Annotated in this window: 57 protein-coding genes and 2 tRNA genes (1 of these 59 cut by a window edge); 1 reads left to right on the top strand and 58 read right to left on the bottom strand. The window is 71.3% G+C overall.

Going from position 1 to position 56,770, the window contains the following annotated elements; genetic code table 11:
• Nucleotides 1–100, bottom strand: partial view of a helix-turn-helix domain-containing protein gene (locus tag VGV13_15870; protein HEV8642568.1) — the start only. The gene continues 131 nt to the left of window position 1, outside the view; 100 of the gene's 231 nt are visible here — the first part of the coding sequence; its start codon is at nt 98–100; its stop codon lies off the left edge, out of view.
• A 493-nt stretch (nt 101–593) separates the two neighbouring features.
• On the opposite strand from VGV13_15870, the gene VGV13_15865 reads away from it, so the two are divergent.
• On the top strand, nt 594–2,294 hold the full coding sequence (locus tag VGV13_15865) for an alkaline phosphatase D family protein (protein HEV8642567.1): 1,701 nt from the start codon (nt 594–596) through the stop codon (nt 2,292–2,294).
• A 203-nt stretch (nt 2,295–2,497) separates the two neighbouring features.
• Here VGV13_15865 and VGV13_15860 read toward each other — a convergent pair whose 3' ends face one another.
• From VGV13_15860 to VGV13_15580, 57 genes are all read right to left on the bottom strand, one after another.
• On the bottom strand, nt 2,498–3,058 hold the full coding sequence (locus VGV13_15860) for a methyltransferase domain-containing protein (protein HEV8642566.1): 561 nt from the start codon (nt 3,056–3,058) through the stop codon (nt 2,498–2,500).
• A 55-nt stretch (nt 3,059–3,113) separates the two neighbouring features.
• On the bottom strand, nt 3,114–4,028 hold the full coding sequence (locus VGV13_15855; protein HEV8642565.1) for a sigma-70 family RNA polymerase sigma factor: 915 nt from the start codon (nt 4,026–4,028) through the stop codon (nt 3,114–3,116).
• A complete protein-coding gene (locus VGV13_15850; protein HEV8642564.1) occupies nt 4,021–4,812 on the bottom strand; it encodes a LysM peptidoglycan-binding domain-containing M23 family metallopeptidase in 792 nt (263 codons plus the stop codon). The genes VGV13_15855 and VGV13_15850 overlap by 8 nt, the downstream gene beginning before the upstream one ends.
• Entirely contained in the window at nt 4,809–5,108 is a 300-nt protein-coding gene (locus VGV13_15845; GenBank protein HEV8642563.1) for an acylphosphatase, read from the bottom strand. Before VGV13_15845 ends, VGV13_15850 begins: the two co-directional genes overlap by 4 nt.
• A gap of 70 nt (nt 5,109–5,178) precedes the next feature.
• A tRNA-Pro gene (locus VGV13_15840) sits at nt 5,179–5,255 on the bottom strand.
• 24 nt (nt 5,256–5,279) lie between these two features.
• Nucleotides 5,280–5,933: a protein-L-isoaspartate(D-aspartate) O-methyltransferase gene (locus VGV13_15835; protein HEV8642562.1), complete on the bottom strand. Its 654-nt coding sequence runs from the start codon at nt 5,931–5,933 to the stop codon at nt 5,280–5,282.
• A 1-nt stretch (nt 5,934) separates the two neighbouring features.
• Complete coding sequence (gene surE, locus VGV13_15830) at nt 5,935–6,705, bottom strand: 5'/3'-nucleotidase SurE (protein HEV8642561.1); 771 nt, start codon at nt 6,703–6,705, stop codon at nt 5,935–5,937.
• 13 nt (nt 6,706–6,718) lie between these two features.
• A tRNA-Pro gene (locus VGV13_15825) sits at nt 6,719–6,795 on the bottom strand.
• Nucleotides 6,796–6,834: 39 nt separating this feature from the next.
• Nucleotides 6,835–7,188 carry a MerR family transcriptional regulator gene (locus VGV13_15820; GenBank protein ID HEV8642560.1) on the bottom strand — a complete coding sequence of 118 codons (354 nt, stop codon included), beginning with the start codon at nt 7,186–7,188 and terminating at the stop codon, nt 6,835–6,837.
• On the bottom strand, nt 7,185–7,463 hold the full coding sequence (locus VGV13_15815) for an integration host factor subunit alpha (protein ID HEV8642559.1): 279 nt from the start codon (nt 7,461–7,463) through the stop codon (nt 7,185–7,187). Before VGV13_15815 ends, VGV13_15820 begins: the two co-directional genes overlap by 4 nt.
• Nucleotides 7,460–7,801, bottom strand: a complete 342-nt coding sequence (gene cutA / locus VGV13_15810; GenBank protein HEV8642558.1) for a divalent-cation tolerance protein CutA — start codon at nt 7,799–7,801, stop codon at nt 7,460–7,462. Before cutA ends, VGV13_15815 begins: the two co-directional genes overlap by 4 nt.
• On the bottom strand, nt 7,798–8,709 hold the full coding sequence (locus VGV13_15805) for an SPOR domain-containing protein (protein HEV8642557.1): 912 nt from the start codon (nt 8,707–8,709) through the stop codon (nt 7,798–7,800). Before VGV13_15805 ends, cutA begins: the two co-directional genes overlap by 4 nt.
• Nucleotides 8,710–8,747: 38 nt before the next feature.
• Nucleotides 8,748–9,458 (bottom strand): DUF3047 domain-containing protein, encoded by a 711-nt coding sequence (locus tag VGV13_15800; GenBank protein ID HEV8642556.1) that lies wholly within the window; start codon nt 9,456–9,458, stop codon nt 8,748–8,750.
• A 110-nt stretch (nt 9,459–9,568) separates the two neighbouring features.
• Nucleotides 9,569–10,915, bottom strand: coding sequence for a ribosome biogenesis GTPase Der (der, locus tag VGV13_15795; protein ID HEV8642555.1), 1,347 nt, complete (start codon nt 10,913–10,915; stop codon nt 9,569–9,571).
• Nucleotides 10,916–10,921: 6 nt separating this feature from the next.
• The gene (locus VGV13_15790) at nt 10,922–12,256 is read right to left on the bottom strand and encodes a DUF512 domain-containing protein (protein ID HEV8642554.1); all 1,335 of its coding nucleotides are present in this window, start codon (nt 12,254–12,256) and stop codon (nt 10,922–10,924) included.
• Entirely contained in the window at nt 12,231–12,803 is a 573-nt protein-coding gene (gene pgsA, locus VGV13_15785) for a CDP-diacylglycerol--glycerol-3-phosphate 3-phosphatidyltransferase (protein HEV8642553.1), read from the bottom strand. Before pgsA ends, VGV13_15790 begins: the two co-directional genes overlap by 26 nt.
• 21 nt (nt 12,804–12,824) lie before the next feature.
• Complete coding sequence (hflX, locus tag VGV13_15780) at nt 12,825–14,108, bottom strand: GTPase HflX (GenBank protein ID HEV8642552.1); 1,284 nt, start codon at nt 14,106–14,108, stop codon at nt 12,825–12,827.
• The gene (gene miaA / locus VGV13_15775; GenBank protein ID HEV8642551.1) at nt 14,105–15,043 is read right to left on the bottom strand and encodes a tRNA (adenosine(37)-N6)-dimethylallyltransferase MiaA; all 939 of its coding nucleotides are present in this window, start codon (nt 15,041–15,043) and stop codon (nt 14,105–14,107) included. Before miaA ends, hflX begins: the two co-directional genes overlap by 4 nt.
• Nucleotides 15,044–15,059: 16 nt before the next feature.
• The gene (gene mutL / locus VGV13_15770) at nt 15,060–16,745 is read right to left on the bottom strand and encodes a DNA mismatch repair endonuclease MutL (protein ID HEV8642550.1); all 1,686 of its coding nucleotides are present in this window, start codon (nt 16,743–16,745) and stop codon (nt 15,060–15,062) included.
• Between the two features lie 70 nt (nt 16,746–16,815).
• Nucleotides 16,816–19,467, bottom strand: coding sequence for a DNA mismatch repair protein MutS (gene mutS / locus VGV13_15765; GenBank protein ID HEV8642549.1), 2,652 nt, complete (start codon nt 19,465–19,467; stop codon nt 16,816–16,818).
• Nucleotides 19,460–19,942 (bottom strand): HIT domain-containing protein, encoded by a 483-nt coding sequence (locus VGV13_15760; GenBank protein ID HEV8642548.1) that lies wholly within the window; start codon nt 19,940–19,942, stop codon nt 19,460–19,462. Before VGV13_15760 ends, mutS begins: the two co-directional genes overlap by 8 nt.
• A gap of 16 nt (nt 19,943–19,958) precedes the next feature.
• Entirely contained in the window at nt 19,959–20,234 is a 276-nt protein-coding gene (locus VGV13_15755) for an integration host factor subunit beta (GenBank protein HEV8642547.1), read from the bottom strand.
• A gap of 206 nt (nt 20,235–20,440) precedes the next feature.
• Entirely contained in the window at nt 20,441–21,325 is an 885-nt protein-coding gene (gene sppA, locus VGV13_15750; GenBank protein ID HEV8642546.1) for a signal peptide peptidase SppA, read from the bottom strand.
• A gap of 8 nt (nt 21,326–21,333) precedes the next feature.
• The gene (locus tag VGV13_15745) at nt 21,334–23,058 is read right to left on the bottom strand and encodes a 30S ribosomal protein S1 (GenBank protein ID HEV8642545.1); all 1,725 of its coding nucleotides are present in this window, start codon (nt 23,056–23,058) and stop codon (nt 21,334–21,336) included.
• 15 nt (nt 23,059–23,073) lie between these two features.
• On the bottom strand, nt 23,074–23,727 hold the full coding sequence (locus VGV13_15740; protein ID HEV8642544.1) for a lysophospholipid acyltransferase family protein: 654 nt from the start codon (nt 23,725–23,727) through the stop codon (nt 23,074–23,076).
• The gene (gene cmk, locus VGV13_15735) at nt 23,709–24,368 is read right to left on the bottom strand and encodes a (d)CMP kinase (GenBank protein ID HEV8642543.1); all 660 of its coding nucleotides are present in this window, start codon (nt 24,366–24,368) and stop codon (nt 23,709–23,711) included. The genes VGV13_15740 and cmk overlap by 19 nt, the downstream gene beginning before the upstream one ends.
• A gap of 136 nt (nt 24,369–24,504) precedes the next feature.
• Nucleotides 24,505–25,818 (bottom strand): 3-phosphoshikimate 1-carboxyvinyltransferase, encoded by a 1,314-nt coding sequence (gene aroA / locus VGV13_15730; protein HEV8642542.1) that lies wholly within the window; start codon nt 25,816–25,818, stop codon nt 24,505–24,507.
• Complete coding sequence (locus tag VGV13_15725) at nt 25,815–26,666, bottom strand: prephenate dehydrogenase/arogenate dehydrogenase family protein (protein HEV8642541.1); 852 nt, start codon at nt 26,664–26,666, stop codon at nt 25,815–25,817. Before VGV13_15725 ends, aroA begins: the two co-directional genes overlap by 4 nt.
• Nucleotides 26,667–26,668: 2 nt before the next feature.
• Nucleotides 26,669–27,775 (bottom strand): histidinol-phosphate transaminase, encoded by a 1,107-nt coding sequence (gene hisC, locus VGV13_15720; protein HEV8642540.1) that lies wholly within the window; start codon nt 27,773–27,775, stop codon nt 26,669–26,671.
• Nucleotides 27,776–27,788: 13 nt separating this feature from the next.
• Nucleotides 27,789–28,850: a prephenate dehydratase gene (pheA, locus tag VGV13_15715; protein HEV8642539.1), complete on the bottom strand. Its 1,062-nt coding sequence runs from the start codon at nt 28,848–28,850 to the stop codon at nt 27,789–27,791.
• A gap of 187 nt (nt 28,851–29,037) precedes the next feature.
• Nucleotides 29,038–29,775, bottom strand: coding sequence for a pseudouridine synthase (locus tag VGV13_15710; protein ID HEV8642538.1), 738 nt, complete (start codon nt 29,773–29,775; stop codon nt 29,038–29,040).
• On the bottom strand, nt 29,711–30,319 hold the full coding sequence (scpB, locus tag VGV13_15705; GenBank protein HEV8642537.1) for an SMC-Scp complex subunit ScpB: 609 nt from the start codon (nt 30,317–30,319) through the stop codon (nt 29,711–29,713). Before scpB ends, VGV13_15710 begins: the two co-directional genes overlap by 65 nt.
• Nucleotides 30,303–31,112: a segregation/condensation protein A gene (locus VGV13_15700; protein ID HEV8642536.1), complete on the bottom strand. Its 810-nt coding sequence runs from the start codon at nt 31,110–31,112 to the stop codon at nt 30,303–30,305. Before VGV13_15700 ends, scpB begins: the two co-directional genes overlap by 17 nt.
• Nucleotides 31,109–32,095 (bottom strand): tryptophan--tRNA ligase, encoded by a 987-nt coding sequence (gene trpS, locus VGV13_15695; protein ID HEV8642535.1) that lies wholly within the window; start codon nt 32,093–32,095, stop codon nt 31,109–31,111. Before trpS ends, VGV13_15700 begins: the two co-directional genes overlap by 4 nt.
• Nucleotides 32,095–32,850 carry a glycosyltransferase family 2 protein gene (locus tag VGV13_15690; protein HEV8642534.1) on the bottom strand — a complete coding sequence of 252 codons (756 nt, stop codon included), beginning with the start codon at nt 32,848–32,850 and terminating at the stop codon, nt 32,095–32,097. The genes trpS and VGV13_15690 overlap by 1 nt, the downstream gene beginning before the upstream one ends.
• Nucleotides 32,847–33,851 carry a lipopolysaccharide heptosyltransferase I gene (gene waaC, locus VGV13_15685; protein HEV8642533.1) on the bottom strand — a complete coding sequence of 335 codons (1,005 nt, stop codon included), beginning with the start codon at nt 33,849–33,851 and terminating at the stop codon, nt 32,847–32,849. Before waaC ends, VGV13_15690 begins: the two co-directional genes overlap by 4 nt.
• A gap of 188 nt (nt 33,852–34,039) precedes the next feature.
• Nucleotides 34,040–34,528: an adenylyltransferase/cytidyltransferase family protein gene (locus VGV13_15680; GenBank protein ID HEV8642532.1), complete on the bottom strand. Its 489-nt coding sequence runs from the start codon at nt 34,526–34,528 to the stop codon at nt 34,040–34,042.
• A gap of 84 nt (nt 34,529–34,612) precedes the next feature.
• The gene (locus VGV13_15675) at nt 34,613–35,617 is read right to left on the bottom strand and encodes a PfkB family carbohydrate kinase (protein ID HEV8642531.1); all 1,005 of its coding nucleotides are present in this window, start codon (nt 35,615–35,617) and stop codon (nt 34,613–34,615) included.
• Nucleotides 35,617–36,198 (bottom strand): HAD family hydrolase, encoded by a 582-nt coding sequence (locus VGV13_15670; protein ID HEV8642530.1) that lies wholly within the window; start codon nt 36,196–36,198, stop codon nt 35,617–35,619. The genes VGV13_15675 and VGV13_15670 overlap by 1 nt, the downstream gene beginning before the upstream one ends.
• A gap of 32 nt (nt 36,199–36,230) precedes the next feature.
• Nucleotides 36,231–37,349 carry a glycosyltransferase family 4 protein gene (locus VGV13_15665; protein ID HEV8642529.1) on the bottom strand — a complete coding sequence of 373 codons (1,119 nt, stop codon included), beginning with the start codon at nt 37,347–37,349 and terminating at the stop codon, nt 36,231–36,233.
• Nucleotides 37,346–38,473: a glycosyltransferase gene (locus tag VGV13_15660; GenBank protein HEV8642528.1), complete on the bottom strand. Its 1,128-nt coding sequence runs from the start codon at nt 38,471–38,473 to the stop codon at nt 37,346–37,348. Before VGV13_15660 ends, VGV13_15665 begins: the two co-directional genes overlap by 4 nt.
• The gene (locus VGV13_15655) at nt 38,470–39,579 is read right to left on the bottom strand and encodes a glycosyltransferase family 4 protein (protein ID HEV8642527.1); all 1,110 of its coding nucleotides are present in this window, start codon (nt 39,577–39,579) and stop codon (nt 38,470–38,472) included. Before VGV13_15655 ends, VGV13_15660 begins: the two co-directional genes overlap by 4 nt.
• Nucleotides 39,576–40,688 carry a glycosyltransferase family 4 protein gene (locus VGV13_15650; protein ID HEV8642526.1) on the bottom strand — a complete coding sequence of 371 codons (1,113 nt, stop codon included), beginning with the start codon at nt 40,686–40,688 and terminating at the stop codon, nt 39,576–39,578. The genes VGV13_15655 and VGV13_15650 overlap by 4 nt, the downstream gene beginning before the upstream one ends.
• Nucleotides 40,688–41,638, bottom strand: coding sequence for a glycosyltransferase family 9 protein (locus VGV13_15645; GenBank protein ID HEV8642525.1), 951 nt, complete (start codon nt 41,636–41,638; stop codon nt 40,688–40,690). The genes VGV13_15650 and VGV13_15645 overlap by 1 nt, the downstream gene beginning before the upstream one ends.
• 38 nt (nt 41,639–41,676) lie before the next feature.
• Nucleotides 41,677–42,771, bottom strand: a complete 1,095-nt coding sequence (gene lpxK, locus VGV13_15640) for a tetraacyldisaccharide 4'-kinase (protein HEV8642524.1) — start codon at nt 42,769–42,771, stop codon at nt 41,677–41,679.
• Nucleotides 42,768–44,048 (bottom strand): 3-deoxy-D-manno-octulosonic acid transferase, encoded by a 1,281-nt coding sequence (locus VGV13_15635; protein HEV8642523.1) that lies wholly within the window; start codon nt 44,046–44,048, stop codon nt 42,768–42,770. The genes lpxK and VGV13_15635 overlap by 4 nt, the downstream gene beginning before the upstream one ends.
• Complete coding sequence (locus VGV13_15630; GenBank protein HEV8642522.1) at nt 44,045–44,701, bottom strand: lysophospholipid acyltransferase family protein; 657 nt, start codon at nt 44,699–44,701, stop codon at nt 44,045–44,047. The genes VGV13_15635 and VGV13_15630 overlap by 4 nt, the downstream gene beginning before the upstream one ends.
• Nucleotides 44,698–45,825 (bottom strand): lipid-A-disaccharide synthase, encoded by a 1,128-nt coding sequence (gene lpxB / locus VGV13_15625; GenBank protein ID HEV8642521.1) that lies wholly within the window; start codon nt 45,823–45,825, stop codon nt 44,698–44,700. Before lpxB ends, VGV13_15630 begins: the two co-directional genes overlap by 4 nt.
• Nucleotides 45,826–45,847: 22 nt before the next feature.
• Nucleotides 45,848–46,657, bottom strand: coding sequence for a UDP-2,3-diacylglucosamine diphosphatase LpxI (gene lpxI, locus VGV13_15620; GenBank protein ID HEV8642520.1), 810 nt, complete (start codon nt 46,655–46,657; stop codon nt 45,848–45,850).
• Nucleotides 46,636–47,661, bottom strand: a complete 1,026-nt coding sequence (locus VGV13_15615; protein HEV8642519.1) for a Gfo/Idh/MocA family oxidoreductase — start codon at nt 47,659–47,661, stop codon at nt 46,636–46,638. Before VGV13_15615 ends, lpxI begins: the two co-directional genes overlap by 22 nt.
• Complete coding sequence (gene lpxA, locus VGV13_15610; GenBank protein ID HEV8642518.1) at nt 47,661–48,518, bottom strand: acyl-ACP--UDP-N-acetylglucosamine O-acyltransferase; 858 nt, start codon at nt 48,516–48,518, stop codon at nt 47,661–47,663. Before lpxA ends, VGV13_15615 begins: the two co-directional genes overlap by 1 nt.
• Entirely contained in the window at nt 48,505–49,578 is a 1,074-nt protein-coding gene (lpxD, locus tag VGV13_15605; GenBank protein HEV8642517.1) for a UDP-3-O-(3-hydroxymyristoyl)glucosamine N-acyltransferase, read from the bottom strand. Before lpxD ends, lpxA begins: the two co-directional genes overlap by 14 nt.
• Nucleotides 49,579–49,583: 5 nt before the next feature.
• On the bottom strand, nt 49,584–50,141 hold the full coding sequence (locus tag VGV13_15600) for an OmpH family outer membrane protein (protein ID HEV8642516.1): 558 nt from the start codon (nt 50,139–50,141) through the stop codon (nt 49,584–49,586).
• Nucleotides 50,142–50,150: 9 nt separating this feature from the next.
• Entirely contained in the window at nt 50,151–52,385 is a 2,235-nt protein-coding gene (gene bamA / locus VGV13_15595; protein ID HEV8642515.1) for an outer membrane protein assembly factor BamA, read from the bottom strand.
• Nucleotides 52,386–52,432: 47 nt separating this feature from the next.
• Nucleotides 52,433–54,880, bottom strand: coding sequence for an ATP-dependent Clp protease ATP-binding subunit (locus tag VGV13_15590; GenBank protein HEV8642514.1), 2,448 nt, complete (start codon nt 54,878–54,880; stop codon nt 52,433–52,435).
• 182 nt (nt 54,881–55,062) lie between these two features.
• On the bottom strand, nt 55,063–55,758 hold the full coding sequence (locus tag VGV13_15585; GenBank protein HEV8642513.1) for an ABC transporter ATP-binding protein: 696 nt from the start codon (nt 55,756–55,758) through the stop codon (nt 55,063–55,065).
• On the bottom strand, nt 55,755–56,770 hold a 1,016-nt coding region (locus VGV13_15580; protein HEV8642512.1), incomplete at its 5' end, for an ABC transporter permease. The genes VGV13_15585 and VGV13_15580, both read right to left, overlap by 4 nt.

Genomic DNA, 56,770 nt, shown 5'->3' with positions numbered 1-56,770 from the left:
GCACCGGGAACGTCGGGTCACCGGCCGCCCACCGATTGACGCTCTTCTCGCTAACCTGGAGCAGTTCGGCGATCTGTGCGGCGGTCAGGTGTTCCGCCATCGCTCTCGTCGTCGGCTTGGGCTTTCGGCGAGTGCTCGCGACGCCGCAGACCTGGGCCACAGAGTGATCAAGGCAGATTACGAACCGGACCCGGAGTCTGACCGTCCGCTCATCGCGTGCGGCCGGGGTGCCAGTGAGACTGGTCAATCCAGTTGACCGCAATAGGTCCCACGGCTAATCTCGACGCACTCTTCGGCACGGTGAATCGGCCCGACTCGCTGGAGGTCTGGCATGAAGAGAGTGGTCCTCATCACCTTCGCCCTCGGCATTCTTGTCACGCCGCTCGCGGTCGAGGCGCAGCAGGTGGGGAAGGTCTTCCTACGCTCCTGGAGGGCAGCCGGTTCGCCAAGGACCTGATCCCCTTCTTCACGGGCGTGCGCCTGGCCGCCGCCCAGCAGATCATGGTCGGCCTGATCCTCGTGGTGCTGGTGAGCTACCGGCCCGAAGGGCTCCCGTCCGAGAGGACCGAGGCCGCTTCCCAGGGAGGTGCGCCATGAGATCGTTGCGCGTTCGGACTCCCGCCGCCCTATCGCTCATCCTGCTTCTCGGTCTCGGCGGAGGCGGCACGAGCGGCGCCGCCGAGCCGTTGCGCATCACCCACGGGATCGCGAGCGGCGACGTCACCGCCACGGACGCCGTGATCTGGGCGCGCGCCAATCGCGCCGCGCGCATGGTGGTGGACGTCACGCCGGCGACGGCGCCGGTTTGGCCGCCGCAGCGCCAGGGCGTCACCCAGGTCGACGCGGCTGGCGACTTCACGGGCAAGGTCGTGCTCTCCGGACTGACCGCGGACACGCGCTACGTCTACTGGGTCCGCTTCATCGACACGCGGGATGGGACCGAGGTTGTTTCGCCGGCCGGTCAGTTCAGGACGGCTCCCGCCGACGGCGCGGCGCGCCCGCTCACGCTGGTGTGGTGGGGGGATCTCGGCGGCCAGAATTACTGCCGCGATCCCGAGCGCGGGTACGCGATCTTCACCCACATGGCGCGGCTCAATCCCGACGGGGCCATCGCCAACGGCGACTCCGTCTACGTGGACGGCGTCTGCCCACCCGTCACCACCCTGCCCGATCATCCGCGCAACGCGCTCAGCGGCGACCCGGAGGTCGCCGCCCACCAGCTCGTCCCCGCGACGGACCCGCGCTGGAAGAGAGAGGGCGAGGTGCTCGCCGCCTTCCGCGCGAAGTGGAAGTACAACCTCGAGGACGAGGCGTACCGCCGCTTCCGCGCTCACACCCCGCACTACTTCCAGTGGGACGACCACGAGGTGATCAACGACTGGTACCCCGGCGAGGACCGGGTGGGGACGATCCGCGGCACGCCCGACACTCGTCCGATCGCCGCCCTCATCGCGCCGGGCACGAAGACCCTCTTCGAGTTCACACCGATCCGGCCGGACCCCACTCACCGGATTTACCGGGGCTTCCGGTTCGGCCGGCTCGCGGAGGTCTTCCTCCTCGACGCGCGCTCGTACCGCGACGACAACATCCTGCCCGACGGAGCGGGCAAAGCGCTCGACGTCCGTCTGCGCGACGGCTCGCGCCGGCGGCTCGAGGGCAAGGCCAAGTCGATCCTGGGCGCCGAGCAGCGCGGCTGGCTGCTCCGCGGCCTCAAGGAGGCGCAGGCGCGCGGCGTCGTGTGGAAGATCGTCTCGACCGACGATTCGCTGTCCACCCCCACTGGAGGCTACCAGCTCTTCGCGCCGGAGGGCGCGATGGCGCCGCTCTTTACGGTGCGCGATGGCTGGGCGGCTGGGATGCGCCTCAACACGGACACCGACGGCAACCAGGCGAACCCGACCGGGTTCGAGTCGGAGCTCCGCGCGATCCTGGCCTTCATCAAGGCGGAGAGGATCACCAACGTGATCTGGCTCGCCACTGACGTGCACTACGCGCGCTTACTGCGCTACGAGCCGACCGGCGACCTGGCCGGCCTTGTCTTCCATGAGTTCATCGCAGGGCCGGCCAATGCGGGCTCGTTCCCGCCGCGCGCGCTCTCGACCACCCTCGCGCCCGTCGAGCTCTACGTGCGGGGGCGGCGGCTGGATCCGGCACGGCCATCGTTCGTCAACTTCGGCGTGCTGAGGATTGCCGCCGACGGCGCGCTGACCGTCGAGATCCGTGACGCCGAGGGGGCGATCCCGAGCGACGACGCGGGGCGGCCCGGGACGCTCACGCTCACGCCGGGCCGCTGAACGCCCGGATTGTGCTGAACCATGTGCTGAACGGGCCGGGGGGTTCATGGGATCAGAGGGCCGCTGGGAGAAAATTGTCCATGAGTGAGACAACGGCTCAGCACACGGAAGGGAATAAACGAAGCGGAAACACGTCTGAAAAGCTGCCGTGTTCCGCAGCCCCGCCGGGTCGGGTTAGGAAACTGCTGCTCTATCCACCTGAGCTACGGGGGCACGCGGAGATGCGCAGGGCTTCGGTGTACACCAGCCGGGACACGCCACAGGAAGACACGGTGGGAGCGCTCAGCGAGGGGCACGGAGACCGTCCGCTCCGGCAGCCAGTCGCCCAGGTCATACTCGTGCGAGACGATCCGGCTGCCGGGGCGGAGCTCGCGCAGAAGCTTGGGCCGCAACTTTAAGTTCACTTCGGGCGAGAGATATAGCGTGACCACCGTGGCCTCGCCGAGGTCGGTGGCGAACAGGTCCTGCTCCCGGAAGGTCACCCGATCGGCGACGCCGGCCTTCACCGCATTCTGCCAGGCCTCGGCCAGCAGGTCGGTGTCCAGGTCGACGCCGACCGCGCGCGCTCCGAATTGCTGAGCGGCAGTGATCACGATCCGGCCGTCGCCGCAGCCGAGGTCGTAGACCACGTCACCGGGACCGACCTCGGCCACCCGCAGCATCTCCATGACCACGGCGAGATCGCTCGGTACCCAGATCACGTCCAGCTGCGGCGTCACCACTGGGGGCGGCAGCGCGGTCAGGCTCGCGCATCCGGCCGCCATCAGCGCGATGGCGGCGCTGGCGAGCGTGGCGCTCAGTCTACGCATGGCGCGTCCCTCAGAAGAAATCAGCCGGGTCGACGCCGCGGGCGCGCAGCAGCCCGCGGAGCTTGCGCAGGGCCGCCGCCTCGATCTGGCGCACGCGCTCGCGGGTGAGGCCGAGCTGGCGCCCGATGGCCTCCAGCGTCTCGGGCTCGTCGCCCTCCAGCCCGAAGCGCCGGCGGAGCACCCGGCGCTCGTTCTCGGCCAGATCGTCCAGCACCGACACGAGGTCGGCGCGCTCGCGGAAGAGCGTGGTCAGCGCGGCGTTCGGGTCGGCGGAGGTGTCGGGGACGAGGTCCGCCACCCGCCCCTGCCCCGACAGGGGCGAGTCGAGCGACACGGGCGGCTGGCGGAGCTCCTCCAGCTCCCACACTTGCTCCTCGGTCGTCCCCAGGGCCGCGGCCAGCTCGGCCGCCGTCGGCGGGCGTCCCAGCGCCTGCGTGAGCCGCTGCTGCTCCTTGGCGTACCGTCCCAGCAGCATCTCGATGTGCACGGGCAGCCGGATCGTCCGCGCCTGGTTGGCCAGCGCGCGCGTGACGGTGTGTCGGATCCACCACGTGGCATAGGTGGAAAAGCGCACGCCGCGCTCCGGGTCGAACTTGTCGGCGGCCCGCAGCAGCCCGATGTTGCCCTCCTCGATGAGGTCGGGCAAGGGCAGTCCGCGGTTGACATAGCGCCGCGCGACCTGGACGACGAGGCGCAGGTTGGCCTCGATCAGGCGTGACTTGGCGGCGGTATCGCCGGCCTGGGCACGGCGCGCCAGCTCGACTTCCTCCTCGCGCGAGAGCAACGGGATGCGGCCGATCTCGCGCAGGTAGACGCCGAGGTTCTCGCGGCTGGTCTCCCGCGTCTCCTCCCGGACCTCCTCGTCCACCGCGTCGACGAGGACGTCGAGGGGCTCGTCGGGCAGCACGTCCTCGTCGTCACTCATCGGGCTCCTCGTGCTCCACCATCTCGCTCTCGTCGATCAAGACGACCCGCGGCGGCAGCGGCAGCAGATAGAGCGGGTTGTAGGCCAGCCCACCGTGGCGGATCTCGAAGTGGAGGTGGTGGGCGGTGGCGCGGCCACTGCGGCCGATGACGGCGATCGTCTGTCCGATGGAGACGTGCTCGCCCACCTCGACCAGGTTGTGGTCGTTGTGGGCGTAGACGGTCACGAAGCCGTGGGCGTGCTCGATCTTGACGACCCGGCCGTAGCGCCGCTCGAGGCCGCTGGCGATCACGAGGCCCGGCGCCGCCGCCAGTACCGGCGCGCCGTGGTCCGCCTTGATGTCGACGCCGCGGTGCCATCCGCTTCGCCGGCGCCCGAACGTCGAGCTGACGGCTCCGTCCACGGGCCATGCGAAGAGCGGCTGGAGGTCGCCGAAGTCGGGCACGGCCAGCACCAGGGTCACGGGCGGGCGCGGCGGGCTGCGCCGCGCCGGCAGCTTGGCGCCGGCCACGGCCGGCACGGAGGGCGGAATCGTCAGCCGCTGGCCGATCCTCAGCGTGACCTCATCCCCGGGCAGGCGATTTGCCGCCACGATGGCGGCGACGCTCACGCCGTATGTCTGGGCGATCGCGCTCAGGGTATCGCCCGGCTTCACCGCGTGAACGCGTGCGGGCGGGCCGGGCTGGCTGGGCGCCTGGGTCGCGGCGTGGGCCAGAAGCACGGCGGTGAGACCGACCACGGCGCCCCCGAGCGCGCGCCGGTGCCGGGCGGCGGGCGGCGTCACGGCTCGAACTCGGCGAAGCGGATGTCGAAGGCGCTGAACCGGCCCGTGGGCGGCAGCCACCGCACGGTGACGCGCTCGACCCCCGACAGCGGCGGTCCCTTCTCGAGATGGCGGGCCAGCTCCTCGATCAGCGGGCGGGGACCTTCGGCGTGCACGCGCACGCGCCCGTCCCTGAGGTTCATCACGTAGCCGGCCAGGCCCAGGAGCGAGGCTCGGCGCTGGGCGTGGCTGCGGTACCCGACGCCCTGCACACGGCCCTCGACGATAATCTCGGCGGCAACGCGTTGCGCGTTCATGGAGGATCGACAGAGACGGCGGCGATCGCCGACCGGCCGCTTGGTGCCGGCCGGCCGGCGATCAAGAACGTGGTCGGGGCGAGAGGATTTGAACCTCCGACTTCACGGTCCCGAACCGTGCGCGCTACCAGGCTGCGCTACGCCCCGCGCCGACGCGCCTATTGTACAGGGTCACGTCTCCCAAGCATACTTGCCCACCAGCTTCACGAACATACAATCGCCGCACGGGGTGATCCGCATCTCGCCCCCGACGTTCTCCACCAGAGTCAGCATCTGATTGCTGGTGTCCCCGACGGGAAGGACCATGCGCCCGCCCTTGGCCAGCTGCTCGAACAGGGGCGGCGGCACGCTGGGGGCGCCGGCGGCCACGAGAATCCGGTCGAACGGCGCCTCGTCCGGCCAGCCCAGCGTGCCGTTGCCGACGCGGATCCAGACGTTGTTGTAGCCGAGCGACTCCAAGAGGGCGCGCGCCCGCAGGGCGAGGCTGGGCAGCCGCTCGATCGAGCAGATGCGCCGCGCCAGCAGGGCCAGGATGGCGGTCTGGTAGCCGGAGCCCGTGCCGACCTCCAGCACCTTTTCCTGACCGTCGAGGGCCAGGAGGGACGTCATCAGGGCCACGATGTAGGGCTGGGAGATGGTCTGCTGCTCGCCGATGGGCAGCGGATGGTCGCCGTAGGCGCGGTCCCGCAGGGCCTCCTCGACGAAGAGATGGCGTGGCACCCGGCGCATCGCGTCCAGCACACGCGCGTCGGTGATCCCACGGCGGACCAGCTGCTCCTCGACCATCCGCTCACGCTCGCGCTCGAAGCCGCCGCGCTCCACGATTTCAGTCGGCCCGGCCGCGCGCCCGCTTGAGCTGCGCCGTGAGCGCTCTCGACCAGTCGGCCATCTGGCCGAGCGCCCGGTGGTGCGTGAGATCCAGGTGGACTGGCGTCACGGCCACGAAGCCCTCGTGGACCGCCGCCAGGTCGGTGCCCTCCAGCGCCTCCCAGCGCGGCTCCCCACCCCCGATCCAGTAGTAGGCGCGCCCCCGCGGGTCCCGCTGCTCCACGATCTTCTCCGTGTAGACCCGGTGGCCCTGGCGGGTGATCCGGATGCCACGCGGGGCGCCGGGGGGGACGTTGACGTTGAGCAGCGTCTTGGCGGGCAGCCCTTCGACGAGGACGCGGGCGGCGATGAGCCGCGCCACCCGGGCGGCCTCCCCAAAGTCGTCGCCGTCGGCGAGCGAGACGGCCACCGAGGGCACGCCGAGCAGGGTGCCCTCCATCGCCCCCGACACCGTCCCCGAGTAGGTGACGTCATCGGCGAGGTTCGATCCGTGATTGATGCCCGACACGACGAGGACGGGCGCCTCGGGCAGGAAACCGAGCACGCCGAGGTTGACGCAGTCGGACGGAGTGCCGTTGACGGTGAACCACCGCTCGCGGATGCGGTCGACCCGGAGCGGGCGGTGCAGCGTCAGCGCGTGGCCGCAGGCGCTCTGCTCGCGCTCGGGCGCGATGACGTAGACCTCACCCAGATCCTCGAGCGCCCTGGCCAGCGCGGCCAGGCCGGCTGCGTGGACTCCGTCGTCGTTGGTGAGGAGCAGGACGGACATTCAGGGAGAAAAATGGTCGGGGCGACTGGATTTGAACCAGCGACCCCAGGACCCCCAGTCCTGTGCGCTACCGGGCTGCGCCACGCCCCGACCACCGAGGCTAGATTGTCCCAGAAAGCCCGCGATGTCTCAAGAACCGAGCCGCGCGCGCAGCCCGGTCAGGCGGTCACGGATCCGGCGCAGGGCGTTGGCGTAGCTGACCTCGCGCAGTCCGAGCTGGAGCTGCTCGGCCTTGCGCGACTCGGCCAGCAGCCGCTTCTTGGCGCCTTCCAGGGTCAGCCGGTCGTCGTAGAGGAGCGTCTTGATGCGCATGATCATGTCGACGTCGCGCCGGCGATAGATGCGCTGGCCGGCCGGGTTCTTCTTGGGGCGGAGCAGCTTGAACTCGGATTCCCAGTACCGGAGCACGTAGGCGGGCACACCGGTCATCGCCTCCACCTCGCCGATCCGGTAGTAGAGCTTTTCCGCCGGCTCCGCCGTCACGAATGACTGTTGATTCGTTGCTTCAGTCCCTTGCTCGGCTTGAACGTCAGCACCTTGCGGGCGGTGATCTCGATGCTGCTCCCCGTCTGCGGGTTGCGCCCGCGCCGCGATGCCTTGTGCCGGATCCGGAAGTGACCGAACCCGACGATCTTCACGTCCTCGCCCTTCTCGAAGCAGCGGAAGATGATGTCGAAGACGGACTCGACCACCGAGGCCGACTGCCGTTTCGAGAGCCCGTGGGCCGCCACGGCGTTGACGAGATCGTTCTTGGTCACAGCGACGGTTCACCTCCCCCCGGAGCCACGGTCTGGCGTACCCAGTCCACATAGGCCTGGGCGCCCGAATCGATCGGGACAGCAACGATCTCGGGCACGGAGTAGGAGTGGAGCTCCTGGATTCGTCTGGCCAGGTCGGGATAGCGGTCGCGCCGCGTCTTGATCATCAGCAGCGCCTCGTCCGCCTCCTGCAGCTCGCCCTCCCAGAGGTACACCGAGCGCGCCGACGGGACGACGCTGACGCAGGCCGCGAGCCGCTCCTCGACCAGACGGCGGCCGATCCCCAGGCCTTCCTCGGCCGACGCCGCCGTGGAGAGGACGAGGCAGAGGTCCGTCATTCGCCGCCTCGGGCGATGTACGCCTTGTAGCCCTTCGCCTCCAGCTCCTTCAGCGCCGTCTGCGCGGCGCCGCGGTCGGGAAAGCTCCCGACCCGGACGCGATAGAACGCGTCGCCAGCCGTAACCTTCGCCGGGGTCGTCGCCGCGGCCGCGGCTCGGCGCACCTGCACCCTCAGGCCCTCCCCTGCCAGCTCGCGGGAGAGCGTCACCGCGTCACGCAGCGGCAGGCTCGGCTTGATCACGACGCCGCCCGCGACCGGATCCGCCGCCAGACCTTTGGCGGTGAGCTTGGTGGTCAGCTCGGCCGGCGCCATGCCGGAGACGAAGACGTTGTAGCGGTCGGCGGGCATGTTCGATGGGGCGGATGCTGGCGCCGTCCCGCTCCCGGCCTTCACCGACTCCACCACCTTGAAGTCCTGTTCGCGGAGACGATCGGCCAGGCGCTTGGCCGCGGCCTGATCTTTGAACGCACCCACCTGCACCCAGAACGGCCCCGTGGCCGCCGGCCTCTTGGCCTTCGCGGGCGCCGTCACCGCCGGCTTCGCGGCCGCGACCTGGGCCGGGGCCGGCTCGGCCCGGGCCGGAGGCGCGGGCTTCGCCGCCTCCACGGACTTGTCCGGGAGCGGCGTCGGAGCCGAGGTCGCCGGAGGCGCCTCGGGCGTCGCCGGCGGTTGCGCCGGGGCGGGCGACGACGCCGACGGCCTGGGCGGCGTGGGCGGAGCCGCGGGCTGGACCGCAATCTGCTTCGCCACCGGCGGGTTCACCATGTCGAGGAGGTACGGGACCGCCACCACCGCGATGACGCCGAGCACGACGATCACCAGGAGGGCACGGAACCAGAGCGACGAGAAGATCGACCGTGGAGGCTCGTCGTAGATGTCCCGGTTGCGCTCGCCGCCTGCCGCCATGCGCGTCATCTTAGCATAGGCGTTGGGCTTCTGGCCCCTCAGGAGCGCGAGAATCCGAGGTCGCCGATCAGGGTCTCGGCGGTCCCCTGGGTGTCGTCCGTGTCGATCATCAGGGCGATGCTCCCGGCCCGGGGCGGTCGCCGCCCGAAGAGGGCGATGTAGTCGTCACGGACGTTCCGCTGCCCCCGCCGCCATGTCCCGAGCCTGCTCGGGCCCGACTCGACCACGATGATCCGGACGTTGGAGGCCTTGGCGCTGACGAGCCGCGTGTTCACGGGCGCGGCCGTGTCCCACACGTACCCGATCACGTCGCTCTTCGTCCGGGGCGAGGGCCACCGGGGAAAGACGACGTAGACCTGCGCCGCTTGGTCATCGGTCGCCTGGTGGCGGACGTCGCCCCGGGCCGGCAGCTGCACGACCTTCCACCACCACGACAGGACGGGGAACTCGTCGAGGTCGATGACGGAGTCGTGGTAGAGCGCGAAGGAAGTCCGCTCACTCCTCAATCTGAACACGAGGCCGGGCTCGGCCTGCATCAGCATGACGGAGGCACGGCCGCTGAACTCCTTGAGCGCCCAGCCCCGCGGCACCGCCTCCACCGGCAGGTGCGGCGGCATCGAATCGGCGATGGGGATGCGCAGCCGAGCCGCGGCGCCAGCGAGTCCCGACTGCGTCGAGGCCGCCCCCGTTCCCAGCGCGACGACCGCAGGGGCGGCGGCCGGTACGGGGCTGGCCGCGTCCGCCGGCACCCCTCGCGAGGGCGCCCGACCGGCGTAAAACGAGCGCTGCCCCACGACCGCGGCCAGCGCCAGCGCCGCGGTGACGACGACGAGACCGAACGCGGCCGCTCGGCGGCCCGTCAGCGCCGCCCCCGCCGTCGGCGCGCCCGGGGACCGGCCGCCCTCCGGAAGGACAGACGGATCGGCGAGCCCGAGAATCCGAAGGCCTGGCGGAGCGCGTTGACGAGGTAGCGCTCGTAGGAGAAGTGGATCTCGTCGGGCTTGTTCACGCGCACGGCGAACGTCGGCGGTGCGGTCCCGACCTGGGCCGCCGACTGGATGGTGAGCGGCACGCCCCCCACCGTCATCGGCCGCCGCGCCAGCGCACCGAGCAGCGCCTCGGCCGCGGCGCTGGCCGGCACGCGTCGCCGCCCCTCAGCCGCCACCGTGTCGACGGCGTCGAACAGCTCGGGCAGCCCCTCGGTGCGCGTGGCCGACGTGAAACAGATGGGCGCGTAATCGAGGAAGGGCAGGCGCTCGCGGATCTGCTCGACGACTTCGGCCTTGCGCACCATGCCCGGCGGCACCAGGTCCCACTTGTTGACCGCGAGCACCGTGGCCCGCCCGGCTTCGTTCGCGTAGCCGGCGATGTGGGCGTCCTGGGCGGTGAGCCCTTCGGAGGCGTCGAGGACCACGACGGCCACCTGGCAGCGCTCGAGGCTCTTGAGGGCCATCACGACGGCGAGCTTCTCCAGGGGCTCGCTGACGCGTCCCTTGCGCCGGATGCCGGCAGTGTCGACGAGCACGTAGGGGCGGCCGCGGTAGACCAGCGCGGTGTCGACGGCGTCGCGCGTGGTCCCCGGCGCCTCGTGCACGAGCACGCGCTCGGCGCCCACCATCGCGTTGACCAGCGACGACTTGCCGACGTTCGGCCGGCCGACGATCGCGATGTGGACGGGCGCGGCGGCGTCCGTGGGCGGAGCGGCCGGCTGGGGGCAGCGCGCCCGCACCGCCTCCAGCATCTCGGCCACGCCCCGCCCGTGCTCGGCCGACACCGGAATCGGCTCGCCCAGGCCGAGCCGATAGAAGTCGCCGAGCGCCGGCTCCTGGGCCGCGTCCTCCACCTTGCTGGCCACCAGCACGACGGGCCGCCCGGCCTTCCGCAAAATGCGCGCGATCTCCTCATCGAGGGCCGTGATCCCCTCCCGCGCGTCCACGACGAGGAGCACCAGGTCCGCCTCGTCGACGGCCACCAGCACCTGCCGCCGCACGCCCTCGACCAGCGGCTCCTCGGACGACGGATCGAAGCCGCCCGTGTCGACCACCGTCGCCTGCCAGCGCTCGAACGCCACGTGGCCGTAGAGCCGATCGCGCGTGACGCCGGGGACATCGCGCACGAGCGCCCGCCGCCGGCCCACCAGGCGGTTGAAGAGTGACGACTTGCCGACGTTCGGGCGACCGACGATCGCGATGATCGGGCGAAGCAACCCCCCTCAGGACCTCCGCAGCGCCCGGAGCAGGGCCCGGGCGGAGGGCTCGACGATCCGCACCGGCACTCCGAGGTCCCGCGTCAGGTCGCCCGGCGTCAGATCGTCGAGGAAGACGCCGCCGACGTCGCGCACCGCCACCGCCGGGACCAGCACCTCCTCGCCCAGATCGGGCAGCCTGGCGAGCTGACGCTGGATGTCCTGGCCGGTCAGGAGGCCGGCGACGCCGATCGTGCGTCCGAAGAACTCATTGGGCACGACGGCCACGCGCGCCGTCACCCCGACGGGCTCGAGCCGCCCGAGCCACCGGGCCAGGCGCGCGCCGTACATCTCTCCGCTCACCAGCGTGACCATCCTCCGCCGGAGGGGCGGGCGGAACCCACGGAGCGCCCGCTCGAGATCATCCTCGAAGCGCCTCACCAGGCCGACGCCATCCTCGGCGATGGCAAACCCCTCGTACGCCGCCGCGGGCGGCAGGGCCCGGCCGGCCAGCAGATAAATCTCGTCAGCCGGGAAGACGAAGCGGCTCCCCAGGCGATCGAGGAACCGCGCCTGCCAGACGTGAACGGTGTCGACGAGGGCCCCCGCCTCGTCGGGGGCCAGGAGCCGCAGCGACGGCAGCCGCTCGCGGTGGCGAGTGAGGCCGACCGGGACGATCGCCACCGTCGCCACCTGCGGGTGCAACGGGACCAGCTCGAAGACGGTGCGCTCGAGCTGGGAACCGTCGTTGAGATCCGGGCAGAGCACGATCTGGGCGTGCATGCGGATGCCGGCCTTGCTGAGCCGCTCCAGGCGCGGCAGGATCTCGGCGCTCCCGCGGGGCCGTCCCAGCAGCCGGTGACGCAGCTCCGGATCGGTAGCGTGCACGGAGATGTAGAGCGGCGACAGGCGCTGCTCCTCGATGCGGCGGAGCGCCGCCTCGTCGAGATCCGTGAGCGTGATGTAGTTGCCGTGCAGGAACGACAGCCGGAAGTCGTCGTCCTTCACGTAGAGGCTCCGCCGCATCCCCCGGGGGTTCTGGTGGATGAAGCAGAACACGCACTTGTTCGCGCACGTCGCAATCTCGCGGGGACGGGGCGGCTCGAGCTCGACGCCGACGTCGGGCCCGCGGCGGACGAGGGCCAGCGCTCTCCGTCCATCGTGGCGGGCGACCATCAGCCGGAGACGAGGCTCGGCGGCGTAGAACTGGAAGTCGATGGCGTCGCGGAGCGCGTGGCCGTTGATGGCGAGGATCACATCGCCGGGACGGAGACCGGCGCTGGCCGCCGGCGTCCGGCGCCGGACCTCCGCCACCACGACCCCCTCGGGCGCGTCCTTATCCTCGGCGCAGCGTGCTCTCATGCTCCTCGCGCTCCGCGTCGTTCGCGTCGTTGAGGAAACGCATGCCCTGGAGCAGGTACTGGCACCCCGACACGACCGTGAAGATGGCCGCCAGCCACATGATCGTCTGCGGCGCCAGCGCGACGTGGAAGTACCGCGAGAGCAGTCCGGTCAGCACCGTGAGGATCTGAAAGAACGTCGTCGCCTTCCCGGCCCACGTCGGCCGCGGGTAGATGCGCCCACCGACCATGAGCACCATGAGGGCGCCGACGATCAGCAGCGTGTCCCGCGTGAGCACCACCGCGGTGATCCAGAAGGGCAGCGCCTTGAGGTACGTGAGCGTCACGAACGAGGCGGTGAGCAGCAGCTTGTCGGCCATGGGGTCCAGAAAGGCGCCGAGCCGGCTCGACATGCCCCGGCGGCGGGCGACCCAGCCGTCGAGAAGATCCGTCAGGGACGCCCCCACGAAGACGGCGAGCGCCCAGGCCGGCTTGCGGTACACGAGGAGCGTCACGAAGACCGGGACCAGCAGGATGCGGAGCACGGTCAGCCAATTGGCGAGTCCCATACGAAGCTCCAAGTGTACCCGCTACACGCGGTACGAGGCCAGGGCGTCCCGGACCGACGGCGGCAGCTCGACCTCCAGCCGCACATGGTCGGCGGCGTCGGCCCGCGCGAGCACGCGGCCGCGGGCATAGCACAGCGCCAGCGCCGTGCCCTCCCCGTGCGGGATCTGGAGGGTCACCGCGCCCCCCGGCCGCCGGACGGCCGCGTCGATGGCGCCCCGCAGGTGGTCGAATCCCTCGCCGGTGACTGCCGAGACCGGCACGCCCCCGCGGGCCTCGACGAGCCGGTCGATGGCGCGAGGTTCGTGGACACGGTCGACCTTGTTCAGCACGAGCAGCGTCGGGCGATCGTCGATCTCGAGCTCGCGCAGCAGGCCCTGCACCGCCGCCATGTGCTCCTCCAGCGCCGGGTGACTGGCGTCCACCACGTGCAGGAGGACGTCGGCGTCCGCCAGCTCCTCCAGGGTGGCGCGGAAGGCCGCGATCAGCTCGTGCGGCAGCTTGCGGATGAATCCCACGGTGTCGGTGAGGATGAAGGGCTGGCGGCTGTCGCCGCTGACGAGCCGCGCGGCCGGATCGAGCGTCACGAAGAGCTGGTCGGCCGCGACCAGGCGCGAGCCCGTGAGCCGGTTGAGCAGCGTCGTCTTGCCGGCGTTGGTGTAGCCGACCAGCGCCACCACCGGCAGGCCGGCGCGGCGCCGCCCCTCCCGCTGCACGCGCCGATGCACGCGCACGCGCTCCAGCTCGCGGCGAATCTGTATGATGCGTCGGCGGATGACGCGCCGGTCGGATTCCAGCTGGGTCTCGCCCGGCCCCCGGGTGCCGATCCCTCCGCCCAGGCGCTCCAGGTGGGTCCACTGGCCGACCAGCCGGGGGAGCAGATAGGTGAGCTGGGCCAGCTCCACCTGAAGCTTGCCCTCGCTGGTGCGCGCGCGCTGGGCGAAGATGTCGAGGATCAGCGCCGTCCGGTCGATCACCTTGATGCCCAGGGCCTGAGAGACGTTGCGCTCCTGGCCGGGCGAGAGCGCATCGTCGCAGATCAGGAGGTCGGCGCCAGTCTGGCGCGCGATCTCGCCGATGGCGGCGACTTTGCCCCGCCCGAAGTAGAGCGCGGGCGTGGGGGCCTGGCGCTCCTGCACCACGCGGTGCACGACGGTGGCGCCGGCCGCGGCGGCCAGCCCCCCCAGCTCGTCGAGCGACTCCTCGACCGCCCAGCGGCCCTGCGACGGCAGCTTGACCGCCGCGATCACCGCCCGCTCGCGCGCGGCGCGCGTGAGTACGACGCCGTTGCCGCGTCCGTTCTTCACCCGATCAGACCTCCCTCCCGGAGCCGGCGCTCCAGCATGCCCGCGGCGCCCTCCGGACCTCCGGCGAGCGCGAGGTCGAGCCACTGGATGTCCGGCTCGCGCGTGAACCACGTCCACTGCCGCTTGGCGTAGCGCATGGTGTCGCGCTGCATGAGCCTCAGCGCCTCCGCCTCCGCGAGCGTCCCCTGCGCGACCCGCGCGAACTCCCGGTACCCGATCCCCTGCATCGACGGCAGCGAGGGGTCGTAGCCGCGCGCAAGGAGTCCCCTGACCTCGTCGGCGAGCCCGCCGGCGACCATCGCCGCCGCCCGCTCGCCGAGCCGCCGTCGCAGCGCTCCCCGCTCCATCGTCAGCCCGACCCAGACCACGTCGTACTCCTCCGCGCGCCGGCGCCACTCTACCTGCTCGGTGGCCACCGCGTTCCCCGTCCGGATGCGCTCGAGGGCCCGCATCACCCGCACGTAGTCGTTCGGATGCAGGCGGAGCGCCAGCGCGGGCGCCTCCCGGACCAGGCGCGCGTGGAGCGCCTGGCGGCCTTGCCGGGCGGCCAGGGCGGTCAGCTCGCGGCGGAGCTCCGGGTCGGCCGGCGGCGCGGGATCAAGCCCGCGCAGCAGCGCCCGGATGTAGAGGCCGGTTCCCCCGACGACCGCGGGCAGGCGCCCCCGCCCCCGGATCGCCGCGATGAGACGGCGCGCGTCGCTGCGGAAGCGCGCCGCGTGGTACCGATCGTCGGGGTCCACGATGTCGACCAGATGGTGCGCGACCGCGCGCCGCTCGGCGGCGCTGGGCTTGCCCGTCGCCAGATCCATGCCGCGGTAGACCTGACGCGAGTCGGCGCTGATCACCTCGAGGTCCACCCGGCCGGCGAGCGCGACCGCGGTGGCCGTCTTGCCGACCCCCGTCGGCCCCGCGATGACGAGAAGGGGAATCTTCATCCGCTCCGCTTCAACTCTACCAGAGTCGTCGAACCTCCCGCCGGACGTCCTGGAGCGAGATCCGGCTCACCGTCGGACGCCCGTGGGGACAGAAGTACGGCGTCCCGGTGGCCGCCAGCTCGGCCACCAGGCGCTCCATCTCCTCGCGCTCCAGCGGCGTGTTGGCCTTGATGGCGGCGCGGCAGGCGACGAAGGCCAGCGCGCGATCGAGCACCGGCTGCCCGCCCTTGGCCCCCGCCAGTTCGTCCACCGCCGCCTCGATGAGCCGCTTGGGCTCGTTGGCCTCCAGCACGCTGGGGACGGCGCGCAGGACGATCGTGTCGCCCCCGAATCCCTCGAAGGCGAACCCCAGGCGCTCGAGCGGCTCACGCCAGCGCTCGAGCAGGGCGCGGGCCGCGGGGGCCAGCGGGAGCGGCTCTGGAAACAGCAGCGCCTGGGAGGCGGGGGCGCCGGTGGCGACCTCGGTCTCGAGGCGCTCGAAGACGACGCGCTCGTGGGCGGCGTGCTGGTCGAGGAAGAACACCTCCTTGTCGGACGCCGAGACGATGAAGGTGTCCTGCACCTGGCCGAGCACCCGGCCGAAGTCGGCGGCCGCGTACGCCGCGGGAGCTTCGGCGAACAGCGGCGCCGGCTCCCGGGACTCGAGCGCACCGGGCATCCGATCGTCCCGGCGCATCCCGGAGAGCGCCACCTCGACGGCGGGGACGACGGCCTTCTGGCGTAAGGCCTCTCCCAGCGCCGCCACCACCATCTCGTGGACGAGCCGCGGGTGGCGGAAGCGCACCCAGGCCTTGGTCGGATGGACGTTGACGTCGACGTCGGCGAAAGGCAGCGCGATGGTCAGCGCGACCAGAGGGAAGCGGTCGCGCGGGAGCAAGGGCCGGTAGGCTTCGAGCACCGCCTGGAAGAGCGCGGGATCGCGCACCGGTCGCCCGTTGACGACGATGACCACGTCGTCGCGCCCGCCCCGCGTCAGGTCGGGCGGGCTGGCCACGCCCCGCACCTCGACCCCGTGCTCGGCGCGGCCGATGCCCAGCAGGCGCTCGCCGATCTCGTAACCCCACAGCGCGCCCACGCGCGACCTCACGTCCCGGGCCACCGGCGCCGTGAGCGTGACGCGGTTGTCGCTCGTCGCGCGGAACTGCACCGCCGGATGGGCGATGGCGAGCTGGGTCAGCAGCCTCAGGCAGGCGCCGACTTCGGTGGCGGGCGATTTCAAGAATTTCAGCCGCGCGGGGGTGTTGAAGAAGAGGTCGGCCACCTCCACCGTCGTGCCGGCCTCCGCCGGCAGCGTCAGGCGCTGGCTGATGCTCCCGCCGGTGCCGGCGATGCGCGTGCCCTCGGCGGCGTCGCGCGCGCGGGTCGTGATGGTGAAGCGGGAGACGGCACAGATCGCCGGCAGCGCCTCCCCGCGGAAGCCGAGGGTGCCGATCGCCGCCAGGTCCTCCTCGCTGGCGAGCTTGGAGGTCGCGTGGCGCTCCAGGGCGAGGGCGAGCTCCGCGGCCATCATGCCGACGCCGTCGTCGGCGACCCGGACCAGGGCCGTCCCGCCGTCGCGCAGATCGACGGCGATGGTCCGGGCCTCGGCGTCGAGCGCGTTCTCGACCAGCTCCTTGACCACGGCCGCCGGCCGCTCGACGACCTCGCCGGCGGCGATCTTGTTGATCAGGTGGTCGGGCAGCCTGCGGATCCGACTCGTCACTCCCGTTCCTCTTTCGAGCGCCGGCTTGGCCGGCGCAACCCTTCTCGGTCCGAGAGCCAGCGGATCCGACTCATCCCTCTCGCTCCTCGTGTTCGCCGCTTCGGGCGCGGGCTTCGCCCGCGCAATCCTGGGGGAGGTTTCGGAGGGGGCCGCCGAGGCCCCCTCCGATCGTCTGTTGCCACTTGGCGAGCAGGTTCAGCGCCTCCATCGGCGTGAGGTGCGCGAGGTCGAGCCGGGCCAGCTCCGGCGCGATCGGGTCCGGCGGCGGCGTGAAGAGCCCCAGCTGGGTGGCGTCGCGGGCGTCGGTGGAGAGCTGGCCGGCCGTCTCCAGCTCGGTCAGCAGCGCCTTGGCGCGCGTGATCACCGGCTCCGGCAGCCCGGCCAGGCGCGCCACCTGGATGCCGTAGCTGCGGTCGGTGGAGCCGGAGCGCACCTTGTGCAGGAAGATGATCTCGTCGTTCCACTCGCGCACGGCGACGTGGAAGTTGCGCACCCCCGCCAGCCGGTGGGCGAGCTGGGTGAGCTCGTGGAAGTGCGTGGCGAAGAGCACCTTGGCCCCGGCACGCTCGTGCAGGGCTTCGACGACCGACCAGGCGATGGCGAGCCCGTCGAAGGTCGAGGTGCCGCGCCCCACCTCGTCGAGGAGGACGAGGCTGCGCGCGGTGACGTTGTTCAGGATGTTGGCCGTCTCGACCATCTCGACGAGAAACGTGCTCTGGCCCCGCCCGAGGTTGTCCTGGGCGCCGACCCGTGTGAAGACGCGATCGACCACGCCGATCCGGGCCTCCCGGGCGGGGACGAAGGCGCCCATCTGGGCCAGGATGACGATGTGCCCCGTCTGCCGCAGGTAGACGGACTTCCCGGACATGTTAGGGCCGGTGAGGATGACGATGCGCGCGTCGCCATCGAGCGCGAGATCGTTCGGCGTGACGGGCTCGCCGGCGCGGGCCTCGAGCACGGGATGGCGGCCGTCGACGATCACGAGCGCCTCGCCCCGGTCCACGATCGGGCGCACGTGACCGCGCCCATGGGCCACCTCGGCCAGCGCCGCCAGGACGTCGAGCCGCGCCAGCGCCCGGGCCGTCGTGAGCAGCTCGCCCGCGCGCCCGCCGACGCGCCGGCGCACGTCCTCGAACAGCTCGTACTCCAGCCGCCGCCGCCGCTCCTCGGCGCCCAGCACCCTGGCCTCGTACTCCTTCAGCTCGGGCGTGATGTAGCGCTCGGCGCCGGTGAGGGTCTGGCGGCGCACGTAGTCCGCGGGCACGCGGGAGGTCTGGGCGTGGGTCACCTCGATCCCGTAGCCGAAGACGCGGTTGAAGCGCACGCGGAGGCTCGGGATGCCGGTGCGGGCGCGTTCCCGCTCCTCGAGGCCGGCGATCCACTGACGCCCCCCGCGGGCGTCGTCGACGATCGCGGCGAGCGCCTCGCTCCAGCCCTCGCGGATGATCCCGCCCTCGTGCAGCGCCAGCGGCGGCTCGTCCACGAGCGCGTCGCGGAGCAGGGCCTGCAGCTCACCGAGGGGCACCAGGTCCTCCCGGGCGGCGGCGATCAGTGAGGGCGTCATCTCCGCGACGCCCGCACGGATCTCGTCGAGCGGCTCCAGGCACGCGCGCAGCCCGACGAGGTCGCGAGCGTGGGCCACGCCGAGCGTGGCCCGGCTCGTCAGCCGCTCCAGATCCCCCACGCGCCGGAGCAGCGCCCGCAGCCGGCCGCGGGTGGCCGGCGCCTCGATCAGAGCTCCGATCGCGTCCTGGCGCTCGCCGATCGTCGCCGGATCGAGCAGCGGCCGCAGCAGCCACTGCCGGAGCAGCCGGCCCCCCATCGGCGTGACCGTCTCGTTGATGACGCCGAGGAGCGAGGTGCGGCCGTCGCCCTCCCGGGACTCGAGCAGCTCGAGCGTCTCCGCCGCCGTCCGATCGACGGTCATGGCGTCGGCGGTAGCGAGCCGCTGGAGCCTCGTCAGGTGGTTGAGCCTGTCGCCCTGAGTGGCGCGCACGTACGCGAGCGCCCCACCCGCCGCCGAGAGCCCCACCGTCAGGTCGGCGAGCCCGAAGGCGTCCAGCGTGGGCACCTCGAAGTGGCCGGCGAGGGCGGCGGCGGCGCGGCGGAGGACGAAGGGCGCCGGGTCCCAGAAGGTCAGCGTCGCGCCGGTGGCCTGGAGCCGCCCGAGGAGGTCGGGGATCTCCCGCAGCGACTCGGGGACGAGGATCTCTGCGGGACGGCGCAGGAGCGCCGCATCCAGCACGCCGGCCTCCCGGGGTCGGTCCTCGCCGACCCAGAACTCGCCGGTCGAGACGTCCAGCAGCGCGACTCCGGTCGCCTCGCGAAGCCGCGCCACCGCCAACAGGAAATTGTTGGCCACGCCCTTGAGGTACGCGGTGTCGGTGATGGTTCCCGGCGTGATGAGGCGGACCACGTCGCGCCGCAGGAGCTTCTTGCCCTTCCCCGGCGCCTCCATCTGCTCGCACAGCGCGATCTTCCGGCCGGCCTGCACGAGCCGGGCGATGTAGGCCTCGGCGGCGTGGTGCGGGATGCCCGCCATCGGGGCGCCCTGGCGGGCGGTGAGCGTGATCTGCAGCAGCCGCGCCCCTTGCTCGGCGTCCTCGAGGAACAGCTCGTAGAAATCGCCGAGGCGGAAGAGGAGCAGGTAGTCGGGAAAGCGGCGCTTGAGCTCCCGATACTGCCGCATCATCGGCGTGGGGCCGCCGGGGGACTCAGCCACCCAGGCGGCTCCGCAGGCGGTCGTAAGTCACCTCGAGCGCCTCGGGCAGCACTCGCACCTCGCCCAGCACGGGCATGAAGTTCGAGTCACCCTGCCAGCGGGGGACCACGTGTACGTGCAGGTGGTCCTCGATTCCCGCGCCGGCTACGCGCCCCTGGTTGATGCCGATGTTGAATCCGTCAGCCCGGTACTCGGCGGCGAGCGTCGAGGTGGCGACGGCGACCAGGCGCATTGCGTCGGCCAACTCCTCCGGCGTGGCCTCGGCGACCGTGCCGGCGTGGCGGTTGACCGCCGACATCAGGTGGCCGGGCGTGTACGGGTAGGCATTGAGGATCAGGAAGGCGTGCGCGGAGCGCAGCAGGACCAGGGACTTGCGGTCGTCGCCGGCCGCGAGCGCGTTGCAGAAGATGCAACCGGGAGCCGAACCGGCACTGGCGACGTAGGCCATCCGCCACGGCGCCCAGAGGCGCTTCACGCCGCGGGCTGCGGCCTCACGTGTTCACGAGCTCGCGCAGGCGCTTGCCGACCTTGAAGAACGGGACGCGCTTTTCCGGTACGTCGACGCTCGTCCCCGTCTTCGGATTGCGTCCCTTTCGAGAATTGCGGTGGCGGATCCGGAAGCTGCCGAAGCCCCGAAGCTCGACCTTGTCCCCCTTGGCGAGGGCGTCCGTGATGTTCTCGAAGATCGTGTTGACGATCGTCTCGGTCTCCTTTTTGGTGAGACTCGAGACTTTCGAGACCTCGTCGATCAGCTCCGCTTTCGTCATCGTCCACTCCGTCCCACGGCGAGGACCCGTCCGGAAACTCGACGAGAACCTAGCACGCTGAACGCGAGAATGTCAACCAGCATAAGGGGTTAGAGGCCACGGGCCGTTCGGTGCCGTTCCCTCTATCATAGGATTAGTCCGCATTTTCGGCCCTTTCCACCCTGATGCCGCGTGCGCCACTCGAGCTTCCACGCCGCGGACGCCGGTCAGTCCATCAGATACAGGGGCGTCTTAAAGACGGGAAGGACGGGTGCGAGGGCGCGCCCACCCATCAGCCCCAGCTCGTTACGGATCAGGTCCAGGATCGACAGGCGACGCCGCGCCGGAATGACCCGAGGCGGAATATTCAGGCCGGCCAGCTTCGCCGCCCGGTTGATCGCGTCTTCCAGTCCGCCCAGCTCGTCGACCATGCTCAGCGCCCTGGCCTGCGCGCCGGAGAAGATCCGGCCGTCCGCGAACTGCGCCACGCGGGCCCGGTCCAGCCTGCGCCCTTCGGTCACGGCGGTGATGAACTGGGCGTGGACGTCGTCGAGCAGCGCCTGCAGCACCCGGCGCTCCTCGGCCGTCATCGGTCGCGCGATGTTGCCCATGTCCTTGAACTGCCCGGCCTTGACGACCACGTAATCCACGCCGATCTTCTTCATGAGGTTCTCGAGGTTCGCCATCTGCATGATGACGCCGATCGAGCCCGTGAGCGTGCCTGGGTTGGCGTAGATCTGATCGGCGGCGACGGCGACGTAGTAGCCGCCCGAGGCGGCGACGGCCCCCAGCGAGGCGACGACCGGCTTGCCCGCCTGGCGCACGCGACGAATGGCGTCGTGCACCTCCTGGGTGGGCCCGACGATCCCGCCGGGGCTGTTGATCCGGATGACGACGGCCCGGACCAAGGGGTTGTCGCGGTGGTTCCGGAGATCCTTGAGGAGCTCCTCCACGTCGACGATGATGCCTTCCAGCTCGACGATGGCGACGCGGGCGCCGAAGCCGCCGCCCTCGGGGCCCTGGAGCATGGCGGAGACGACGGCGAGGAACCCGACCACCACGCCGAGGTAGATGGCCACCGTGACGCTGACGACGGTGACCCGCCGCGCCACGTCAGCGGCTACTCCTCGTCGTCATAGTCGTACTCATTGCGAGGCTTGCCGCGCTTGCCGCGCCGGGTCTGCCCGCGCTCCTCCCCCTCGCGACCGAGGTCCACGGCGTGGGCCAGCTCCTTGAGGCTGAGCCCGATGCGCCGCTCGTTGGGATCGACGCGGATGACCAGCAGCGTCAGCTCGTCGCCGGCGTTGACGATCTCGTCCGGGCGGCTGATCGGCCGGTTGGCCATCTGCGAGATGTGCAGCAGCCCGTCCACGCCCGGCTCCAGCTCCACGAAGGCGCCGAAGTCGGTGAGCCGGACCACCTTGCCCGTCACCCGCGAGCCCATCGGGTAGCGCTGGGCTACCGTGCTCCAGGGGTCCGGCTGGATCTGCTTGAACCCCAGCGAGATCCGCTTGTTCTCGCGGTCGACGTTGAGGATCTGCGTCTCGATCTCCTGGCCCTTCTTGAGGAGCTCCGAGGCGTGCCCGACCGACCGCGTCCACGACATGTCGGAGATGTGCAGGAGGCCGTCCACGCCCGGCTCCAGCTCGATGAAGGCGCCGAAGTCGGTGAGGTTGCGCACCCGCCCCGTCACCCGCATGCCCGGCTTGTAGCGCTCCTCGATCGTCTGCCAGGGATCGGGCTCGACCTGCTTCATGCCCAGCGAGATCCGCTTGGCCGCCCGGTTGACGTCGAGCACGACCACGTCCACATCGTCGCCCACGTTGACGAGCTTCGACGGATGGCGCACCCGCCGCGTCCACGACATCTCCGAGACGTGCACGAGCCCCTCCACGCCCGGCTCCAGCTCGATGAACGCGCCGTAGTTGGTGAGGCTCACCACCCGCCCGCGCGCCTTGGTGCCCACCGCGTACCTCTTCTCCACGTTCTCCCAGGGGTCCGAGGACTTCTGCTTGTAGCCGAGCGAGACGCGGCCCGTCTCGCGGTCGAAGTGCAGCACCACCACCTCGACCTGGTCGCCCACCTGGAAGATCTCGGAGGGATGGCCCACGCGGCCCCAGCTCATGTCGGTGACGTGCAGGAGGCCGTCGATGCCCCCGAGGTCGATGAAGGCGCCGTAGTCGGTGATGTTCTTCACCGTGCCCGTCAGCGCCATGCCCTCGTGGAGCACCTCGAGCGTGTGCTTCTTCTTCTCCTCGCGCTCCTCCTCCAGCACCGCCCGCCGGGAGAGGACGACGTTGCCGCGCCGGCGATTGAGCTTGATGACCTTGGCCCGGATGGTCTGGCCGACCATGGAGGCGAGGTTCTTCACCGGACGCAGATCGACCTGGGAGCCAGGCAGGAACGCCTTGACCCCGACGTCCACCGCCAGCCCGCCCTTGACGACCTCGACGACGCGCCCGTCGACCGGGCTGCCCTTGTCGTAGGCGTGGGAGATGGCGTCCCAGACCTTGATCTTGTCGGCCTTCTCCTTGGAGAGGACGATCAGCCCTTCGGCGTCCTCCTTCGCCTCGAGGTAGACGTCCAGCTCGTCGCCGACCTTGGGCAGCGTCCCCCCCGCGCGGTGGAACTCCTCGATGGGGATGGCCCCCTCGCTCTTGTAGCCGACGTCGACCAGCACTTCGCTGGTGCCGACGTGCACGACCCGGCCACGGACCACCTCGCCCTCCTCGAACTCGGTGATCCCGGTGGCGCCGTACCAATCTTCCATCCGGTCCTCGGCCGCGTCTGGGGTCGCCTCCTTTCGCTGGCCGCCGAGGCTTTTGCGTGGTTCACCCTTCTCCATCCTGCTCGTTCCTCCCTAGATATGATGGGGCGAGGTCGAGGGTGCTCTCACACCCGCCTCGCCGGCTGCTTGATCCTTGAGGCGCGCGATCGCCGCCATCATCTCCCGACTGGCGGCCTCGTAGGAGTCTTTTCTGCCGGCACCGTTGCCGGCGCCGAACTGCAACGTCGGCCCGAACGCCACGGTGATCCTGCCCGGGTGCGGCAGCCGCCCGCGCGACCACGCGCGCCCGCTGCCCCGCACGTAGACGGGCACCACCGGCGCGCCGCTCAAGGTGGCGAGCATGCCGGCGCCGAGCTTCGGGGGACGCAGCACGCCCTCCTCGCCCCGCGTGCCCTCCGGGAACACGAGGAGCGCACCGCCTTCCTGGAGCACGCGCAGCGCCGTCCGCAGGGCTCCCGGATCGCTCCCCTCCCGGCGCACCGGCCACGCCCCCAGCCTGCGAATGAGCCCTCCCAACAGCGGGACGTCGAACAGCTCGGCCTTGGCCATGAACGACACCCGGCGCGGCGCCAGGCCCGCGACCAGCGGCGGGTCCAGGACGCTGGAGTGGTTGGCGACCAGCAGGACGGGCCCGCTCCCGGGCACGTGCTCCCGGCCACGAACCTCCAGCCTCCAGAAGACCCGCATCAGCGCGACCGCGAGCGCTCTCACGACCGGGTACAGCATCGCTGCTCGATGAACCTGACCATCTCATCGACAACATCGTCGATGGTCCGGTTGGTCGTGTCGATTTCCTTCGCGCCTTCGGCCTTGCGGAGTGGCGCGATCCTTCGGGTTTGGTCCTGGATGTCGCGGGCACCGATTTCGGCACGGGCCACCGCCAGGTCGACAGTGACACCCCGGGCACGGAACTCGGCCTGGCGTCGACGGGCCCTCTCCTCCAGGTCGGCGTCGAGATAGAACTTCACGTCCGCGTCAGGGCAGACAACCGTCCCCGTGTCACGTCCCTCGAGGATGACGTCCCCCGCCGCAGCCAGACGACGCTGGATTGGAGTGATCTTGGCGCGGACCGGCTCGAGCGTCGTGAGGTCCGAGGTCATTCGGTCGATGGCCCGGGTGCGGATCTCCTCCGTCACGTCGCGGCCGTTCACGTGGACTCGCCCATCCCGGATTTCGATCTCGACCGACTCCAGGTGCCGACGGAGCTTGGGGGTGTCCTCGGCAGCAAGGTCCCCCTCCCGGAGCACGCTCCAGGCCAGGGCCCGGTACATCGCACCGGTATCGACGAGCCGGTATCCCAATCGCCGGGCCAGGGCGCGGGCGGCTGTCGTCTTCCCCGCGCCCGCCGGCCCGTCGATCGTGATCACCGGTTCGCGCTCCCCGGCCCTCATCACCTGTCGGAGGGGGCCTCGGCGGCCCCCTCCGAAACCTCCCCCGGGAACGGTTGCGCCGGCGGAGCCGGCGCTCGGAACCTGCCCAAACGGTCGGTCGATGCCCGAGCCCTCATGGCTCCATGGTGACGGCCGGCTCGCCGGCCAGCCCGTTGAGCAGGTCGGCGAATTGGGGGAACGAGGTGGCGATGCAGGCGGTGTCCTCGATCACCGTCTCGCCGTCAGCGACAAGGCCGGCCACGGCCAGGGCCATCGCGATACGGTGATCGCCGCCGCTGGCGACGCGGGCCCCGCGCAGGCGAGCGCCGCCCTCGATGAGGAGCCCGTCCGGCCGCTCGGCGATCCGCGCCCCCATGGCCCCCAGCTCCCGCGCCAGCGCGGCGACGCGGTCGGACTCCTTCACGCGCAGCTCGGCGGCGTCGCGGATCTCGGTCCGGCCCCGCGCGACGAGCGCCGCCACCGCCAGCGCCGGAATCTCGTCGATGAGCCTGGGCACCAGGGCTCCGGCGACCGTCGTCCCCGCGAGTTCGCGGCCGGCGGCGGTGATCGCGCCGCTGGGCTCCCCCACGCCTCCGCGCTCCGTCGGCGCGATCTCCAGGTGCGCGCCCATGGCGCCGAGCGCCTCCAGCAGGCCCGCCCGCGTGGGGTTCAGCCCTACGCCGGCGACGGTGACCCGCGCATCGGCGACGATCAGCCCGGCCACCAGGAGGAATGCAGCCGATGAAATGTCGCCGGGCACGATCACCGTCGTTCCCATCAGGGCGCCGGGGCTCATCGTCGTCGAGAGGCCCCGCGTCTCGAGCCGCGCCCCGAACTGTCGCAGCATTCGCTCCGAGTGATCGCGCGACTGCGCTGGCTCGGTCACCGCCACCGACCCGTCGGCGTAGAGGCCGGCCAGCAGGATCGCGGACTTCACCTGGGCCGACGCGATCGGCAGCTCGTAGGCGAGGGCCGTCGGTCTGTCCACGCCCCGAATGGCCAACGGGAGGCGACCGCCTTCCGCGCGCCCGACGATCGTGGCTCCCATGCGCCGGAGGGGCTCGGCGACACGCCCCATGGGGCGCCGCCTGAGCGATTCGTCGCCGGTGAGGAACGTCCAGAACGGCTGGCCCGCCAACGCGCCCAGGAGCAGCCGCGCCGTGGTGCCGGAATTGCCGCAGTCGATGACGTTCGACGGCTCGCCGAGCCCCCGCAGCCCGGTGCCCGCGATGCGGTACTCGCCGGGCCCCTTGCGGGTGACATCCACGCCCAGCGCCTCGACGGCTGCGATCGTCCGCAGACAATCTTCGGCCTCGAGATAGCCGCGGATCTCCGTCACGCCCTCGGCCAGCGCGCCCAACAGCGCCGCCCGATGCGAAATCGACTTGTCCCCCGGCACCTCGACCTGGCCGCGCAGCCGGCTCACCGGATGGATCCGGAGCCTCACGGCAGCGCCTCGCGCTGAGCCTTGATCCGCGCCAGGGCCTCCCGGAGCCCGGCGGCGTCGCCGGCGTCGATCAGCTTCGACAGCTCGGCGAGCGCGCGGAGGAACTCCCGGATGGTGGTGCCGAGCGCGTCGCGATTGGCGAGGAAGATTTCCTCCCACACCTCGGGGTCGGAGGCGGCGATGCGGGTGGTGTCGCGGAAGCTTCGCGCGGCCACCTCGAACGCCGCCGGATCGAAGCGCGCGACGCCGTCGACGAGGGCGCAGGCGACGAGGTGCGGCAGGTGGCTGATCGCGGCCACCGCGCGGTCGTGGGCGTCGGGATCGAGCGTCAGAACCCGTCCCGCGCCGAGCCCTTCCCAGAAGGCCGTGACCCCCTTCACCGCCGCCGGCGCGCTGCTCTCGCTCGGCGTGACGATGACCGTAGCGCCGCGGAAGAGATCGGCCCGGGCCATTCCGTAGCCGCTCAGTTCCGAGCCGGCCATCGGGTGGCTGCCGACGAAGTGCAGCGGACGCCCGGCGGCGAGCCGCTGCGCGGCCCGCACGATCCCGCCCTTCGTGGAGCCGACGTCGGTGAGGAGGGCATCGGCCAGGGCCGCGCGCCACACCTCCCCCAGCAGGCGCTCGATGGACGCCACCGGGGCCGCCAGGACGACGAAGTCGGCGCCGACGACGCCCGCCGTGAGGTCGGTGGTCGCGCGGTCAAGGACGCCGTCGCGGAGAGCCGGCTCGAGCCGGCGCCCGTCGCGTCCGATGCCGACGATCTCCCGGGCCAGGCCCTGCGCGCGGGCCGCCTTGGCGACCGAGCCGCCCAGGAGCCCCACGCCGACGACGGCGAGCCGCTGAATCACCCTCAGGCCTTCTTCCCCAGCGCGGCCCGCAGCCCCTTGATCAGCCGCCGGTTCTCCTCGGGGGTGCCGACCGTGATGCGGAGCGTGCTCTCCATGCCGAAGGGCGTCATGGGACGCACGATGATGCCCCCGTGCAGGAGCTTCTGGTAGATCTCGGCGGCGCTCCGACCCACGTCGACGAGGATGAAGTTCGCGCGGGAGGGAACGTACTTGAGCCCCAACGCCTTGAACTCCTCGTAGAGGAAGTGGCGCCCGGCCTCGATCATCCGCACGCACTCCAGCACGTGCGCGTCGTCCTCCAGCGCCGCCAGGGCCGCCGCCTGGGCCAGGGAGTTGACGTTGAAGGGCTGGCGGATGCGGTTCATGAGCGCCGTCGCGTCGGCATCGGCGACGCCGTAGCCCACGCGCAGCCCGGCCAGGCTGTTGGCCTTGGAGAAGGTTCTCAGCACGATGACCTTGCGGCCCTGCTTGACGTACGCGAGCGCGTCCGGGAAATCGGGTCCCTGGGCGAACTCGAGGTACGCCTCGTCGAAGACGACGATGGTGCGCTCGGGCGCCCGCGCCATGAAGTGCTCGACCTCCTCCGCCGTCACGATCGTCGCGGTGGGGTTGTTGGGATTGGCGATGAAGATGACCTTCGTGAGCGGCGTGATGGCCCGGGCCATGGCCTCCAGATCGAGCCGGTAATCCTTCAGCATCACCATCACGCGGATGCCGCCGGCCGCCTGCACGACCATCGGGTACACCACGAAGGAGGGATGCGGCACGATGGCCTCGTCCCCGGGTTTGAGGAAGGTGCGCACCAGCAGCTCGATCAGCTCGTTGGAGCCGTTGCCCAGGATCACGTGCTCGGGCGTTACGCCGTGCTTCTTGGCCAGGGCCTGCCGCAGATAGAAGCCGCTGCCGTCCGGGTAGCGGTTGAGGACGTTGAGCGCGGCCGCAACGGCCTTCTGCACCCGATCGGAGGGGGCCAGCGGGTTTTCGTTGGAGGCCAGCTTGATGGCGTTCGCGATCCCGAGCTCGCGCTCCAGCTCCTCGATCGGCTTCCCCGGCTCGTAGGGCGCGATCCCCAGGATATGCTCGTTCGCCAGTGACTCCCACTGTGTCATGCTCGCTCGCTCCTTATCCCGCGGGGTACGAGCCTAGGACTTTCAAAAAGAGGGTGCGCTCGCCGATCTCGCCCAGCGCCGAGGCGACCGTGGGCGTGTCGCGATGGCCCTCGAAGTCCACGAACATCACGTACTCCCACGGCCTGCGCTTCGCCGGCCGCGATTCGATCTTGGTCAGGTTCAGCCCGCGCCGCGCGAACGGCTCGAGGATACGGTAGAGCGCGCCGGGTTCATTGCGCATCGCGAACAGGATCGAGGTCTTGTCCCGCTCGCTGGGCCCGGTGGCGCGTCGCCCGATGACGAGGAAGCGCGTCGAGTTGTAGGGGTTGTCCTCGATCCGCGGTCTCAGCACGGGCACGCCGTACAGCTCCGCCGCCAGGTCGGAGGCGATCGCCGCCACCGTGACGTCGCCGGCGGCGAGCTCCGCCGCCGCCGCCGTCGACGTCACCTCCTGCGTCGGCACGTCCGGCAGGTGCTGGGCCAGCCAGCCGCGGCACTGCGCCAGCGCCTGGGGATGCGAGACGACGACCTTGATCTCCCCAAGGTCGCGGGCCAGCGAGAGCAGGTTTTGGGTGATCGTGAGGTACCGCTCACCGCAGACGAGCGCGTCCGAGTCGATCAGCCGGTCCAGCGTGACGTTCACGGCGCCTTCGGCGCTGTTCTCGACCGGCACGATGCCGTACTCCACGCGTCCGTGCTCCATATCGTCGAAGACGTCGGCGATCGACCGTAACCCCGCGTACGCGGCGGAGGAGCCGAAGTGCTGGAGCGCGGCCTGGTGGCTGAAGGTCGCGCGGGGGCCGAGGTAGCCCACTGTCAGCGGCCCCTCCAGCGCGCGGCAGCCGGACAGGATCTCGCTCCAGATCGCGCGCACGGCTTCGGCCGAGAGCGGGCCCGGGTTGAGCGCGGTCAGGCGGGCGACGATCTCGGCTTCCCGCTCGGCGGCATACGACGGCGAATCCTGCCGTCGTTTGAGGTCTCCGATGTTGAGAGCGGCCTCGGCGCGCTGGTTGAGGAGGTGAAGGATTTGGTTGTCGAGCTCGTTGATCCTGGAACGCCAATCGTCCAGGTTCATAGGGACTCCTGCCCGCTCTGCTGAATACCGCGCATTATAGGCCAACGCTTCAACCCGGCGCAAGCGACTGGCAGGCAGTGCGACGCCGCAGGGCGGCGGCGTTGCCGCCGGCACGCCCGCCCGAGGCGAGCCTGAGTGAGCCTGCGACGCCGCAGGGCGGCGGCGTTGCCGCCGGCACAGCCGGAGGTCAACGTCGCGCCACCGGCGCCGCCGCCGCCCGCCGAAGCGCGGCGATCTCCCCGGTCGTGAGGGGACGCGCGGCGCCCACCGGCAAGTTGCCGAGCTTCACCGGACCGAAGGCGGTCCGCCGCAGGCGCACCACCGGATGGCCGAGCGCCGCGCAGTAGCGCTTCACCTCGTGCTTGCGCCCCTCGGTGAACGTCAGGCGAAGATGGCTCCCCGAGGGCAAGGCGCCGAGGGGCTCCACCGTCAGCGGCACCGCGGGACCGTCGTCGAGCATCACGCCCCGCCGCCAGCGCGCGAGATCGGCCCGGGCGACCGCGCCCGCGACCTCTGCTTCGTAGACGCGCGGCAGGCCGTACCGCGGATGCAGGAGGCGGTGCGTCAGGGCGCCGTCGTTGGTCAGGAGCAGCGCGCCCTCGACGTCGGCGTCGAGGCGTCCCACCGGATAGAGGCGCGCCACCGGCGGTACCAGGTCGGTGACGACCCGGCGTCCCCGCGGGTCGCCGCGCGACGTGAGGTAGCCGCGCGGCTTGTTGAGGAGGATGTAGTGCTTCGCCTCGGCGGCCGGGATCGCGCGTCCATCGACGGTGATGGTGTCGACGAGAGGATCGGCGACCGTTCCCGGCTCGCGCGTCACCACGCCGTTGACGGCGACGCGACCGTCGAAGACCAGCCGATCAGCCGCTCGCCGGGACGCCAGCCCCGCTTGGGCCAGGATCTTGTTCAGTCGCAGCTTCGCCATCGATGGCGGCGGTTGCCGGGACCTCGGGAACGATCAGCTCGCTCTCGACCTTGGGCAGGTCGCCCAGATCGCGCAGACCGAAGGCGACGAGAAACTCGCGCGTCGTCTCGTAGAGGAAGGGCCGGCCGGGCGCGTCCTTGCGTCCGGCCACGCGGATGAGCCGCCGCTCCAAGAGGTTCTCCAGCACCCCCTCCGAGTTCACGCCACGGATCGCGTCTACCTCCGGGCGCGACACCGGTTGGCGATAGGCGACGATGGCCAGCGTCTCCAGGGCGGGGCGCGAGAGGCGGGCGCGCGTCCGGGCCTTGGCCAGCCGCAGCAGCCACGGTGCGATCTCGGGCCGCGTCACCATGCGGTGGCCGCCGGCGACGTCGACGATCGCCAGCGGGCTGTCGGCCGCCGCATAGCGCGCCTGCAGCTCTTCGACGAGGACGCGCGCCGCGGCGACGTCCGGCAGGTCCAGCACCTCCCGGATGCGCTCGGCCTCCAGCGGCGTATCGGAGGCGAACAGCAGGGCCTCGACGACGTCAGTCGGAGTCGGCAATGGTGGCCTCGCTCGTCGTGGGTTGGACAACGCTCGGCGCGCTCGCCGGCGGCTCGGCGCGCCGCTCGATGACGATTTCCCCGAACAGCTCGCTCTGCTGGGCGCGGATGTTGCCGAGCCTCACCAGTTCCAGAACCGCCAACAACGTCACCACCACCTCGGACCGGACGCGCTCGGTGCCGGTCAGCGATGAGAACAGCAGCGACCAGGTGTCGCGCAGCACGGCCAGGATCTCGGCCATCCGCTCCACGAGCGACATCGGCTCCGGCTCGACTTCCCGGGGCTTCCGCCGCGCCTGCTCGTCGATGAGGCGCCGGAGCGCGCGTTCGAGCAGGTGCAGGCTCAGGTCCTCCAGCGGCACGTCGTCGGGCGGCGGCAGATCGCTCAGCGGGCGTCCCCAGACGAGCGCCTGCTCGGCCTCCCGGTCGGCGAGCCAGGCGCCGAGCGCCTTCACCCGCGCGTACTCCCGGAGGCGCTCCTCCAGCTCCCGACGGAGCGCTTCGGCGTCCTCGTCGAACTGCTCCTCGTCCTCGTCCGGCGGCACCAGCAGCTTGGACTTGAGATAGATCAGCGTCGCGGCCATGACCAGGTAGGCGCCGGCCGTCTCCAGATCCTGAAATTCCATCGCCTCCAGGTGGGCCAGATACTGATCGGTGATCGTGCGGATCGGCAGCGCAGCGAGGTCGATCTCGTTCGTCCGGCAGAGATGCAGCAGGAGGTCGAACGGTCCCTCGAACTGCCCCACCCGCAGCGTCAGGGGCGGTGGCGTCGTGGGGGCCGCGGTCGCCGTCATGGAGTGAGCGTCACCGCCCGCCGGACCTCCTCCATGGTGGACTGGGCCACCCGGCGGGCCCGGGCCGAGCCCTCGCGCAGGATGTCGGCGATCATGTCGGGCTTCTCGGCGAAGCCCTGTCGCCGCTCGCGGATCGGGGCCAGCGCCGGCTCGAGATGCTTGAGGAGCACGTCCTTGCAGTCCAGGCAGCCGATCCCGGCGGTGCGGCATCCCGTGGCGCAGTACTCGCGATCGTCGGCGGGCGTGAAGATCTTGTGCAGGTCGAACACGGGACAGATCTCGGGGTTGCCGGGATCCGACCGCCGCTTGCGGGCGGGGTCGGTCACCATCGGCCGCACCTTCTGCCGGATGGTCTCGGCGGAGTCCGAGAGATAGATCGCGTTGCCATACGACTTGGACATCTTGCGACCATCCGTCCCCGGCACCTTCGGGATCTCCGTCAACTTGGCCTGGGGTTCGGGAAAGATTTCCCCGAAGGTGTGGTTGAACCGGCGCGCGACCTCGCGCGTCAGCTCGATGTGGGGCACCTGGTCGATCCCCACCGGCACCCACTGGGGCTTGTAGATGAGGATGTCCGCCGCCTGGAGCAGCGGGTAGCCGAGCAGGCCGTAGGAGGGCGACTCGATGCCGAGCTGCTCCATCATCTCCTTGTAGGTCGGCACCCGCTCGAGCCAACCGACCGGCGTGATCATCGAGAAGAGTAGGTGCAGCTCGGCGTGCTCGGGGACCAGCGACTGGATGAACATCGTGCACCGCTGCGGCTCGAGCCCGGCGCCGAGCCAGTCGGCGACCATCTCGATCGTGTTGCCCGGCACCTCCCGGAAGTTCTCGGCGTCGGTCGTCAGCGCGTGCCAGTTGGCGATGAAGAAGAAACAGTCGTGCGACTCCTGCAACCGCACCCAGTTGTCGAGGGCGCCGAGATAGTTTCCCAGATGGAGCTTGCCCGTCGGACGCATCCCCGACAGGACGCGATCCTTGGCCATCAGCGCCTCGCCTGCTCCAGGATCTTGGCCGATCGCACGAACACATAGTACGCGTAGAGCCCCGCCAGCAGAAGCCCCCTCCAGCCGTCGAGGAAGCCCCGGCGCAGGACGTACATGCCGACGAAGCGCCCCAGTGGCCGCAGCACGAGATCGCGGGCGCGGGCGCGCCGGCCGCTCTTCACCCATTCGCCGGCGGCCAGCGTCGAGTACCGGTCGGCCCGGGCGAGGAAGTCCGCCACGTCGCGGTAGCTGCGGTGGAGCAGTGCGCCCCGGAGCCGCCCGATGCGCCCGTCGACCCGCAGGGACTCGTGAACATCCCGCTCGGCGAAGCGGGCCCGGCCACGCTGGAAGAGCCGGACTTGCCAGTCGGGATAGAGGCCGCCGCGGCGCACCCACCGTCCCCAGAAGATGTTCTTCCGCGGCAGGGCGTACGCCTCGTAGGCGGCGCTGCCGGCCAGACGGGCGCGGATCTCGTGCCTCAGCTCCGGCGACACCTCCTCGTCGGCGTCGAGCGACAGGACCCAGTCGCCACCGGCCCGCTCCAGCGCGAAGTTCTTCTGGCGGGCGAAGCCCGGCCACGGACGGACGATCACGTGATCGGTGAACTCGCGGGCGATCTGGACCGTCTTGTCCTGCGATTCGGCGTCGACGACGACGATCTCGTCCGCCCAGGCCACGCTCTCCAGGCAGTCGCGCAGCCGCTCCTCCTCGTTGTAGGTAACGACCACGACGCTCAGGCGCGGCGGCGCCGTCATCTCAGCAGCTCCGTCGCCGCGGCGACCACCGCGTCGACGCCCACCGCGTCGACCCGGCCGCCCTGGCCCTGGAGCGCACGGTGGCCCGAGCCATAGGGACCGTTGCGCTCGGCGCGCGTGGGCCCGTAGATCCCGATGCACGGCGTGCCCAGCGCCGCCGCCAGGTGGAGCGGGCCGGTGTCGCCGGCCACCAGCAGGCTGGCGCGCCGGAGGACCGCGATCAACTCGTAGAGGGTGGTGGCCGGCGCCAGCACCCGCCGGCCGGCGGCGGGCTCGCCGACGATCGCCCGCGCCGCCGCCTCCTCGCCGGGTCCCCACACGACGAGCACGTGCGCGGCCGCCTCGTCGGCGAGCCACGTCGCCAGCGTCCGGAACCGATCGGCCGGCCAGCGCTTGTTCCGCCGCCCGGCGCCCGGGTTGAGCACCACCACCCGATTGCGCGGCTTGAGCCCGGCCGCCGTGAAGAAGTCGTCGATCCTCGTCTCGGCGCCCGGATCGGACGGCAGGTTGAACGCGACGACACGCTGGCGGATACCCAGTGGCTCGAGCAGGGCCAGGTACTGATCCACGACGTGCGTCGCCTCGGGCGGAGGCGTCACGCGACGGTTGGTGAAGAGCGCGCTCAACGGCTCCCGACAGAGGCCGGCGTTGAAGCCGATGCGAACCGGAGCGCGCGTCAGCCTGACCAGCAGCCCGCTCTTGAGCAGTCCCTGCAGATCGAACGCGACGTCGAAGTGTCCCGCCGTGAGCCGCCTCCGGAGCATGCCCAGCGCCACGGCCGCGCCGGCGATGCCGCTCGCGCTCCGCGCCCGCCGCCAGAGGCGGGTGTCCACCGTCAGCACCTCGTCGAGCCCGGGATGGCCGGCCAGCAGGGCCGCCTCCCGCTGCTCGACGATCCAGCTGAGCCGCGCGCCGGGCAGCCGCGCCCGCAGCGTCGCGGCTACCGGCAGGGCGTGGACCACGTCCCCCAGCGACGAGAGCTTGACGAGCGCGAAGTTCATCGGCTCACCTCGCACGGCCGGGCCTCCGCCCCGCGACGTGCTGCGGCTCGCACGACCCTATTCATAGGCTCGCCTCGCACGCAGGGACCCCCGCCCCGCGACGTGCTGCGGCTCGCACGACCTTATTCATAGGCTCGCCTCGCACGCAGGGGCCCCAACTCCTGGCCGCCCTGCGGCTCGCACTGCCTTCATCCGAAGCGCTCGCGGATCAGGGCGATCAGGTCGCGCGTCGAATGGCTCTTGGGATCGCCGGCGATGGCGATCTCGCCACCGATGGCCCGAACGCTCCCCCGCTCCGGCACCGACTCGACCGTGTAGTCCGTGCCCTTGGCGTGCACGTGCGGGCGGAGGCGCGCCACCAGGCGGTCGGCCGTGTCGTCGTCGAAGACGACCACGTGGTCGACGGCCCGCAGCGCTCCGAGCAGCTCGGCGCGCTCGGGCGCGGGCATCAGCGGACGCCCGGGGCCCTTGAGACGGGTGACGGCGGCGTCGGCGTTGAGGCCGACGAAGAGGACGTCGCCGAGCGCGCGGGCGTCTTTTAGATACCGGACGTGGCCGACGTGCAGGAGGTCGAAGCACCCGTTGGCCAGGACGATTCGCTTGCCCTCGGCGCGGAGCCGCTCCGCCAGCGCGGCGGCCTCCTCCACGGTCAGGGGCCCGGCCGCGCGACTCCTCATCGGTCGGCGGCGCGGCGCCCGCGCTCGGCCCCTTGACCGCGTCTCAGCGCGCACGACCCCTCGACGGGCGCCCGGCTCCCGTCCTCACGGGCTGCCGTCGCTGAGCGCCTGGGCCAGCTCGGTGTGGGCGACGGTCGCGGTCCCGCGCTTCATCACCACGATCCCCCCGGCCATGTTCGCCAGCGTCGCCGCCTCCAGGGGGCTGGCGCCGCTGGCCAGCGCCAGCGTGAACGAGCTGATGACGGTGTCGCCCGCGCCGGTGACGTCGGCGATCTCGTCCGTCCCGAAGATCGGAATGAAGCTGGCGCCTCCCTCGCGCTCCAGGAGCGCAACGCCCTGGCTGCCACGCGTGACGAGCAGCATGCCGGCGTCGAGGCGCTCGAGCAGCTGTCGCCCCGCCTTCTCCACCGCCCGCTCGTCGTCGACGGGACTGCCCGTCAGCTCCGCCAGCTCGGCCTCGTTCGGCGTCGCCGCGGTCACGCCGGTGAAGCGCGGCAGCTCGTAGCGGCTGTCGACGCTCACGATCGCGCCGCGCTTGCGGGCGATGGCCCGGATGCGCTCGAAGACGCGGGGCGTGACCGTCCCGTATCCGTAGTCGGAGACCACGATGGCGTCGGCGCCCGCGCCCAGCGCGGTCAGGCACGCCAGCAGCGCGTCTTCGGCCATGGGGGCGAGCTCGCCGGAGGGCTCGCGATCGATCCGCACCACCTGCTGGCGCGTCGCCTGGTAGCCGCCGGCCATGATGCGCGTCTTCACGGGCGTCGTCCGTCCCGCCTCGGTCACGATACCGTCCGTCGGGACGCCGGCGGTGCGGAAGAGGGTCAGCAGCTCTTCTCCCGCGCGATCGCGCCCCACCACGCCGATCGGCACGACCCGGGCGCCGAGCGCGTGGATGTTGTTGGCGGCGTTGGCGGCGCCGCCCAGCCTCACGTCGCGGTCGGTGAATTTCAAGATGATGACGGGCGCCTCGCGCGAGATCCGCCCGGGCTTGCCGATGAGGTACTCGTCGGTGATCAGGTCGCCGACGACGATGAGCACGCGACTGGCGAAGCGCTCGATGACGGCGCGGAGCCGCCTGGCTTCGGCCATCACCGGGCGCGCTCACCGAGGATCCACTCGACGGCGTCGAGCAGATCGCTCGCGACGTGATCGGGCATGGCCGGGAAGCTCGCCCGGCGGTACTCCCACTCGCCTCGGCCGTAGCCCGTCAAGACGAGGACGCTCCGGGCGCCGACGGCGCCGGCGGCGACGAGGTCGGACGGCTTGTCGCCGACGACCGCGGAGGCGCGCAGGTCCAGCCCCAGCTCCGACGCTGCGCGCAGCAGCAGCCCGGGCTTGGGCTTGCGGCAGTCGCAGTCGGCCCGGTACGGCGGCTGGCCATCGGTCGGATGGTGCGGACAGACATAGATCCCGTCCAGGTGGGCGCCCGCCTGCTTGAGCTGAGCGACCAGCTCGGCGTTGACCGCGTGCAGCACCTCCTCGGAGAAGTACCCGCGCGCCACGCCCGCCTGGTTGGTGACCACGACCGCGGCCACGCCGGCGGCGTTCAGCGCTCTGACGGCCTGGGCCGCGCGCGGAAGAAGCTGGAGTCGGTTGGGATGGTTGACGTATCCCACTTCCTCAGTGAGAGTTCCGTCGCGGTCGATGAACACCCCGAGCCGGGACGCCACTTTTTGCAGTCTAAGGCCAAGCCCCGGTTTTCTCAAGACAAATTGGCCTTCCCCGCGACGCACTCCGCGTAGAGCCGCCCCAGGGCCGCGACCTGAGCGGCGTAGGTGAAGGGCTCCGCCGAGGCGCGGGCCGCTGCCGCCATCTCGGCAGCGCGAGACGGCGTGAGGTCGCGCACCGCCTGCAACGCCGCCGCGATGTCGCGGGGGTCGCGGGGGTCGGTGACGGCGCCGTTGACGCCCGGCCGCACGACCTCGCTGCCCCCCGCCAGAGCGCTGGTGACGACGGCGAGCCCGGAGGCCAGGGCCTCCAGGTGGACGTTGCCGAACGGCTCGTACCGCGTCGGGAGGACGCAGACGTCGGCCGCCGCATACCACCGCTCGATGTCGGGGCGTGGCCCCAGCCAGATCACGCGCTCGGCCACCCCCAGCCGCGCGGCGAGCGCGCCGTAGGGGGCGGTGTCGCCCTTGCCCACGACGAGCAGGCGGCTCGCTCGATCGCCGAGCGCGGCGAGGGCCTCGATGGCCGCCGCGAGCCCCTTCCGCTCGAACCCGCTGCCCACGAAGAGCACGGCCCAGGCCTGGGTGGGAATCCCCGCCTCCGCCCGGGCGGCCGGACGCAGCGCCGCACGCTTGCGCGGGTGAAAGCGCTCCAGGTCCACGCCGTTGTAGACGACAGAAACGCGCCCCGGGTGGACGTGGTAGAGCGTCTCGATCTCGCGCTTTCCGGCGCGCGCGATGGCGACGATGCGCGGGGTACGCTCGAAGACACGGCGCTCGAGCGCGAGCACGACGCGATGGTAGAGCCCGCGCGCCGCCGGGCGGTCACGGCTCGCCAGGTAGGCGCGGTGGCATCCTTCCCCGGCCCGGTAGATCTGCTGGCAGAGCGTGCGCTCGTGGCTCTGCACCACGTCCCAGCCGCCGCGCGCGACGAGACGGCGCGCGGCCGCTGCCAGGGCCAGCACCCGGCCGACCGCTGGTAACGGCGGGAGGGACAGCCGGTGAAGTGTCGCGCCCCGCATCGGCGGCTGCCCGGGCGGGCTCGCCAGGTGGACGTCGTAACCGTGCTCGACGAGGGCCTGCACCAGGCCGGCGGTCGCATGCTCGACGCCACCGTGGAACACGAACGGCCGGGCGATGATGAGGAGCCTCATCGGACGGCGGCCGCGAATCTCTCCATCAGCGGGTAGAGCCGCGCGCGGGCCGCGGTGAAGCTGTACTCGGCCACGCAGCGCTGGCGGGCCCGCCGCCCCAGGGCGGCCGCCGCATTCCGGTCGTCCAGCAGCCGCCGGAGCGCCGCCGCGAGCGCGCGAACGTCGCCGGCCGCCACGACGAGGCCGCAACCGTCCAGGATCTCCGGGATCATCGAGACGGCCGTGGCCACGATCGGCCGGCCCAGGGCCATGGCGTCGAAGAGCTTGGCGGGCACCTGCCCCACGGTATCCGTGGTGGCGCGCTGGGGCACCGCGACGACATCGGCGGCGACGAGGTAGCGGGGCACGTCGTCGAAGGGAATCTCGCCGACGATCCTCACGAACGGGCGCGAGGCCCACCGCCGCGCGGCCGGCGTCGCGGGCTTCACGCCGATCAGCACCAGCACCGCGTCGCCCCCGAGCAGGCCGACGGCGTCGACGAGATCGTCCACGCCCTTGTAGGCGCGCGGCGTGCCCAGGAACATCACCACGGGGCGTCGCCTCACGCCCAGCCTCGCGCGAGCGACGTCGGGGTCGAAGCGGGCGGGATCCCAGGCCCCGGTGTCGCGCACGTGCGGGACCAGCAGGCCGCCGAACCGGCGTTCCAGAAACCGCGAGGCGACGGTGACAGCGTCGGCCGCCCCCACCAGCCTCTCGCACAGCCACGTCCAGGGCAGGCCGTTGGGGTTGCCGAGGTTCAGAGCGCGGCCCACCCGCCCCCAGAATCCCGCGCGATAGAAGAAGCCGAGCTCCCAGTCGTCGATGTCGAGGACGAGCGGCCGCCGTCGCTGCCGTCGCGCCAGGAGTGCCAGGCCGTAGCTCGTCGGCCGCGGCTTCGAGGCGTAGATGATGTCGCCGTCGGCGAGCCGGAGGAGAGCGGGCAGATCGGCCAAGAAGCGGGGCAAGCGGCGCGCCGGCAGGCTGTGGTACTCGATCGGGCTGCTCGCCAGCGGCGGCCAGAGCCCCTGACCGAACCGGGGTCCGACCACGGCGACCTCGTACCGGGGTGTGAGCAGCCGGGCCAGCAGCTCGGCCCGGCCGGCGGCGTTGTCCGAGAGATCGAACGCCAGGATGGAGATCTTCACGAGATGAGCCGGCGGTAATGCTCCTCCAGGGCGGCGGCGACGCGGGCGCCCGAGTAACGCTCCAGGACCAGCCGCCGGCCCGCCTGGGCCAGCTTGTGGCGGAGCGTCGCATCCTGACCGAGGCGCCTCAGCGCCGTCGCGAGCGCCTCGCCGTCCCCGGCGGGGACCAGCAGGGCATGCTCGTCGTCCACCAGGGCCTCGGCGACGGCGCCCACCCGCGACGCGATCAGCGCCCGCCCGGCCGCCAGATACTCCCAGACGACGCGCGACATGCCGTCGGATTCGAGCGGGACGTAGAGCGCGACATCCAGCGCCGCGATCACCGCGGGCAGGTCGTCCACGAAGCCCGTGAGCGTGAATTGCCCGCTGAGCCCGGAGCGCTCCAGCATCTCGCGAATCGCGCCCTCCTCGGTTCCGCGGCCGACGACGACGAAGCGCGGGCGGAGCCCTGCCCCGGCCAGGCGCCCCGCCGCCTCGACGACCACCCGATGGCCCTTCATGATGCGCAGCCCACCGATCATGCCGACCAGCAGCTCGTCGCTGCGCGCGCCGAGGCGGCGCCGCACCTCTGGGTCGGCGGTGAGCGGTCGAAATCGTTCCGCATCTGCACCGCCTGCGAGCGTCACCACGCGCTCCGCCGGCAGCAGCCCCGAGGCGAGGTACTGCCGGCGAATCGCCTCGGTCACGGTGACGACCAGTGCCGTCGCCCGGCGATAGAGCCACCGGTTGGCCCGGTGCGGTCTCACGGCCTGGGAGATGTGGCGCGTTCGCACGATCGGTCGCGGCGTGGCGCTCAGGCGGTTCGCCACCGCCGCCAGCCAGTGCTCCTTGCCCCGGTGTACGTGCACCACGTCGGTCGTCGCCAGCCAGGCCCGCAGGCGGCGCAGATCGGCGACGTCGGTCGGCTTGAGGCCGCCGCCCAGGCCGAGCGTGGCGATGCGCTCGACGCCTTCCTGCCTCGCGCGCTCCATGACGGGCACCTCGGTCTGCGCCCGGCACGCGAGCGTCACCTCGTGGCCGCGGCGCGCCAGCTCGCGGCTGACGCGCGCAGCCCAGTACGCGTCTGACGACCAGCCCCGGCACGACATCAGATGAAGGATCCTCATACGACCGTCCGGTACACCGCTTCCACGGTCGCCACCGAGCGCTCCGGGCTGAACTGGGTTTCTGCCCGACGCCGGCCGGCCAGCCCCATGGCGCGCCCCCGGGCGGGATCGCCGAGGATCGTGGCGAGCGCGGCGGCGACGCTCTCGGGCCGATCGTCGTTGACCAGCAGGCCCGTCTCGCCGTGAACCACGGTCTCGGGCAGCGCGCCGACATGGCGGGCGACGACGGGGCGGGCGGCAGCCATCGCCTCCAGCGCCGCTCGGCAGGATTCGTCCGATCCCGCCGCCATCAGGGCGAAGCAGTCTCCGGCGGCGAGCACGGCGGGCAGATCGCGATCGCGGTAACCGGTGAAGACGACGCGGGCGGCCAGCCCCATGTCGCCGACGAGCTGCTCGAGCCGCGGGCGAGTCTCGCCCTTGCCCACCAGCAGCAGCCGCGCCTCGGGCAGCGTGCCGAGCAGCAGTCGGAACGCGGAGAGCAGCACCTCGTGTCCGCGATTGGGTGCCAGCCGCGACACCGAGACGATCACGGGCGCCCGCCCCAGCCCGAACTCCTGGCGGATGGGCGCCGGGTCGGCGTCGCCGCCGAAGCGGGGCAGATCCGCGGCGCCCGGAATCCAGAACGTGCGCCCGGGCGGGATGCCCGCCGCCCGGCACCGCGCCTCGATCTGGCGCGAGACCGCGAAGAGCGCGACCGTACGCCGGTAGAGCCACGCGGAGACGCGGTCGCGCCGGACCGAGCGGAAGTTGTGGAACGTCCGCACCAGCGGAAGGGGGCGCCTGTCGCGGGCCCCGCGGACCAGCAGCGCGAGCCAGTGATCGTGCGAATGATGGCAGTGGATGACGTCCACCCCTTCGGCCCTCACGATGGCGCGAAGCCGTCGCACGTCGCCGGCGAACGCCGCGGGCGCCAAGCGCGTCCGCAGATACAGACCGGGGATGGGATCGAGGCCGGCCTCGCGCGCCTTCGCCTCGAAGCGATCGCCTGGGATCACTCCCAGCAGGATGCGGTGGCCCCGCCGGCGAAGCCCGCCGGCCAGCCGGATGACCGGATCGGCGCTGCCCGTCCACCAGCGGTTGGCCGCCAGGTGCAGAACCGTGAGGCCCATCAGCCCAGGAGCCGCCGCAGCCGCGCGGCGGCCTCGACAGCGGTGATGGAGGCCAGACACGGATGCTCGATGGGGCAGGCGCGATAGAAGCACGGGGAGCACGGCGTGGGATGGCTCAGGATCTCGACGCGGCCCTGGGGCGCCGTGAGGCGCGGGTCGGTCGGTCCGAAGAGCGTCACCACCGGCGTGCCGAGCGCCGCCGCCAGATGGCCCACGCCCGTGTCGCCGCAGACGAGGGCGTCGATCTCGGCGAGGACGGCCGGCAGCAAGGCGGGATTGTCGCGGCCGACGAGGCTCGCCGCCGGAGCGGCCGCCATGATGGCCGCTGCCAGCGGCAGGTCCTCGCGCGTGCCGAGCAGCACCGGGATGCCGCCATCGGCGCGCACGACGCGGCAGAATTCCGCGATCCGCTCGGCGGGCCAGAGCTTCGACGGTCCGAACGCCGCGCCGACGTGGACGCCGACCCGCGGCCGCGGTCCCCCGTTCGTCGTCGCCGCGCCGACCTCGCGGAGCAGCGCGCGGACCATCCCGCGCGCCTCGGTCTCTTCGCCCGGAGGGCTGAGGCGGGGCTGCCGGGCCACCGGAGCGATCCCGAGGCGCTCAATCAGCAACAGATATTCGTCCACCTGGTGCTGCCGCGGCGACGGCAGCGCCACCGCATCCGTGAGCAGCCACGACCGGCCTCCGGCGGCGAACCCGATCCGGCGCCGCGCCCGCCAGTACCACGCTGCCAGCGCGGCCTCCAGGGAGTTTGGCAGGAGCACCGCCGTGTGGGGGGCGAAGTCGCGCACGGCGTCCGCCGTCCGCAGGCGGCCGCCCCACGGGCGGGGATACGTGACCAGCAGGTCGGCCAGACCTTGCCCGGCCAGGAGCGACGCCCAGGGGCCGGCGAGCCCGACGCGGGCGCCCGGCAGCCCGCTGCGCAGGGAGCGAAGCGCCGGCACTGCCATGACAGTGTCGCCGAGCCAGTTCGGAAGCCGAACGATCACTATCTCGGGCATAAGCGCTCGAACGCCTTCTGCCACTCGCCGTGACCGGTGGAGAGCTCCAGCCGGACGCTGATCACGTAGAGGGGCCGCTTCGGCAACGGCAATCGCCGGAGCCGCACCCAGTCTTTCTCGGTGGTCACGAGCCCCTCGGCGCGCAGAGCCACGCTCCGGGCCTCCAGGGCCCGGAGATCCTCCGGTGAGTACCAGTGGTGATCGGGGAACGTGGCCATCTCGACGACGCCGATCTCCAGGCCCCTGAGCGTCAGCTCGAAGGCCTCGGGCGAGGCAATGCCGGCGAAGGCGAGCAGGCGGGTGCCGGCGAGCTCGGACAACGCGCGCATCCGCATTCGGTCGGCCTCCCAGCACTCGACCGCGGCGTAGTGGGCCGCGAGCACGGGCACGCCGGGGGCGTGCTGCGCCGTCGTGGCCTCGATCTCGGCCAGATCGCTGGCGCCGCGGGCGCCGGTGGCCACGATGAGGTCCGCCTTGGCCAGCGCCGACAGCGGCTCGCGCAGCGGTCCGCCGGGGAGCAGCAGGCCGTTGCCCCAGGGGCTCCGCGCGCGGGCCATGACGATCTCCAGGTCCTTCCTCAGGGTCCGATGCTGGAAGCCGTCGTCGAGAACGACCGCCGTCACCGCGAAGCGCTGGATGGCCAGGCGCGCGGCATCGTGACGATTCCCGCCCACCACCACTGGCACTCCGGGCAACCGGCGCGCCAGCAGGAACGGCTCGTCGCCCGCGTCCTCGGGGTCGAGCCTGATCGAGCTGGTATCGGCGACGATCTGCACCCCGCTGCTCTGCCGCCGGTAGCCGCGGCTCACGACCGCGGGCCGATGGCCGAGGTCGGCCAGCGTCTGGACCGCCCGCTCCACGGCGGGCGTCTTGCCGGTCCCTCCGACCGTCAGATTGCCTACCGAGACGACGGCGCAGGGCAGCGCGCGTGAGCTCAGGACGCCGCGCGCATACAGCCACTCGCGCGCGCCGAGAAACCCGCGATACCCGCCGGCGAGCGCGCCCAGCAGGAGCGTGGGGCCCGGACCGAAGCCGCGCTCCCAGCCGCGCGTGAACCGGCCGCCGGCGTCCGCTCGCTTCACGTCGGGTCTCCGGGCCGCAGGAAGCGCGCGACCAGCTCCAGGGTGGCCCGGACGGCGCCGTGGCGCGAGGCGACCGCCTCGCCGGCGGCGGCGCCCAGCTTCGCCCGCAGCGGCGCATCGGCGAGGAGCCGCTTGAGCTGGGCGGTCAGCTCGGCGCCGTCGCGCACCACGATCCCGCCCCCGCTCTCGACGAGCAGCCCGGCCGCCTCGCGGAAGTTGCTGGTGTGCGGGCCGAAGAGCACGGGCTTTCGCCGGAGGGCGGGCTCGAGCATGTTGTGGCCCCCGACCTCGACCAGGCTGCCGCCCGTGAAAACCACGTCGGCGATGGCGTAGAGCTGGGCCAACTCGCCCACCGTGTCCAGCACGATGACCGCGTCGCGCGTGCGCTGGCGCGGCAGCTCGCTCCGGCGCACCGCCGGCCAGCCGCGTGCGCTCAGGAGGCTCAGCACCTCCGGCACGCGCTCGGGATGACGGGGTGCCAGGACCAGCACCAGGCCCCGGCACTCCTCGCGCGCAGCGCGGTGCGATTCCAAGACCGCCTCCTCTTCGCCCCGATGGGTGCTGCCGGCGATCCAGACGCGCTGCCCGCTACCGAGGCCGAGGAGCCGGTGCCACAGCTCCACCGATCCGGCCGCGTCCGGCCGCGGTTCGCTCTTGATGTTCCCGGTGACGAAGACGCGCTCCCGGCGCGCCCCCAGCGTGATCATGCGCCGGGCGTCCTCCTCCGACTGCATGGCGAAGACGCGGACATCGTCCAGCATCGGGCGCAGCAGCCCGCCGGCCAGCCGGTAGCCGCGGAAGGAGCGGTCCGAGAGCCGCCCGTTGGCGATCATCACCGGAATGCCGCGCCGGGCGACGATGCGGAGCGTGTTCGGCCACAGCTCCGTCTCCATGCAAACGAGGAACGCCGGCTTGATCGCCGCGACCACGCGCCGCACCGCCCCCGGAAAATCGAGCGGAAAGAAGCGGTGCGTCGCCAGGCCGGCCAAACGCTCCCGCACGACGCCCGCGCCCGTCTCCGTCACCGTGGTCATGACCACCGGAAGCTCCGGGTACATCCGGCGCAGCCCATCGACGAGCGGCTCGGCCGCGATCGTCTCGCCGACGGAGACCGCGTGCACCCAGGCGGAGGGCCCGCTGGCGGGGGGCGGGCCGTCGAAGCCCAGCCGGGCGCGGAGGTTCAGCGGCACGCCCCGCGCGAGCCGGCGATAGAGCGCCGTCGGCAGATACCCCGCGGTCAGCAGCGCGAAGGCGGCGGTGTAGAGCGGGTAGATCACGCCGACACCCGTCGATCGGCCGCCGCCGTCACTTCGTTGAGCGCCCGCTCCAGCTCTTTGCGCGCGCGGTCGCGATCGGCGTCGCCGGAGAGCGCGATGGGCTCGCCGAAGACGACGGCGCAGCGCGCGAAGGGCAGCGGAACGACGAACTCGTCCCAGGTGGCCAGACGGCGGGCGGGCCGCGCCGCGAAGGCCATCGGCACCACGGGCGCGCCCGTGAGCGAGGCCAGCGCGACGATCCCGGCCTGCAGCTGCTGACGCGGGCCGCGGGGGCCGTCGGGAACGACCACCACGTCCTCGCCCGCCCGCACCGCGGCGACGAGTCGACGCAGAGCGCCGGCGCCGCCGCGGGACGACGAGCCCCGCACGACGTCGAGGCCGAAGCGGCGCACGTACCGCGCGACGAACTCGCCGTCGCGGGACGGGCTGGCCAGGACCGCGACCCGCCGCGCGCCCTGCCGGCGGCGGAGCCAGGCGTTCACCCAGGGCATCATGAGGATGCGTCCGTGCCAGACGGCGTAGATCAGCGGGCGCCGCGCCGTCCAGAGAGGGACCAGCGGCTCGGTCCCGGCCACGGCGATGCGCGTGGTGGCGGCCAGGACACGGACCACCGTCGCCGCCCCCGCTGCCAGCATCGCCGGCGCCACGCTCACGCCCGGGCTCCGGCCACCGCGAGCACCAGGCGGGCGGCGCGGTCGCCGACGCCCGGCCGGCCGAGCTGCTCGCTGAGCTCGCCGAACGCCTGACGCTGGGCCTCCAGGGCCTCCGGTGTGTCCAGCAGGGCCAGCGCTTCGCGGGCGACGCGGGCGGCCGTGGCGTCCCGCCGCTGGTACAGCTCGGGCACGACGGCGCGCCCGAGCACGATGTTGGCCAGGCTGATCCACGGAACGCGCACCATCAAACGGCCGATCAGCTCGCTCAAGAGGGACACGCGGTAGCACACGACCATCGGCGTGCCCAGCAGCGCGGCCTCGAGGGTCGCCGTGCCCGACGTGACGAGCAACAGGTCGGCCGCGCGCATCACGGCGTAGGTCCGGTCGGCGACCACCTGGATCGGCGGGCGCGCGTTCAGATGTCCCTCCACGGCGTCCCGGCGGACCGTGGGGGCCAGGCCCAGCATGAAGCGCGCCCGGGGGTGGACGGCGGCGATCCGCGCCGCCGCGTCCCGCAGCAGCGGGGTCATGCGCTCGATCTCCTGGCCGCGACTGCCCGGCAACAGGCCGATGAGCAGGGCGCCCTCCTCCACGCCCAGCTCGCGGCGGGCAGCGCTCCGCTCGGGCGCCGCCGCCAGCGCGTCCAGCACCGGGTGGCCCACGAACTCCGCGGCCACCCCGGCGCTCCGATAGAGCGCGCGCTCGAAGGGAAAGACGGCGAGCACGAGCGCCACGTATCGTCGAATGGTCTTCACCCGTCCCGGCCGCCAGGCCCAGATCTGCGGAGGAATGAAGTACACGACGGGAACGCCGGCCGCGCGCGCGGTGGCCGCCAGGCGCAGGTTCATCCCCGGGTAGTCGATCAGGACGAGCACGGCCGGCCGCTCGCTGAGGATCGCCGAGACCAGGCGGCGATAGGTCCGGCGCAGGGCGGGCAGACGACGGACGACTTCGCTGATGCCCACGATCGCCGTGTCGCCGATGTCAGCCAGCAGCTGCATCCCGGCCGTGGCCATTCGGCTGCCCCCCATCCCGAAAAGGCGCGCCCCGGGCGCCTGCATCTTCAGCGCGCGGCAGAGGGCAGCGCCGTGCAGATCCCCCGACGCCTCCCCGGCCACGAGCATGATTCGCAGCTCCTGCGGCCACTCAACTCGCGTCATCCATCCCCACGAGCGCCAGGCCGGCCGCGTCGGCGGCACGGGCCGTGGCCTCCCTGTCGAGAACGAGCACGCGGCCCGCCTCCACGGCGAGCACCGCGGCCCGCCCGGCCGCCGCCACCGCGACGGTCTCCTCGCCGATCACCGGAGTGTCGAACCGGTAATCATGGTCGCGCGCCGCCGCCTTGACGATCACCGCCCCCGGCCCCCCGAGCGCGGTGCCGCGACGGACCGCCTCGGTGGTGCCCTCGGCCGCCTCGACGGCAGTGACCGCGCCACGGCGCAGCACGACCGTTTGCCCGATCCGGGCGTCGGCCATCATGCGCGCCAGCCCGAGCCCGCGGCGAATCTCGTCCCACTCCTCGCCGGTCGGCCGCCGGCGCGACCAGCAGCCGGTGGTGGCGAGCAGGTCGGCGAGGAACGTCCGCTGGTCGAGCACCTCCACCCCCACCGACGCGAAGGTGGAGATGACGATCTCCACGAGCTTCACGTCGATACGCGACCCCGCGCGGGCGGCCATCTCGCGGGCGACGGCGTCCTCGGCCTCCGCCCGGAGCACGTCGCGCATCGCGAACTTGCCGCACAGGACCGCGGCCGACACGCCCTCTTCCTGAAAGGACTCCAGGATGGGGCCGGCATCGGTGAAGCGACTGGGGATGGTGCGGTCGGCCTGCCCGCTCATGTCGGGGGCGCCGGGGAACGTGAAGGCCACCAGGCGCCATCCCTGACGCCGTGCCCGGCCCGCGATGAGCGCCGGCAGGACGCCGGCGCCGCACATCAGGCCGAGACCGCGCTCCACGGCCAGTCCGGAGGAAAGACGGTCTCGCAGCGGCCGTCGCGGATCATGCGCTCGATCTCGAGCGCCATCGCCAGCGAGCGGAGGTCCTCGGCCTCGGCCAGATCGACCGGCTCGCCGGCGCGCATGCGCTGCACGGTCCGGATCAGGTGCACGATCTCGAGCTTGAGGGGGTTGTCCTTGTGCACGAACAGGTGCTCGACGAAGGAGGCCTGCCGGTAACGGATCGCCTCGCGGTTCGGGGTGGCTTCTTGCGCGGCGCGCCGGTGGATCTGGATGTCCTGCACGAGGTAGTCGAGCACGATGTAGGCATCGGGCTGGGTGATGGCCAGCGTGCGGATCTTCTCCTCGGTGGCCCGGCTCGCGGTGATGGTGGCGATCGTGCCGCTCTCGAACCAGAGCTGCACGTTGGCGACGTCGGTGACGTCCGAGTGTACGGAGGCGCCGAACGCCGTGAGCCGGAGCGGGCGGCCCGGCACCAGGGCCAGCACGATGTCGAGGTCGTGGATCATGAGATCCATCACCACGGTGTCCTTCTGGGCGCGCGGAACGAATGGCCCCAGGCGCCGCGACTCGACCAGGATGGGGTACTCGACGATCTTCCGCAGCTCCTGGACGGCGCCGTTGAACCGCTCCACATGGCCGACCTGGAGGGCGGCCCCCGCGCCGCGCGCGACGGCGAACAGCTCGCGGGCCTCCTCGAGCGTGGGCGTCATCGGCTTCTCGACGAGCACGCCAACGCCCGCCTCCAGCAGGTCCCGGGCGACGTGGAAGTGCTGCTCGGTGGGCACCGAGACGCTGACGACGTCGACCCGGCCGATGAGGTCGCGATGGTCGGTGAAGGCCAGCGTGTCGTAGTGCCGGGCGACCTCGGCCGCCCGGTCGCCGTCGATGTCGGTGACCCCCACCAGGTCGACGTCCCACAGTTCCGCGTACACCCGGGCGTGGTACTGGCCCATGTGCCCGACGCCGACCACGCCCGCGCGAATGCGCCCCGATCCAGCCATCAGATCACCCTCTCACGCTCGGCGTCCTCGGTGGCGTCCCCGCCGGCGGCCGAGTCGCGCCAGCCGCCGGGCGGAGGGCAGATGCCCCGCCGCGACGACGCCACGAACTGGATCAACTGCTCCACCAGTGGATTGGCGGGCAGCTCGGCGCGAATGCGCTCGAGCGCCTTACCGGGGCTGAGACCGGCCCGGTAGAGGAGGCGGTACGCCTCCTGCAGCGCGCGCCGGTCGGGCGCGGCAATGCCGGCCCGGCGGAGGCCGATGACGTTCACGCCGCGCACCGTCGCCGGCGTGCCGTCGGCGAGCATGAAGGGCGGCAGGTCGGCGGTGATCTTGCCGCACCCGCCCATGTACGCGTAGGCGCCCACCCGCACGAAGGGGACGATACCCGTGTAGCCGCCGATCGTCGCGTGGTCGCCGATCTGGCAGTGGCCGGTGATGCCTGCGTAGTTGATGATGATGACGCCGTGGCCCACTCGGCAGTCGTGCGCGATGTGGCTGAGCGCCATGATGAGGCAGCGGGTGCCGATCTCCGTCCAGCCCTCCGGCTGCGTCGCCCGGTGAATGGTGACGTACTCCCGGACGACCGTCTCCGCGCCAATCCTCACCCCCGACGGCGTTCCCGGTTTGAACTTCACGTCTTGCGGCTCGCCGCCGATCACGGCGCCGTGGCCCACCTTGACCCGCGGCTCCAGGACCACGCGTCCCTCGAGCACCACGTGGTGCCCGATCTCCACTCCGGCGCCGAGAGTCACCTCCGGCCCGATGATCGAAAACGCGCCGACGCGCACGCCCGCGCCGAGCGTGGCCTTCGGATCCACGAGCGCCGTCGGATGGATGGTCTCAGGCGTCGTCATCCGTCTCTCCAGCGGCCGGGCCGCCCAGGCGAGCCTCGATCCGTGCCAGGCGACGCTCGAGCGTGCGCATCCGGCGTACCAGGTCCGGGAGCTGCCCCTCGGCCAGATAGATGCGCTTACTCTGCGTCAGCGGCCGCACCGGCGTGCCGAGGACCTTCTCGCCGGCGGCGATGTCCGCGTGCACTCCCGACTGGGCGCCGACCATGGCGCCGTCGCCGATGGTGACGTGATCGGCCACGCCCACTTGGCCGGCCAGCGTCACTCCCCGTCCCAGGCGGCTGGATCCGGAGATCCCGACCTGGGCGATCAGAAGCGAATGCTCGCCGATCTCGACGTTATGACCGACCTGCACCAAATTGTCGATCTTCGTGCCCTGGCCGACCACGGTCTCGCCGAGCGTCGCCCGGTCGATCGTCGTGTTGGCGCCGATCTCCACGTCGTCCTCGATCCGCACCCCTCCCACCTGCGGGATCTTCCGGTGGCGCGTGCCGTCGAAGGCGTACCCGAATCCGTCGGCGCCGATCACCGCGCCCGGGTGCACCACCACGCGGCGGCCCACCCGCACCCCCTCCCGGACGACGACGTGCGGATAGAGGACCGAGGCCTCGCCGATCTCGGCGCCGGCGCCGACGTACACCAGCGGATGAAGCCGCACGCCGGGGCCGATCAGGGCGCCCGACTCCACGACCGCGAGCGCCCCCACGGACGCGGTCGGCGCCACCCGGGCGCCGGGGGCGACGATCGCGGACGGGTGGACGCCGGGCACCACCGCGGCGGGCGGATGGAAGAGCGCAAGGAGGTCCACCAGGGCCAGCCGCGGGGACTGACAGCGGAGCGTCGGCGCCGGCAGGCCGGTGACGTCGGCAGGGGCGATGAAGGCGCCCGCCCGCGAGGCGCGCGCCGCCTGGCCATAGCGCGGATCGGTCAGGAACGAGATGTGCGTCGGACCCGCGGAATCCAGCGGCGCCACTCCGATGACGATGCGGGAGGGATCTCCTTCGAGCGTGGCTCCCAGCGCCGCGGCGATCTGGCCCAGTGTGAGGCCGACCCCTTCTCCCATCGCGGTTACTTCTTCCCCTTCGGCGCCGACTCCTGGTCGTAGGCGCGGATGATCTCCTCGGTGAGGTCGGCCTCGGGGGCGCTGTAGAGCACGCCGGCGCCCCGCCGCTCCACGATCATGTAGTATCCCCTCTCCTTGCCGATGCGGTCGATGACGCCGGAGAGATCCTGCAGGACCCGGGCGGCGAGCTGTTGCTCCTTCCGCGCCAGCTCGCGCTGGAAGTCGTCGGCCAGTCGGGTGGCATCGCGCCGCTTGCGCTCGAGCGTCTCCTCCTTCTCGCGGCGAGCCTCGCCGGTCAGCAGGGCGCTCTTCTTGTCCAGCTCGTCGCGGAGCTTGTCGATCTCCAGGCGTTTGACGTCCATCTCCTTCTGCATCACCGCCTTCTCCTTCTCGAGCTGCTCCCGCGCCGCCACGCCGGCCGCCGAGCGGGCGAGCACGCGCGAGACGTCGATGTACACGATCTTCGGCGACGATACCGGCTGCGCCGGAGCCTGCGCCCACCCCAGAGCCCCCAAGGTGAGAGCGCCCGCACCGATGACGGCCCCGGCCCCTACTCCCTTCATGCCACCCTCCTAGAACGGTGACCCGACCGAGAAGTGCAGCGCGCCGAAGTCCTCGCCCTTCCGTCGATCGAGGTTGACACCGTAGTCGATTCGGATCGGACCGAACGGAGACAGCCAGCGGATCCCCGCCCCGGCCGCCGTTCGCAGATCGGTCGGATCGAACTTCGTGTTGAACCCGTAAACGTTGCCGATGTCGAAGAAGCCCGCGATGCGGATGTTGAACGGCAACGGGATGATATATTCCAGATTGCCGAGCAGCTCGCTGGTGCCGCCGATCCTCAGCCCCGTGTCGTCGGTCGGCGAGACCCTCCGGAACTTGAAGCCCCGGATGCTGTTGGGGCCGCCGAGGTAGAACCGCTCGAAGATCGGTAGCGGCTCGTCCGCCCAGCCGAACCCGTAGCCGGCCTCGGCTCGTCCGGAAAGGACGTGACCGAGCCAGATCGGGTGGAAGTAGCTGGTGGACGCCACCGTCTTCACGAACTTCGAGTCGCCGCCAAGCCCGGCGAAGTCCACGTTCAGCGATACCTGTCCGCCCCGGGTGGGGGCGATGACGCTGTCGCGGCTCTCCCGCGTCAGCGCCCCGGAAACGAGCGACGTCACCCGGGTGCCCTCCTCGTCGCGGAGCGTCGGGTCCGACTCGTCCCGGAGGTGGCTGATGATGTCGCGGCTGATGCGATAGCCCGTGTGCCAGCGCCAGTACTCCGCGAACGGATGGCTCAGCCGCAGGCCGCCGCCCAGCGTGTCGTAGTCGTACTCGATGAACTCGCGGACGGTGTTGAAGATATCGAAGCCCGCCGACAATGGCCGGTCGAAGAGCCAGGGCTCGGTGAAGCTGATGATGCCCTGCTGGGTGTTGGCTCCCGCCCGGATGCGGATCGCCGCTTCCCAGCCGCGCCCCAGGAAGTTGCGCTGCGACAGGTCGATGGTGCCGATGAAGCTGTCGACCGAGGAGTAGCCGCCGCCGATGCTGAAGATGCCGGTCGGCCGCTCGGTGACCTCGATGTTGACGATGATCCGGGTCTTGTCGGAGCCGGGCTGGGCGTTCACGTCGACGTTCTCGAAGTATCCCAGGTTCAGCAGGCGCTGGCGCGCCCGCTGCAGCTTCTGCAGCGTGAACAGATCACCCTCGGCCATCGGGACCTCCCGCCGCAGAATCTTGTCCTGCGAGCGGAGGTTCCCGCTGATGTTGATGCGCTCCACGTAGACCTCGGGGCCCTCGCTGATCTCGAGGAAGATATTCACCTTGGCCGTGGCCTGGATCTGGTCCGTCTTGGGAGTGATGTCCGCCGAGGCCCGGCCGATGGTGCTGTAGAGGTCGGTGATCTGCCGGATGCTGTCGCGCAGCTTGGTCCGGGAGTAGACGTCGCCGGGCGCGAGCGTGACCAGGCGACGCACCTCGCTTTCCGGGAAGAGCGTCACCCCGGTGATCGTGATCTCGCCCACCCGGTACTGGAGGCCCTCCACCACGTTGAACGTGAGCGTCACCCGCGCCTTCTCCCGATCGACGGCGATGTCGTATCCGTCGACCCGCGCCTGGACATAGCCGTGATCGTTGTAGAGGGCCAGGATGCGTTCGACGTCCTCGTCGAGCCTCTGGCGCTGGAGCTTGGCCCGAAAGATGAAGTACTCGCGCTCCCGCGTCACCAGCGCCTTCTTGATCTCGCGGTCGGTGAGGCCCTTGTTGCCGTGGATCACGATGCGGTCGATGGTGATCCGCCGCCCCTCGTTGATGCTGAAGACCACCCGCACGTCGCCGTCGGTGAACTTCTCCACCTCCGGCGTGATCTGCACTTCGAAGTACCCCTCTTGCTCGTAGAACTCGGTCAGCCTTTCCTTGGCCTTCTGGACATCGACGGGGTTGTAGACGCTGCCGAGCTTGATGTCGATCTTATCTTGTAATTCGCTCGTCGTGACCTTCTTATTCCCCACGAAGTCGACGTCGCGCACGAAAGGGCGCTCGACGACGACGAAGATCACCCTGACGCCTCCCTCAAAGTCCTCGACCTTGAGCTGGACGTCGTCGAAGAAGCCGAGGCCGAAGATCGACCGGAGGTCTTCGCTGAGCTGGGAGGGGTTGAAAGGCGAGCCGATCTTGGTCTGGACCCGGCCGAGAATCACCGCCTCCTGGACCCGGCGGTTGCCCTCGACGCCGATCTCTTTCACGAGGATGGAACGCTGCTGCGCCGGCGCCCGCCCGGTGGGAACGAACAGGGCCACGCACGCAAAAAAAATGGAGAGGCGCACTCTCCCCCTGATCCTCACCGGCCGCTCAGGCTCGCGCGAACTTTTGACTAGTGTTCTGCAAGCTCGAGAGGCGCGTCGGCGGCCTGGGCCTCGCGGAAGACGAAGTTACCCCCTTCGACGTCCACCTCGATCCGCGCGCTCTCCGGAATCTGACCGCGGACGATCGCCTCCGCCAGGGGGTCCTCGATGTGCTTCTGGATGGTCCGCCTGAGCTGTCGGGCTCCGTAGGTGGCGTCGTACCCCTTCTCGACCAGCATGTCCTCCGCGGCCGGCGTCAGGACCAGCTCGATGCCCCTGTCCGAAAGCTGCTTGTTGATGCGCCGGATCATCAACCGGATGATCGCCTTGATGTGCTCCGCGGTCAAGGCGTGGAAGACCACGATCTCGTCAACCCGGTTGAGGAACTCCGGGCGGAACGTCCGCTTGAGCTCCTCCATCACGCGGTCCTTCATCTTCTCGTACGACTGCTCGTCTGACTCCTGGAGGAAGCCCGGCGACACGCGCTTGCCGATCAGGCCGGTGCCGAGATTCGACGTCATGATCAGGATCGTGTTCTTGAAATCGACGACGTGCCCGAGCGAGTCCGTCAGCCGGCCGTCGTCCAATACCTGGAGCAGCATGTTGAAGACGTCCGGGTGGGCCTTTTCGATCTCGTCAAAGAGCACCACCGAGTACGGGCGCCGCCGCACCTTCTCAGTCAGGAACCCGCCCTCCTCGTAGCCGACGTAGCCGGGCGGCGCCCCCAGCAGGCGCGAGACGGAGAACTTCTCCATGTACTCCGACATGTCGACGCGGACCAGCGCGTTCTCGTCACCGAAAAGGTACTCGGCCAGCGCCCGGGCCAGCTCCGTCTTGCCGACGCCGGTCGGGCCCAGGAAGATGAACGAGCCCACCGGCCGCTTGGCGTCCTTGAGGCCCGCCCGCGAGCGCCGGATGGCCCGGGACACGGCGGCCACGGCGGCGGCCTGGCCGATGATCCGCCCGTGCAGCGCCTCCTCCATGCGCGCCAGCTTCGCGGACTCCTTCTCCTCGAGCTTGGCCAGCGGGATGCCCGTCCAGCGGGAGACGATGAACTCGATGTCCTCTTCCTCGACCAGCTGCTTGCCCTTGCCCTTGTTCTTCTCCCACTCCCGCTTCAGCTCCTCCTCGCGATGGCGGAGGATCTTCTCCTTTTCGCGGAGCGAGGCAGCCTTCTCGAACTCCTGGGCCTCCAGGTACATGTCCTTCTCGCGGATCACCCGCTCCAGCTCCTTCTCGATCTCCTTCACCTCGGGCGGCGGCGTCAACGCCATGAGCCGCGTCCTCGAAGACGCCTCGTCGATGACGTCGATCGCTTTGTCCGGAAGTTGACGGTCCGTGATGTAGCGATCGGCGAGATTGACGGCCGCCGTGATGGCTTGCTCCGTGATCTTGACGCGGTGGTGCGCCTCGTACTTGTGGCGCAGGCCCCGGATGATCTCGATCGCCTCCGGCACCGACGGCGCCTTCACGAGGACGGGCTGGAAGCGGCGCTCCAGGGCGCCGTCCTTCTCGATGTACTTGCGGTACTCGTCGAGCGTCGTCGCGCCAATCGTCTGGATCTCGCCGCGCGACAGCGCTGGTTTGAGCATGTTCGAGGCGTCAATCGCCCCTTCGGCGGCGCCGGCACCGATGAGCGTGTGCAGCTCGTCGAGGAACAGGACGACGTTCTCCGACTGGCGGATCTCCTTCATCACCGCCTTGAGGCGCTCTTCGAACTGGCCCCGGTACTTGGTGCCGGCGACCAGCGCGCCCAGGTCGAGCTGGAGCAGCCGCTTGTTCACGAGCACGTCGGGCACGTCGTGGTTGACGATCTTCTGAGCGAGGCCCTCGACGATGGCCGTCTTGCCCACGCCCGGCTCGCCGATCAGCACCGGGTTGTTCTTCGTGCGCCGGGCCAGGATCTGGATGACGCGCTCGATCTCCTGCTCACGCCCGATGACCGGATCCAGCTTACCCTCGCGGGCCAGCTGCGTGAGGTCACGGGCAAACTCGTCGAGGACGGGCGTCTGCGACCGCTTCTTGGGCCGCGGGTAGTACTGGTCGCCGAGGAGCGCGAGCGTCTCCTGCCGGACCTCGTCCAGACGCGCACCGAGCGACTCGAGAATCTTCGCGGCGATCGACTGGCCTTCCTTCATCAGGCCGAGGAGGAGGTGCTCGGTGCCGATGTAGTTGTGGCCGAGCTGGCGGGCCTCTTCGATCGAGAGTTCGAGGACGCGCTTGGCCTGCGGCGTGAAGGGCACTTCACCGAACGTGAGCGTCTTGGGGAAGCCGGCCAAGGCCCGCTCGACCTCCGCCTTCACCGTCTCGAGCCGGAGGCCCAGACGTTGGAGGACGGCGGTCGCGATCCCCTCGCCGTCGCGAATCAGGCCGAGGAGAACGTGCTCTGTGCCGACGAAATCGTGACGGAAACGGCCCGCTTCCTCACGTGCCAGAATGATGACCCGTCGCGCCCGCTCGGTGAATCGTTCAAACACTGGCTTGACCACCCCTTCCCGAGTCGCCGGGACGGAATTCTCTTTCGGCGACGCCTAGTTAGTGACTGACTGCAGTATAGCCCAGCAGGCAACACCCCGGCTAGCCTTTTTCTCCACGCGCGAGTAACTGCGCGAAACGTCGCGCGTCTTCTCGCCCCGGAGCGGCCCGGCCGTCACCGTGCTCAGCCGGCACCCGCGTCGATCTCCCGGGCCCGCCCCTCGACGAGCCGGTATCCCCGCTCGGCCTTCTGCGCCAGGTCGGGATTGTGGGTCGCGACGAGGAAGGCGATGCCGCGCTCGACCTGGAGCCTGAGGAACAGGTCGTAGATGACCTCGCTCGTCTTCGGGTCTAGATTGCCCGTGGGCTCGTCGGCGAGAACCAGTCTGGGGCCATTCGTGAGGGCCCGCGCGATCGCAACGCGCTGCTGCTCGCCGCCCGACAGCTCGCCCGGGTAATGGCGCAGCCGGTCGGCCAGGCCGACCTCGGCGAGCGCGGCCGCGGCCAACTCCCGCGCCTGGGCGGAGGGCTTCCGCAGGAGGAGCGCCGGGATCATGGCGTTCTCGAGCGCGGACAGCTCGCCGAGCAGGTTGTAAAACTGGAAGACGAAGCCGACGTCCTCTCGCCGGTAGTGGGCAAGCCCCGCCTCGCCGCGTGCGAACAGGTCCTCGCCACGGAAGAGGACGCGGCCCGCCGTGGGCCGGTCGAGCGCGCCGAGGAGGTGGAGGAGCGTGGACTTGCCGACGCCCGACGCGCCCACGAGCGCGACGATCTCGCCCGGTCGCACGACGAGGCTCGCACCCCGAAGGACGCGCACAACTTCGGGGCCCGTCCGATACTCCTTCTCCAGCTCCTCGGCGACCAGGAGCGGCTCGCTCACTCGTACCTCAGGACGTCCACCGGCTCGAGCGCGCCCGCCCGACGCGCCGGGATGATCGTCGCGAGAAACGAGAGGAAGAGCGTCGCGCCGACCACCATGAGCCCGTCCGACAGCGTCAGCTTCATCGGCAGGTAGTCGATCTGGTAGACGTCGCTGGCGAGGCGAATCACCTTGTAGGTGTTCTGCACCCAGATGATCAGGAGACCAACGACGCTGCCGGCGACCGTGCCCGCGACGCCGATCGCCATCCCCACGGCGAAGAACGTCGCGGTGACGGACTGCCGCGAGGCGCCGATGGCCTTGAGGACCCCGATCTCCTTGCGCTTCTCCGCGACGAGCAGGACGAGGTGGCCGATGATGGCGAACGCCGCCACGAGGACGATGATCGTCACGATCACGAACAGCGCGAGCTTCTCGAGCTGGAGCGCGGCGAAGAGGCTCCGGTTCATGTCCATCCAGTCGCGGACCCAGTACGGGAACCCGAGCGCGGCGACGACCGCGCGCCCCACGCGCTTGGCGTCGAACGCGTCGGCGAGCTTGACCTCGATGCCCGTGACGCCCGCGAGCCCGGCGAACTCCTGCGCCACCGGCAGCGCGAGGTAGGCGAACGAGGCGTCGAACTCGTACATACCGACCTCGAAGGTCCCCGCGACGGTGTACCGGCGCATCTTCGGCACCATGCCGACGGCCGTCAGCGCGCCCTTCGGCGAGATCACCGTCACCGTGTCGCCCGGCAGGACGCCGAGCGCCCGGGCGAGCTCACGCCCGAGCAGGATCGCCGGCTCGCCGCGCTCGACGGGCTCGAGGGTCCCGCTGCGGAGCTGCGAGCGAATGTCCTGGACCACGGCCGGCGTGCGGAGATCGATGCCGCGAACGAGACCGCCGTGGGAGCCGCCGCCCGGCGTGGTGAAGAGCGCCTGCTGGTGGACGAAGGGCGTCGCCGAGCGGACGCCTGGGATCGCCGCGATCCGCGCGACGACCGCGCCCGGGTCCGCGAGCCCGGCGCCGCCCG

The sequence above is a fragment of the Candidatus Methylomirabilota bacterium genome (assembly GCA_036001065.1).
Lineage (GTDB): Bacteria > Methylomirabilota > Methylomirabilia > Rokubacteriales > CSP1-6 > MNEF01.
Note: the sequence above shows the minus strand (reverse complement) of the source record. Positions and strands in the feature narration are given on the sequence as shown.

What these genes read in the sequence shown, in the direction of transcription:
- trpS (HEV8642535.1), bottom strand. Translation starts at nt 32,095, where the DNA reads ATGGCCAAGGATCGCGTCCTGTCGGGGATGCGTCCGACGGGCAAGCTC.
- VGV13_15740 (HEV8642544.1), bottom strand. Translation starts at nt 23,727, where the DNA reads ATGCTGTACCCGGTCGTGAGAGCGCTCGCGGTCGCGCTGATGCGGGTC.
- VGV13_15680 (HEV8642532.1), bottom strand. Translation starts at nt 34,528, where the DNA reads ATGAGGAGTCGCGCGGCCGGGCCCCTGACCGTGGAGGAGGCCGCCGCG.
- VGV13_15865 (HEV8642567.1), top strand. Translation starts at nt 594, where the DNA reads ATGAGATCGTTGCGCGTTCGGACTCCCGCCGCCCTATCGCTCATCCTG.
- lpxD (HEV8642517.1), bottom strand. Translation starts at nt 49,578, where the DNA reads ATGGGAGAAGGGGTCGGCCTCACACTGGGCCAGATCGCCGCGGCGCTG.
- VGV13_15600 (HEV8642516.1), bottom strand. Translation starts at nt 50,141, where the DNA reads ATGAAGGGAGTAGGGGCCGGGGCCGTCATCGGTGCGGGCGCTCTCACC.
- lpxB (HEV8642521.1), bottom strand. Translation starts at nt 45,825, where the DNA reads ATGCTCGTGGCCGGGGAGGCGTCGGGGGATCTGCACGGCGCTGCCCTC.
- VGV13_15710 (HEV8642538.1), bottom strand. Translation starts at nt 29,775, where the DNA reads ATGGCGAAGCTGCGACTGAACAAGATCCTGGCCCAAGCGGGGCTGGCG.
- VGV13_15855 (HEV8642565.1), bottom strand. Translation starts at nt 4,028, where the DNA reads ATGAGTGACGACGAGGACGTGCTGCCCGACGAGCCCCTCGACGTCCTC.
- VGV13_15790 (HEV8642554.1), bottom strand. Translation starts at nt 12,256, where the DNA reads ATGAGAGCACGCTGCGCCGAGGATAAGGACGCGCCCGAGGGGGTCGTG.
- waaC (HEV8642533.1), bottom strand. Translation starts at nt 33,851, where the DNA reads ATGAACTTCGCGCTCGTCAAGCTCTCGTCGCTGGGGGACGTGGTCCAC.
- VGV13_15655 (HEV8642527.1), bottom strand. Translation starts at nt 39,579, where the DNA reads ATGAGGATCCTTCATCTGATGTCGTGCCGGGGCTGGTCGTCAGACGCG.
- VGV13_15675 (HEV8642531.1), bottom strand. Translation starts at nt 35,617, where the DNA reads ATGGCCGAAGCCAGGCGGCTCCGCGCCGTCATCGAGCGCTTCGCCAGT.
- VGV13_15860 (HEV8642566.1), bottom strand. Translation starts at nt 3,058, where the DNA reads ATGGCGGCCGGATGCGCGAGCCTGACCGCGCTGCCGCCCCCAGTGGTG.
- VGV13_15650 (HEV8642526.1), bottom strand. Translation starts at nt 40,688, where the DNA reads ATGGGCCTCACGGTTCTGCACCTGGCGGCCAACCGCTGGTGGACGGGC.
- VGV13_15805 (HEV8642557.1), bottom strand. Translation starts at nt 8,709, where the DNA reads ATGGCGGCAGGCGGCGAGCGCAACCGGGACATCTACGACGAGCCTCCA.
- pgsA (HEV8642553.1), bottom strand. Translation starts at nt 12,803, where the DNA reads ATGGGACTCGCCAATTGGCTGACCGTGCTCCGCATCCTGCTGGTCCCG.
- VGV13_15690 (HEV8642534.1), bottom strand. Translation starts at nt 32,850, where the DNA reads ATGACGGCGCCGCCGCGCCTGAGCGTCGTGGTCGTTACCTACAACGAG.
- VGV13_15845 (HEV8642563.1), bottom strand. Translation starts at nt 5,108, where the DNA reads ATGAACGCGCAACGCGTTGCCGCCGAGATTATCGTCGAGGGCCGTGTG.
- cutA (HEV8642558.1), bottom strand. Translation starts at nt 7,801, where the DNA reads ATGACGGACCTCTGCCTCGTCCTCTCCACGGCGGCGTCGGCCGAGGAA.
- VGV13_15745 (HEV8642545.1), bottom strand. Translation starts at nt 23,058, where the DNA reads ATGGAGAAGGGTGAACCACGCAAAAGCCTCGGCGGCCAGCGAAAGGAG.
- VGV13_15645 (HEV8642525.1), bottom strand. Translation starts at nt 41,638, where the DNA reads ATGGCAGTGCCGGCGCTTCGCTCCCTGCGCAGCGGGCTGCCGGGCGCC.
- VGV13_15665 (HEV8642529.1), bottom strand. Translation starts at nt 37,349, where the DNA reads ATGAGGCTCCTCATCATCGCCCGGCCGTTCGTGTTCCACGGTGGCGTC.
- miaA (HEV8642551.1), bottom strand. Translation starts at nt 15,043, where the DNA reads ATGAAGATTCCCCTTCTCGTCATCGCGGGGCCGACGGGGGTCGGCAAG.
- VGV13_15755 (HEV8642547.1), bottom strand. Translation starts at nt 20,234, where the DNA reads ATGACGAAAGCGGAGCTGATCGACGAGGTCTCGAAAGTCTCGAGTCTC.
- VGV13_15615 (HEV8642519.1), bottom strand. Translation starts at nt 47,661, where the DNA reads ATGGCTGGATCGGGGCGCATTCGCGCGGGCGTGGTCGGCGTCGGGCAC.
- lpxA (HEV8642518.1), bottom strand. Translation starts at nt 48,518, where the DNA reads ATGACGACGCCTGAGACCATCCATCCGACGGCGCTCGTGGATCCGAAG.
- pheA (HEV8642539.1), bottom strand. Translation starts at nt 28,850, where the DNA reads ATGAACCTGGACGATTGGCGTTCCAGGATCAACGAGCTCGACAACCAA.
- hisC (HEV8642540.1), bottom strand. Translation starts at nt 27,775, where the DNA reads ATGACACAGTGGGAGTCACTGGCGAACGAGCATATCCTGGGGATCGCG.
- VGV13_15700 (HEV8642536.1), bottom strand. Translation starts at nt 31,112, where the DNA reads ATGACGGCGACCGCGGCCCCCACGACGCCACCGCCCCTGACGCTGCGG.
- surE (HEV8642561.1), bottom strand. Translation starts at nt 6,705, where the DNA reads ATGTCCGTCCTGCTCCTCACCAACGACGACGGAGTCCACGCAGCCGGC.